This window comes from Candidatus Krumholzibacteriota bacterium, from assembly GCA_016932415.1.
Lineage (GTDB): Bacteria > Krumholzibacteriota > Krumholzibacteriia > Krumholzibacteriales > Krumholzibacteriaceae > Krumholzibacterium.
Window position 1 is genome coordinate 1 of record JAFGCX010000007.1, and the last position, 57,671, is coordinate 57,671.

Here is a 57,671-nt window from a genome sequence, read left to right on the forward strand (position 1 = left end):
GCGGCAGCCAGGTGTCGAGCGGAGTCTACTTCTACCGCCTGAGATCCGACGATATAGACAAGACGAAAAAGATGATACTGCTTCGATAATTCGATCTGCCCTTGGGAGCGGCTGTGGTATTCGCCAGCCGCTCCCAAGGGCGGCCGATACCGGTCGTCTCCCTGGAGACTGCCGGAGATCATTATCATGCGGGACATACTAGCCGAACGTAACGAGAATGATCCCTGAAATAGCCAGAGCGGCTGCTATAAGCTTGTTTCTCGTAAAAGGTTCTTTTAGAAAGATCGAAGCGAGAATCAGGATATGTATCGAACTTGTCTGATTCAGTATCGCCGCCACACCCGCCCTCGTATATTTCATCCCCCCGATCCAGAAGATCAGAGCGAGGTAAGAACCCAGCACCGTCGCGGGGATCATGTATTTCCAGTGCTTTTTAGGGAGAAAGGTGGAAAAGACCTCCCGCCTCGACGGCATGATAAGGGCGACCGGTATCATAACAAGAAAAGATCCGATCTGTCTCACGGCGGTCGCCCAGAGGACGGGAGACCTTTCAAGGACAGGTTTTGCGATAACGATACCGAGCCCGAGGGTGAGCATCGAAATGACGCCCCAGATAACGCCGATCACAAGTTCTCTTCTCGTCCTTCCCTCCGGAGGCTCCACCTTCGTCGTCAGAAAGACCCCTGAGACGACGAGGACAAGCCCGCCGAAATGCCACAGGCTGAGCTTTTCACCAAGGATCATATAGGCGAAAAAGATTATCGACGGGGAATAGAGAGTATCGACCAGGGCGTTGATCCCGGCGCCGACCGCGTTGAGGCACATATGAAAGAAGGTGTCGGAGATCGCGATCGCTATAGCTCCGCTCAGCATGAGGATCAGGTAGTCTCTCGCCGGGGCTCTTCCCAGGATCGGCTCGCGGATGACTATGAAGGTTAAAACGAAAAGGACAGATGCTACTCCCACCCTGAAGAAGTTCAGGGCGAATGGAGGCACCTTCTCTCCCGATTTCTTGAAAAGAATAACGGCAAAGGCCCAGATAAGAGCAGTGACTAAAGCAAATATCTCTCCCATAAACCCTCCCCTCCATCCAAAAGACCGGCGGGAGGCCCGTATCCGGATCACCTCCCGCCAGCAGGTTCCTTATTGCCGGTCAGCGCCGCACAGGCGCGTCAATGGATCGTCAATTCCTTCAGGAGTCCATCGGCCCCGCTGAACCTGTCAAGGACGAATAGAATATATCTCGATTCGACACTTATGCAACGGTTGAGATCGCTGTTGAAAAGATAATCGGCCGAGATCGATTCCCAATTTCCGTCGAACGCCGCTCCAATGACTTCACCCTTTCCGTTAAGGATAGGGCTTCCCGAATTCCCTCCGGTGATATCACACGTGGAAAGGAAATCTACCGGTAGATCTCCGAGATAATCATCTACATATCCTTCTAAATCACCCGCCCCGTGCAGATCGACAAGCTTATGAGGACAGTCAAACGGTTCCTCACCGGTATTCTTGTCGATCATCCCGGAGAAAGAGGTAATATAATCGTAATAGACGGCGTCCCTGGGCCAGTACCCCTTGACAGTACCGTAGGTGAGCCGCATTGTCCCGTTGGCATCGGGGTAGAAAGCCCCGCCTTTCCATTCCTTCATCCCTTCGATAAGGAGCGGCCTGAGTTCGGAGAGTATGCCGGCGAACTCCTTATCCCTTTTCTCCCCATCCTTTATCTCTGTTTCGAAGGCGGCGCAGAACTCGATGAAGGTGTCGTTTTCCTTCATCAAATCCTCCCTCGAGAGGTCGAACATCCTGTTCCTTTCCGAGGCATCGCCTAGTTTTGTTCCCGAATACAGTTTTTCGACAAGATTGTCTATCTTCATATCGACATCGTCGCCAGCCATCCCCATTATCATCGATTCCATCGTCTTGCTTCGCTGTTCTTCCGGAAGATCGATCGAGCGCCTGAACAAATACTTCATCAGGGTCCTGTCGACATTCTCATCGTAACTGCGGTCGATCATGCCTAGGCGCTGCCTGACGCGGTCGATATTCCTCTCCATGTAGGCGGGCTCCCTCTCGAAATCTTCCTTTTGCTTTTCCTCCGTCCACCTGAATATCGTCATGCCGGCGCTTACCATCTGGCAGCTGAAACTCATGATTCTGCCTATGCCGTCCATGGCGCGATATTTCTCGTTTTCCTTATAAAGCTTACCGATCGATGGAAGGATATCACCGTATTTCTTTTTCCTTTTTCCGTCGCTTTCGACCCAATCAGTAAAAGCTCTTTCGTCTTCTGTTTTTCTATCGAGAAGAGACGCCTTGCGGAACCCCTCGAGCTGCCCCTGGTAATTTTTCATCGAGTTATTCAGCATCTGGTCGTACGAAGCGACCTTAATCGCTACCGCCGGATCTTTTTCGCCGGCTTTCTTGTAGATATCGATGATGTCTCCAAACATCCCGATATTGTTGGGGAACCTCCAGTTCTGGCTCCATTCTATCGAGTAGGACGATCTGTAACGCTGGGTAGCCGCGGGGAATCCGAGGATCATCGTGAAATCGTCCTTTTCGACCCCCTCGCTCGAGATCGCCAGATGGACTGCCGGTTTGTATGGAACATTCTCTTCGGCATATTCGGCGGAAGAACCGTCCGGGGCGACGTACGCCCTGAGGATTGTGAAATCCCCCGTATGCCTCGGCCACATCCAGTTATCGATGTCACCCCCGTAATTACCGATCGCTCTTGGTGGAGCGTACGCGATACGGATGTCCTTTATGATGAAACTGGTGTACATCCTGTATTCCATCCCGCTGTAAAAAGCGGAGACGCTGCAGCGCAGGTCGCTGTCCTTCTCTCCCTCGAGCTCAATCCTTTTTATTTCGTCTTCGATCGCCTTGTACCGCTCCGCTCCGGATTTTCCCTTCGCAGCTTTCAGTACCTTTTCAGTGACATCTTTTATCGAAACGAGGACTCTTGCCTGATAACCTTCGGCTGGAATATCGTTTTCGATCTCCCCTGCGTAGAATCCATTCTGAAGGATATTGTTCTCGCTAGTGCTGGCTCTCTGGAGAGCGGTGAATCCGACATGGTGATTGGTCAGAATCAATCCTGTCGAAGAGATGAAGGAGCCGGTGCCGCCTCCAAGGTTTACGATGGCGTATGCCACACCCGATCCACCAGGCGCGTATAATTCTTTCTGGGACAGTTCCAGCCCCAGTCCCTTCATTTCGGCTAAAAGCTCCTTGTCGATCCTGTCGAGCGGCCACATACCCTCTTCGGCGGAGAGAATAACCGGCCCGCAGAGCAGTATCGCGATGACGAGGATCGTTGTAAACTTCAAAAACATCCTAACCTCCCATCTGTACAGACTATCGGGGTCTGTTGCCGGGGAAAACGGAGTCAGGCAGTCCTCCCGGCAAATCATTGTGATGAACGAACCAGGATGATATCATGCCGGAACAAAATGTAAAAGGAGGATTTTCCGGGCAAAAAGACTCCCGGAAGGGCAGGATCATCATTGATCGATCAGGAGGCTTTGCCCCTTGATCAGGGAGCGATGCGGCACGAAAAGAGGATCTCTCGGGCGGGAATCTAGTATTCCTGAAGGACCTTTTCCCATTCCCTCGCGACCTGGATCCTGTGCTTGACGATATCTATGATCTTCGGGTTTCTCGCTTTTTCTCTGAGCTCTTCCCATTCATTGACGGCCAGGTCGACTTCTCCCAGTCTTGCGTGAAGATATCCTTTGATAAACATGGTCTTCTGGTTCTGGGGCCTGAGAGTCCGGGCTTTTCTCAGATAGACGAGAGATTCGCTCAATCTTTCCATTTTATAATATATCTCTCCAAGCATTCTCAAGGCGTCGAAACAATCAGGATCGATCTGAAGGGCTTTTTCGAATTCGCCGGCCGCCATTTCCAGGTTCAGTCTGCTGTAATGTTCTTTTCCTCTCCTGACGAGTTCATCGAGTTTTTCCTCGTTTTTCGCCCCGGCCTGGTCATCGGCCTGCGACTCCTCCAGTTCTATTACATTCATCACCACAAGCCCGTATATCAGCTTGCTGGTCGTAAAGAGATCCTCGCCTACAAGGTTATTGACTTCGTTGACTGAACGCACACCGTCGACAAGAGAAAGTATTTCCCATTCCTTCGGTTTGAGATTCAACCTCTGGTCCTTTTCGTTCCCCGGGCAGAGATGAAATACCGAATGTCTTGACGGCACCTTTGCCTTTATATTCGACCATTCATCTATCCTTCTTGCCCCTTCGAGAATCAGGTTCTCCGTGTTAAGCAGTACGAGGACTTCCCGTCTCTTGTCGAGTTCCTCCTCGATAAACCGGCAGTCTCCGTTCTCCCACTTGAAAATATCATATATGTTCTCACGTATCCTCGAACCAAAAAAACTTTCCAGATGGGGTTTTGAGGAGATCCCTTCTCCAGCCAGGCAGTCGATCATATTGTTGTAATTTTTGCTCGCGTTCGTTATCGCGGGAAGGGTCGCCTGATCTATGACTCCCCATTCTTCAAGAAGCATTTCTGTGGTTTTAGGTGACCTGTCATGCATCGAAGCAAGACATACGGAACCTTCCTGGAAAAGAATCTGGGCTTCCCTGTTTTCCGCCGCGTCACTGATTATCAACCTTCCGGTCTTTGCGTTAAGATGAAGCAGCTGAAACAGGTCAAATAAACCTAGTTCCTTTATAGAAGACTGGATTGTCATTGTCTGGTATTTCCTTTCACCTTTTAGAGATCCATTTTCAGCTCTTCAATCAGATCGATTTCCTTGCTTTCGAGATCGCCATCGGCGGGTTTCACCTGATCAACTGTTTTCACTGGTTCTTTCAAATCTGAAACTGCCGCTGTTCCCGTTTCGATCTCCCTTATGCCATCCTCGACGACATTCATCAGGAAATCCCGTATCTTGTCGAACCGGCGATGGACGCCTGCCTGCAGTATCTCGATCAGTTCGTCGTCCGGCTCGCCCTGCATCGATGTTTCTACATGGACCGGGTCGGCTTTTATATGATCATCTATGGCGATATAGAAATGATATCCCGTGTATTCGGGTTTGATCTTCGCAGCGTCAAGGATGCACTGGATTGCTCCCTTGAAATTCTCTTCCCTCAGGAAGACCAGCCCTTTGAGGTAAAGCGCGTCACTGTGACTGCTGTCTGACGTAAGGGCGCTTTCTATATCGAACAGGGCCAGTGTCATCCTGTTGAGCTTGTAATGCAGGATCGCCCGTTTTTCATACAGAATCGCGCTCTTGCCTACGAAAGCCTCCATCCTCTGAATAAGATTCTCTACCATCATATAATCTTCTTTAAGAAGGTTGCAGGTCAGAAAATTATAGTTCAACTCGATATTATAAAGATTGATGTTCAGCCCTTTCTTGAACATCCTTTCTGCGTCTTCGAACAGCTCCGCCTGGTAAAGAAGGACTCCCAGATTGTTCATCGTGCTGGCGTCAGCCGAATCGAGCCTGAACGACTGAAGATAGCATATCGCCGCTTTTTTGAACTCGCCGCGGAGATGGTATATGCACCCGCAAAGCCTGAAAGCCTCGGAATTTTCCGGATTTTCCTCAAGGGCCTTGAGAAAAGCTCCGAGCGATTTTTCCTCATCGCCTTCGGAAAGATTGACTTTGCCTATCTCGATATGGACCTTATCCTTTTCGGTCATGTCGGAAAGCGCTTTATTCAATTCCTGAAGGGCTTCCCTGTAGTAACCCCGTTCCCGGTACGCGGCCCCGAGAGTAAACGACGTACTTTCCAGGCTGGGAATATCCTTGCCTATCCGGCTTGACATCTGGCTCTGCTTCTCGCCGTCAAATTCGGAAAGGGCGAGGTTCGCCTCCGTATTCTTGAAAGATGGATTGAGCTTCGACGCGGTCCTGCTCTCTTCGAGCGCTTCCTGAAAATTACCGATATCGCCATAGGCGAACGAAAGCAGGAAATGCGACCTCCAGTATTCGGCGTCAAGTTTAATCGCGGCCATAAGTTCGGTGATGGCTTCGTCGGTTCGTCCGAGATTGTAAAAGATCTCACCGAGGTCGGTATGGAATACGGCCGACTTGCTGACCTTGTCGCCGGCGCAGAGGTAATGCTCGAGCGCCTGCTGGTGAAGCCCTCTTGATTTCAATACGCTTCCAAGATGGATCCTGGCCATGTAGTGATCGGGATTCTTCCCCACTACAGCTCCGAGCGTCTCCGAGGCTTCTTTCAGTTTACCCATGTTCTGGTAACTTATCCCAAGGCGAAGAAGCGCTTCGTCGTTGTCCGGATCTTTATCGACTTCCTGCTTCCAGCGGCTTACGTCGGGATCTTCCATCTTTGTTTCCGAGAAAAGGTAACGAAGATTTTCCCTGGCAAGGTCGAATCTCGAATCTATTTTAAGCGCTTCTTTGAACTGGGCGACGGCCTCGTCGTACAACCCCTTTCTGAAGTAAAGTACACCGAGGTTGTTCAAAGCGCCTGGGTCGTTGCGATCCACTCTGGAAGCAAAGCTGATCAGCGTGTCCCGCTCCTTTTCATCGATTTCAGGCATGTCCCATCCTTCCACTACCAGGTCATACTTTGCTTGCCTGGTTCAGAATCTTTGATACTACCTCGATTACCCTTGAAGGGTTGAACGGTTTTATAAGAAAATCCCTCGCCCCGGCTCCAAGCGCGTCCTGGACAAGAGCCTGCTGCCCGAGGGCGCTGCACATGACGATCCTCGCCTGCGGATCGGAAGCCATGATATTCTTTACCGCGTCAATCCCATTCATCTCAGGCATGATGATGTCCATCGTGACAAGATCGGGTTTAAGCGCGGAATATTTCTCAACCGCTCCCGCTCCTGTATCGGCCTCGCCGACGATCTCCATTCCCTGACCCTCAAGGATATCTGCGATCATCTTTCTCATGAAGATCGCGTCGTCTACTACTAATACTCTTGGTTTCATTTAATCTTCTCCTTTCAGAACTAATCAATTCCTATAGCGTCAAAAAGGACATCGACCGAATCCGGAGCTGGGATAAAGAAAAGAAAACCCTTGCACTGATTCTGCGGCAGTGAAAAGGCCGTCTCCAGGACGATCGCGTAGTCAGATTCAAGACTCAGATCTATCAGGATCGAATCCATTACGGCACCGAGCATATCGTTGGAAAACTGCGGCACCGAATGCATGATCTTCCGGTTGATGAAGGTAGCCAGGGTGTTAAGATAGCATCCGCACATGATATTCCCTATTTCCTTCAAGGTGGAAAGGGACATCTCGTCTGACAGGACGTTATCTCCGACCTCGCACCCCCTGGCCATCTCAACCATCTTGTTCGCTTCTGGATGAGGAAATATCAGAAACATCATCCCTTTGAAATCGTCGCTGTATCCCTCGAGATAAACGACCGAGACCATTGATTCGGGCCCGTTGAAAAGCGTATAGATTATCTGCAACGGGATGATATCGACGTTCGTTATCGAGACATCGATCCTTTTTTTGAGCAGGTCCGACAGGCCGGTTATGGCGTGAGCCGAGCCTATGTTACCGAGCTCCTTCAAGGCATCAATTCTCAAGTAAGACGGTCTCTTTATCGGACTCATTCGTACACCTTCCTTGAAAAATTACTCTAGGATCCCAAATAAACGCGATCATTCCGCTTCCGAGAATAGTCGCTCCCGAAATGCCGCTTATTCCCCTGACCATCACCGGTAATCCTTTGATCACAACATCCTGCTGACCGATGATATGATCGACTATCAGGCCGGCCGATTCCTCTCCGGCATCGATGATTATCATTTTTATGAAACGTGACGCGTTCTGATCGAGTCTCATCTCGAAGATCTCATCAGGCCGGATGACAGGTACAGTTTCGTCTCCATTTAGATATACCTGCTTACCTCGGATCGTTTTGAACGAACTGTGCTCCACGCGGGTCGTCTCTTTGACGTATTCGATCGGAAGAGCGTGTATCTCGGCCCCGACTCGGAACAACAGGGCTTTTATGATGGAAAGATTTATCGGAAGATGCATCGATATGAGAGTCCCTCCCGATTTCCGGCTGGCGATATTCATCGAGCCGCCGAGAGAATCTATAGTATCCTTCACGACATTCATCCCGACTCCACGCCCTGAATACCTGCTGACCCTGTCTCGCGTGCTGAATCCCGGAGCGGTAAGGATTCCGCACAATTCATCGCCGATCTCATCTCCCTTCAGTTCTTCAATCGTCTCTTTTCCCGATTTTTTTCTGACCGTCTCAATATCTATCCCTCGCCCGTCATCCTCGACTTCAACAATGACATGATTCTTCTCTCTTTTAGCGCTGAGTATTAAATTACCTGTCTCCGGCTTCCCCATGGCGATCCGTTCCTCTGGAGATTCTATTCCGTGGTCTATAGCGTTTCTTATCAGGTGAACCAGTGGTTCTCCCATCCTCTCCAGAACAGTCCTGTCCAACCCGATATCTGATCCTTTCACCTCAAACTTCACTTTCTTGCCGAGTTCCCTGGAGGTGTCCCTGGCCATTCTTTTAAAACGGTGAAAAATCTGCTCAGCCGGTACCAGCCTTGCCTCCATGACATCCTTCTGGATCTCCGATATGAGTTTTCCAGAAGATTCGAGTTCAGCCAGCAGCTCTTTTGCCCCTGTCTCCTGAGCGATGCTGCTCAGGCGAATGCGACTTATTATCAGCTCTCCGACCAGATCCATAAGATTATCAAGCCTTTCAAGATCGACTCTCGTCGATACGATCGCCTGTTGATGAGGACTGTCATTGATATCACAGGTCCGGAATTCCGGGGGATCCGCGATGCCAGGCAGTTCAACGCCATGATCGGTTTCGACTGTCTTCTCCAGCCCTCTTTCGCTGATCACATTTTCAATCTTTTCCAGGGAATCCGGATCGTTCTTTCCAAGTTTCATATTGATGGGTGAAAGCAGCACGAGAATATCTCCCAGCATTTGCTCGCCTTCGATGCCTTCTTCTTCATTCATCGCCCAATGGACGAGTTTTCCCAGCATGTCCACGACTCTCAGAAGAAGGTCGATCTCGGACGAATCGATAGTCAACTCGCCTTTTTTCCAGTAATCGAGAATATTCTCAAGCGCGTGACTCGCTTCCACGACCTGATCGTATCCCATTGCTCCTGACATACCCTTCATATTGTGCGCGTTCCTGAATAACTCCTCGAGGCAGGCGGTGTTATTATCGCCCTTTTCAAGATCCATCATCCCTTCCTCAAGCGCCCTCAGGATCTCGTTCGCTTCACTTACAAACAGAGCTTTGTAATCGCTTGCTTTCATGATCCGGCTTCCATTACTATAGTTTCATTCACCATCTCGACTATTACATCCGCTATCTCACAGAGAGGCACGACCCTGTCGGCAAGTCCTTCCGATTCCACCGACCCTGGCATCCCGTAGATCAGGGATGTCGAACGGTCCTGGCAGATCACCTTTCCACCATACTTTTTAATAGAGGCGCACCCCGCGGTTCCATCCTTGCCCATTCCGGTCAGGACCACGCCGATCATCCTGTCCCTGAATACCGGAGCAAAAGAAGTCATCGCAAAATCTATCGAGGGACAGGCTGTCTTCTGAAGATCGTTCCTTGGAAAAAGCATTACCGAAGGCCTACCCCTGTCCTCATCGAGAAAAAGGTGCATTCCTCCCGGAGCGACAAGGATTCTTCCCGGAAGGATCAGATCCCCGCTACCCGCCTCATGGACCGGCGCGGCTGCCCGTGAATCAAGGCGTTCAGCCAGATAACCGGTAAAATCAGGAGGCATGTGCTGAATCAGAAGGATGCTGGCATTTATTTCATCGGGAAGTCTCGGAATGATCTCCATCAACGCCTGCGGTCCGCCGGTGCTCGCTCCTATTATTACAAGAGAATCGTCACGATTCTTTTTTTCGACACTGCGATCGATTCTCAGGTTATGCTCAGCCGGGGAAAACCTGACCTTTTCGACATCTACCGTAGAAGCCATTCTGATCTTCGATATCAGTTCCCTGACTGGAAACCTGTTACCACTCATGGTCTTGGCCACAAAATCGACAGCTCCGTATTCGAGGCAGGTAAGTGCCATTCGCGCGTTGTTTGCCGTGTGGCCGCTCAGAATTACGACGGGAACCGGCCATTCGCTCATTATATACCTGAGCGTATCGAGCCCGTCCATTCGCGGCATTTCCAGGTCGAGAGTGATACAATCAGGTTTCAGGTCGACGAGTTTTTTAAGTACTTCCCTCCCGTTAGCCGCCGTTCCGACCACTTTGATATCGGGATCAGTCTCCACCGATTCCGCTATAAGGGTCCGCATGAAGGGGGAATCCTCGCCTATCAGCAATCTGATCTCTTTTCTTCCCCTGCTGATTCTATCCTCGTTCATCAATATATCTCCTCGTTATCATGCGCGTCGCGGACGTATACGTTACCATCGGATATCGTGAATAATATTGTCCTTCCAGTCGTTCCCCCGACGCATTCGGCGATTACCGGGATCCCTGCCGATTTCAGATTCTCCCGGGCAGTCCTGATATTCTCCAGTCCGACCTGTATGACTCCACGACTGCCGATCACATGCTTGAACATCTGCGCTCCTCCGAACAACTTGGCCGTCATTCTGTTTTTTTGAGCGCCGCACTTGATCATTCTCGTGACCATTATCTCGATAGCCGAATCGACGAATTTCGCCGGATTCTCATTGTTTTTCACCTTGTCGCGATTGGGATGCATCACGTGGGCGAGACTTCCCATCCGTTCGACCGGATCATGGAGCACTATCCCCACGCAGGAACCCAATGCCATTGTGTACATCCTCATTGGAGCAACTCCGATCCTGAATTGAGCCATCCCGACTTTTATGATCGTTCCTGTTTCACTGTCGCGGATCATATGCTGTCTTTCCGGAAACTGTACGCTCCCAAATTTCTTCCCAGGATCGAATAAGCCTCTCTCGCGAATTTACTGCTGCGCTTCCATGCACTGCGCGAACAGCTCCTTAATATCAAGACACTGTTCCACTATCTTCTCGGGCTCGATGCAGATAAGCATCTCACCCTCGATCTGCGCTATCCCCATGACCGACTGCTCAAAGGAATGATCGCTGGACACCTCCGGCGATTTCCTGATCTCTTCTGAATCGATCCGCACCACATCCTTCACTTCATCGACCATGAAACCGAATCCACCTTCCCGGGAATCCAGTATTATTACCCTCTTTTTCCTTTTATTCCCCCGGTTGGGATCTTCCTCTACTCCAAGGACCGAATGTATTTCCAGGACGGGAATTATCTCTCCCCGGAGATTGATCACGCCGGAAACAGGATTTGCCATGCCCGGGACGGGGAAAGCCTTGATAGGCCGTATTATCTCCTTGACCTTCGAGACCGGAATACCATAGTTTTCGCTACCGAGCCTGAACGTCACCAGCTGCAGGCCTTTACCCTCAACAGTGAATTTTTTCTTTGTTTCCATCACCGCTTACCTCTTTTTCACGCGATCAGCTTACGATCACTGCTTCATCTACCTTATCGATCATGGTGATTTTAAACCGGCCCACGTGTTCTCTGAGCTGGATAGCCATATCGCTGAGCTTTTGCGCGGAGGAAGCCACGTCTTCCATGCTCGAAGTCATCTGCTCCATCGAAGCGGCAGTCTCCTGCGTCGACGACGCGTTCTTCTCCGCGCTTGAAGAGATCTCATCGATCGAGCTGATCACATTCTTCATTCCACGGCTCAGTTCCTTGGTCGCGGCTGAAATACGCCTGGCCATGTCGCTTGAACTTTTCAACACTTCCACGATCTCGTTGAGAGATTCACCGGTCCTGGTGATCACTTCTTTACCCTCCGCAACTTCTTTTGAGCCAAGTTCTATGCTCTGAACGGCGGTTTGCGTGTCATCCTGGGTCTTTCTTATAAGGACTGCTATCTCTTCCGCGGCCTTCGCGCTGCCTTCGGCGAGTTTTTTTACTTCATCGGCCACCACCGCGAACCCTCTTCCCGCCTCGCCGGCTCTTGCCGCCTCGATCGCCGCGTTGAGCGCGAGCATATTAGTCTGGTCCGCTATATCGGTGATTACATCAACGATCTCCCCGATCTGGTTCGATCTTTCGCCCAGATGCCTTATGATCACTGAAGATTCTTTGGTCACGTCATAGATCGTGTTGATCTTCTGAACGGCTTTTTCGGCAGATTCTCCACCCTTGATAGCCGTTTCGGAAGCGTTTGTGGCGGCCGAGGCTGCCAGTTCGGCGCTGTTCGCGACCTGCTTGACCGAACGCTCCATATTCTTGATCTCTCTTATCGTGTCTTCCACCTTCTGGGCCTGAAGATCAGTCGACTTGGCGATCTTCTGGACCGTCATTGAAGTCTCTTCGGTAATCGAATTCATCTGTTCGGTGGAAGCGGAAAGGCTTTGGGCGGAAAAATTCACTTTGTCCGAAGTAGACCTTATGATATTTATTATCCCTGATATATTGGAGAACATTTCGTTCAGAGTCGCTCCCAGCCTCCCCAGCTCGCCGTCAGAGTTTATATTGATCTTCGTGGTCAGATCTCCCGCGTTAGTGGCAAGCACCCGGCTGGCTTCAAGCAGCTGCCTGACCGGTTTCTTGATCATGTAATGGATCTGGCAATAGAAGAAAGCGAATACGATGAAGAGGGATATCCCAGTGACGAGAATTATCCTTATAAACGCCGAAAAAGCGAACGCCCTGCCGGAACTGTCATAAGTCCATATCTTAAGCGTAAGATGCTCTTTTCCTCCAAGCGGTATTTCGTAGCTCTGGCCTTCAGCCCTTGCCTCATCGTCTGTTGCTGTTCTGTCGGCGTTTGCCTTTTCGTCGCTGAATTCCATTCCAGACATGGACAGGATGGTTTTTCCGCCTCGGTCGATCAGGTCGATTCGATCGAGCGATCCATGCCGGGCCTTCAATTCGGCATAGGCCAGGGCAAGATCTTCCTGCGATTCGCTTCCATCGATCAGGGCGGCCGCCTCGTTTATCAGCCCTGAAATATCTGCCTGGACTTCAACCAGGGTGTCTCTGGTCGAGTTGCCTGACAACCTGAACAACGAAAACGACATCCCCGCGCATATCAAAAGAGACACCAGCGACATTGTCACAAAGACCTTGCTGCTGAGTGTCCTTTTCGGATTGAAACGAATCATTATTTTCCTCCCTGGGTCTGATTTGAACTTTCTGCATCTTTCTTGACTATAAGCTTCCTGAAAATCTTGTTTCTTGGATCGACGATCTCGAACTGATCTCCTGAACCGGATTCAAGAGCCTCACTCTTGCCGAGGATAAGCAGCCCTTCATCGCTGAGAGCGCTGTGAAACCTGGAAATGACCTGCCCCCGTATATCATGCTCGAAATGAATAAGGACATTTCTGCAGACGATCAGGTCCAGCAGGGAAAATGGCGGCGGTGAAAAGAGATCATGGACTCGGAATTTTACCGATCTTCTTATCCGGTTGGAGATCCTGAACATCCCGTCTTCCGGTTCAAACGCCACCGATTTCATCTGAGCGGGAACCCGCGTGATCTTTTCTTCGGAATAAAGACCTGCCCTGGCAGTCTTTGTCGATTCTTCGGATATATCGGTCCCGAATACTTCCAGTTCCATTCCCGGCGAATATTTACTGAGCAGATAATCCATAAGGATGGCGAGGCTGTACGTCTCATCCCCGGTCGAGCACCCGGCGCTCCAGATCCTGACGACTCCGCCGTTTTCTTTTTTTCTTCCGATCAGTTCAGGGAATAAGACCGTTTCCAGCTTGCGAAAGACATCCTCGTCCCTGAAAAACCCTGTCACGTGGATCGTAACTATATCCTTCAGTCTTTCGATTTCTTCCGGATGTTCGTTAAGGTAGATGAAATACTCGTCGATGCTGTCGCACCCCACCATCTGGATCCTGTGCATGATCCTTCTCTTCATACAGGTAGTCCTGTACATCGACAGATCGATCCCGTAGCGGGAGTTGATATACCAGGTCAGTTCATTGATCTCGAGAACGCTTTCTTTCTGCTCCATATTACTCCGTAATCCGCGTTTGAATTTCCCCGATGTCGGAAATCTCTCAAGTTTTGAAATAATCCGCCGAAGAATGGCGGGGGATTATATCGGGAATCGATTTTGCAATTGCTGTACCACAAGGAGACTTTAGTCCCATGATCCTCGATGTATGTGAGTATTGAGGGGACTATATACTAACTGGCTGTATTTACGGGTTATTACAGCGATTAAGTAACGACGGGAAACAGCAGGAAAAGATACCGGACAAGCAAACAGGTGAAGACAGGATAGGGGAAAATGCACAACAAACTTGCTTTTTGCAACAGAACAATTAAAAGGAGTCCACGATGCCAAGATTAACGATCAAACAGGTTGATGCTTTTACAACTAGTCCGTTCTGTGGTAATCCGGCTGGTGTCATAACCGATGCGGACGGGTTGACATCGGATGATATGCTTAAGATCGCGGGTGAGATGAACCTTGCCGAGACAGCTTTCGTTACAATGCCTTCGTCACCTGAATCAATGTTCAGAATCAGGTATTTCACTCCCACCGAAGAAGTGGACCTGAGCGGTCACGTAACTATAGCATGTTGTTACGCTCTTATAGAAGATATGAGGATCGATCTCAGGAACGGAAAGACCACCGTCGGATTTGAGACGAACGTCGGCAATATTTCCGTGGAAATCGATTTTTCCCTCGGGACGATTTCCGGCGACTCGGGCGATTCGATCGAGATCGAGACTGCCAACGGGAGGGGAACGCTCCACAAGATAATGATGAGACAGACTATCTCCGATTTTCATCCATCGATCGTCCCTCTCGATCTCCTTTCAGACATACTCGGACTGGAGAAAAACGATATACTTGGCACCGGGCTGAGCGTCGAAGTCATATCAACCGGGCTTCATCAGCTGATGGTCCCCGTACAGAAAAAAGAGACGATACAGAACCTCAACCCCGATCTCATCAAACTCGGCCTGATGAATAAAAAGTACGGTATCGATACGAATCATATCTTCACCCTCGACACTTTCAATGAAGATTCGGTGACCTACTCGAGGCATTTCGCTCCCGCGGTAGGGATGTGGGAAGATCCGGCGACCGGTACGGCCGCGGCAGGACTGGCGACTTATCTTCTCAGGCATGGTATCGTCAGTTCTGATTCAATGATTATGGAGCAGGGGCGTGAAACCGATAATCAGGCGAAGATCCTCGTCGAGACGGATAACACAAGCGAATGCGATACGGTAAAGATCGGCGGACTTGCCGTCACGTCGATAGTGAGAGAACTGGTCATTGAGAACGAGATGATAGATATATCCTGAATTATCCGTTCGGCGAACAGGAGACCGGTCATTCAGACCTTTATCGAATCGCAATTTTCGTTTTTTCAGGTTGAAAGTTCGCCGTGAGCGGCAGGGAGAAATAGAAAGTCGCGCCCTTGTCTTTTTCACTTTCCACCCAGACATTCCCCTTGTGAAGTTCGATATAATGCTTCACCAGGCGGAGGCCTATGCCCAATCCGTTTGACGATCTCGAACTGCTTCCATCCACCTGGGTGAAGTTGTCAAAAATCGAGGCGGCATTCTTCATGTCTATACCGGGACCATCATCACAAACAGTCACTATCGCGTCTGCTTCAGCCCTGGAGGTCGATATCAAGACATTCTTTCCACCAGGAGTGAATTTTATCGCGTTATTGATCAGGTTCACGACGACCTGTTTCACTCGCAGGGGGTCGAATCTCATAATAGGGATCGAGTCATCAAGATCGATTATGATCCTGACATTCTTCTGAACAGCAAACGGTTTTGTTATAGTGACCGCGGCAGACGTCACTTCGTTGATGCAGCTTTCGGTTATGTCGAGCATCGTTTCCGACACTTCCAGTTTGGACAGATCGAGAAGATCGTTTATCAGTTTCAGAAGATCTTTCGATTGCATGTCGATTATCTCGAGAAATTCCTTGCTTGTCTCGTGATCGACCGGCAAGGCGCTGTCGTTCAAAAGAGTATCCGTATAGGCCATGATCACCGAAAGAGGAGTCCGCAATTCATGGCTTATTCTCCCGAGAAACTCGCTCTTGAGTTGATCGAGTTCCATCAGTTTTCTGTTGCTCTCTGTCAATTCGCGATTCTGTATGGTGATCCTGTCTTCAAGCATCTTTCTGTCAGTCACGTCATGTCCGACAACGAGGAGATACGGATGGCTCTTTATTCCGATGACGCTGAAATTGAAATCAAGGTAGACTGTCTCACCATTTTTTCTAAGGTAGGGTATCTCCACCGCTTTTGTGATCTCTCCCCGCATGACCTTGCCAAAATTCTGTACTACTGCCTCCCTACGCTCTGGTACGGCAAAATCAGAGGGGACCCTGCCAATCACCTCATTCTTTGAATATCCGAATATCTTTTTGACCGCGTCGTTGCATTCGATTATCACTCCTGATATATCAAGAAGCATGATCAGGTCATCGGCAGTCTTCATCAGAATCTGATACTTCTCCCCAAGACCCTTCAGATCCTGTAAAAGCGCTGCCTTTTCGATGGCGATAGAGGTCAGTTCGCTGAATCTGATGAGCAGATCGAGGTCGGTGAGAGAATAGTTATCTTCTTTGAATGAACCAAAATTGACAGTTCCGATGAGGGCGTTTTTAGTAATAAGAGGAACTACGATATCCGATTTAAGCAGATCCTCCTTCATGATCTCACTGAACCGCTGATCAGCCGGGATATTACTTCTCAGAACGGGCGTCCTGTTTATAGCGACCCAGCCCACGAGGTTTGATTCATCCAGTGGGACATATCGCCCCTCACCTCTCTTGTCCCCATTTTTTCTGTAAACATGCCTCAGGAACAGGCAGTTCTTGTCTTTGTCATATACCGCGACGCATCCGATATCAAAATCAAGGATCCTTGACATCTCTACCGTGATCGTTGAAAGAATATCTTCAAGATCAGTCTGCGAACCTATAGCGTTTATGATCCTGATTACCGCGGATAGCTCTGTGTTCTCCCCGGCTTGCCCGTACCGGGGCGCTACCCGGTCATCACGCTGCCGCGGGCCGGATGCATTATCAATATCGATCCTTTTCTCGTCTGTACTCAAATCCGCCATTCTTTCAAGGAATCATAACCCGGTACAATTCTCACCTTTTCCTGAATAAAGCAGGAAATATTCCATTTTCAGGAAAATCACGTTTGAGTATATATAACCAGGCCAGACAGGCTTTTAAGGATATCGGAGCGCGTTGATGAAAACGCTTCGTGGAGTCATAGGAATGCAGAAATGATCAGAACTTGTCATTTAAATGAAAACCTGCTTTTGAAATGCCTCATGCTCAGGTCGCGTCCATATTCGATATTCACTCCAGGGACCATATCCCTGTTCTCCGAGATCACCCTTACTACCTCGGCGAGAGAAAAGAGGTCCTGATCCTCATATGCCAGCCTGGGAACAGCAGCCCTTATATAGTTGACGCGGGGATTGGGAGGAGATTCTGTGCCGTCCTTGTAGCTGCCGAAAGCATAAAGGCCCAGTTCACATACCCTGTGTCCGGCGATCAGGATCAACGCGGCCATCGAGATCCCCTTGAAATCATCATCGACCGCCTTCATGTCGAAGAACCGATCGACATCGATATATACTGCGTGGCCACCGATCGGTCTTATCACGGGAATTCCCAGCTTGACCAGTTGAGCCCCGAACCTCTCCACCTGGCCGACCCTCGCGGCGAGGTATTCCTCCCGGACGACCGTTCGGAGTCCTTCACTGATCGCTTTGAGGTCCCTCCCGGTCAATCCTCCATATGTCGGATGCCCCTCGGCCATTATCTGGTAATCTGTAAGTCCCTCGGAAAAATCGGGGTATCTATCGGTAAAGAGGCTTTTACTCTTGACGATCAGGGCGCCTCCCATATTGACAAGTCCGTCTTTTTTAAGGCTTATGTGAAAACCGTCGACATGACTGAACATCTCGTGGACAATTTCCGTTATCGACCGGTCGGAATAAGCCTTTTCGTTCTTCTTGATAAACCAGGCATTTTCCGCAAATCTGCAAGCGTCGAAGAAAAACGGAGTCTTGTATTTTTTGGTGATCTTCCTTATCTCGGCTATATTCGCCATCGATACCGGCTGTCCTCCACCGGTATTGTTCGTTATGGTAAGATATACGAGTGGGACTCTCGCCCCATCGTTTGCCAGAAGGTTTTCCAGTTCCCCGACATCCATATTCCCGCGGAAAAGAAAACTCTCATCCTGGGCGAGATGTTCCCCGCAGGGCATATTGAGGGGTATCATCCCCTTGTTTTCGATATTTCCCTGGGTAGTGTCAAAATGAGAATTGCTCGGAATTATACTCAGCGCACCCGTCTGAGCGGCTTTTTCACCCGACATCGACACAATCTTCGACTCGACTCTTTCCTTCAGTTCCCTCAGCAGGTCTCCGGAGAGATTACTCGCTGGGCTTTGCTCCCTTGAGCGCAGATGATCTTTAAGAACGGAAAAGAAAGCGTTCTCTGCCGCTCTGCCCTGGTGAAAAAGAAAAAGATTTTCCGATGATCCCCCGCGGGAATCATCATCGATCCATCCTGGTCCGAATGTCCGGCCTATCTGTTCCTTCAATTCGAAATAACCTTCGTTCGAGCCGTACGCTTCATCACCGGTCATCATCGCCGCCCACTGTTCTATCGTCATGGTGGTCGTCCCCGAATCCGAGAGAAGATCGCATCCCGGGATCATATCTGCCCTGAAAAGAAAGGTATTAAGGCCGGCTTCCTTTACGAGGATATCCCTTCTCTTCTCGAATTCATCGATTGAACAGTTTCTCAGCCGTACAGCTGCGTTTCTGTACGGGCGGGGACGGAAATACCGTGGCATTTCACTTTCCATGGAGAGACCATCTTTGAATTTCCCGATAAAATAATCAGTAATGTCAGACATTATAGTCTCTCCCTTGTAGGCAGGTTCATGACTTCCCTGACTTCCTCCAGAGTCGCCCGGGCGATCTTTTCCGCTTTTTCAGCGCCGGATCTGAGGATCTCACTTATGGTCCCGGGGTTTTCCTCGAGTTCTTTTCTTTTTTCACGCACAGGCCTGAGAGCGCCATTCATCTTCTCGGCAAGCTCCTTCTTGCACTGGACGCATCCCCTCTCACCATTTTCACATTCGATCCTGATCCCCGGGAGTCCGGCTTTATTATAGATGTCGTGGAAAGCGAAGACTACGCAGCCGTCAGGATGGCCGGGATCGTCTTTTCTTATCTTTACCGGATCAGTAAACATGTTTTTGATCTTCTGCAACGTCTCCTCTTCGGAGAAAGAGAGGGCTATGTAGTTCCCTGAGCTCTTGCTCATCTTCTTTTCCACGCTGTCAATGCCGGGAACTTTGGGAACTTCGGTCAGGAGCGCTTCCGTAATGGGAAAGACGTCTTTTCCGAAGAGACTGTTGAACCTCTGTCCCAGATCCCTCGTCATATTCACGTGGACTTCCTGATCCTTGCCGACAGGCACGAAATCGCCCTTGTACGCGAGGATGTCAGCTGCCTGTAAGGTCGGGTAGCCCATCAATCCATAACTGGGAGATTCGATCTTGTATCCCTGGACCATTTCCCTGAAAGTCGGATTTCTTTCGAGCCAGCCTATCGGGGTGATCATGGAAAAAAGAAGGTGAAGTTCGGCTACTTCCGGAACATGAGATTGTATGAATATTGAAGCTTTGTCCGGGTCAAGCCCACCGGCGATCCAGTCTATCGCGATCTCCCTGACATTGTTCCGCAGTTCCCCGACATTCTCATATCCGACAGCTCCTCCACCACCGGGAGTCGTCAGGGCGTGCCAGTCGACTATGAAGAAAAAACACTCGTACTTGTCCTGAAGATCGACCCAGTTATTCAGCGCTCCGAGCAGGTTGCCAAGATGCATGCTTCCAGTGGGCCTCATCCCGCTGGTGACCCTTTTTACGCTCAATACTCACTCCTTCGCTGAAAGACCCGGTCCGTCCGATGATGTGATTGTATGGAAACTTTGAGAATGTAGGGGTGGCAGGACTTGAACCCGCAACCCCCGGTTTTGGAGACCGGTGCTCTAGCCAGTTGAGCTACACCCCTGTAATCATCATTTTGACACGGAATAATAACATTTATTTTCATCAAGTCAAGTCATTTGGACCGCTTTTCGGCTTGAAACGATTCCCGGGACGCCAAACGGAGTCCCGGGACGGATTATTATCGATCAACCGCTTTTCTCACGCCAGTTCCTTCAGAACCGCGCCAAGAAGAATCCAGAATGTCTCCACTGACGGAATATTCACCCTCTCTTCGGGAGAATGAGGGTGCTCTATCCATGGACCGAAGGAGACCATATCCATTCCGGGATACTTCTCTCCGATTATTCCACACTCGAGCCCCGCGTGGATCGCCTTCATCTCCGGTTCCTTGCCGAAGACATCCTTATGCACCTTTTTCACTACCTTGAGGATATTGGAATCAAGATTCGGCATCCAACCGGGATATGGATCGTTCTCTACCACGTCGGCACCTGCCAGGCGGGCTGTCGCCGAGATCCTGTCCCTCAGAGCCTGAAGAGCCGATTTGATCGATGACCTGGTAGAAGTCCCGATAGTCACCTCATTGCCGCCTGTCACTATCGTAGCAAGGTTATTCGATGTCTCCACCAGTCCTTCGATATCATAACTCATATTCTCGACACCGTGCGGAAGAGCAAGGAGAAGCTGTATGAGCGTCTGCTGGCTCTTTTCATCCATCACCTTCGGATTGGCAGTATCGGACGGCTCGATGGTAACTGCGAGCTCTTTTTCCCTGCCGCCAAGCTCGATCCTGATCTTTTCGACCTCGTCCTCTATCAGGCTGGCAAGGTCGTCAACGGCCGTTTCGAGTACATTCAACTGCGCGAACGCTTCGCGCGGGATCGCGTTTCTCTTGTTCCCGCCCTTTATCTCTGCCAGATGTACCGGTTGCGTCTTCATCGCGGTTCCCAGTATCCGCGTCAGAACCTTGATCGCGTTGCCGCGCTGTTCAATTATATCTATTCCTGAATGTCCTCCCCTGAGTCCCGACACCTTGACTGTATAACTTTTCGTGCCAGCCGGAGGATCGACCAGCGAGATGGGGAATTTGATCGTGGTGTCCCCGCCGCCGGCGCAACCGATATATGCCGCCCCGATCTCCTCGCTGTCAAGATTAAGCAGGGTCATACCCTTTATAAAACCTGGCTGAAGCTGAGCGGCGCCTGTAAGTCCTACCTCTTCATCGACAGTGGCAAGCACTTCGATAGGTCCGTGGACGAGATCTTCAGCTTCCGATACTGCCAGGCCGGCGGCAAGACCGATACCGTTATCAGCGCCTAGAGTCGTACCTATCGCGGTAAGCCATTCTCCCTCTACCTGGACCTTTATCGGATCCTTGAAAAAATCATGATCCACATCGGAATTCTTTTCTCCAACCATATCGAGATGTCCTTGGAGCACGATCGTCGGAGCTTTCTCGTGTCCTTTAGTAGCGGGGATCCTTATGACTATATTGCCTCTTTCATCTTTATCCGCTTCAAGCCCCTTGCTTTTGGCGAAGGAAAGAAAGTATTCTCCCAGTTGAGTCTCATTACCCGAACAATGCGGGATGCTGAGGATCTTTTCAAAATGCTTCCAGAGTTCTTTTGGTTCAAATCCGCCCAACGACATGACTGTGACCTCCTTTTAAATATCACTTACGGCAATCAACGCTTCCGAACGTGGCGCTTCCGCGCCAGCTATCGCTATCTCCCGGATCACTTGAAATTCAAATATTATTCAGATTCACCGGGAAATGAATTATACGTAAAGCGCGGTATATGGTCAAGCTATCCTTCTGGCTGAGCTTCCACGATATCCGGGTGATCTATACCGACGATCTTCCGCGGGTTCCAGTCGCGCAAAAGGCTATCCACTCCTGAATTGTCATGACTACCAGCATCGGCGATGATATCATAACATCTGGAATTCTGAAAAAGATAGACGGGAGGAGAAAGGATGCTGCGCGAAATATCGGTAACTACCGGAAAGAGAAATGAGATGCTCGATATCACCGGAGAGATAGAGTCTGCCGTCTCCGAAAGCGGGGTAAGGGAGGGAGTATGCCATATATTTGTCCCGCACACGACAGCAGCAGTAACTATAAACGAAAAAGCCGACCCGGATGTCGCGCGTGACATCTCATCCACTCTCGAAAAAATAGTCCCCGCCGGATGGGGATACCGGCATGGGGAGGGAAATTCAGACTCGCATATCAAATCTTCACTGGTCGGATCATCGGAATGGACGATCATCACCGAAGGCCGGCTGCTGCTCGGAGTGTGGCAGGCTGTTTTTTTCTGCGAGTTCGACGGTCCGAGAAAAAGAAAGTGCTATATACGGATCTCGAAGGACGGTTGAAAGCCGAGATCAGGTCATTGGAAAGAAGGGGCTGCCTTCACCATGGATAAAGGTCAAAGGTAAATCCAAGAGAGATCTTTTCCTCGAACTCGAAGAGCGGGAATCTTCTCCCCCTCTCTACGGTGAATTCCAGATCGGGATGGTACGATCTCCCGCGGGGGTGTTCGAGCATATCCCTGAGAAGAAGCCTGACGCTGACGGCATACAATGTCCTGATCCTGCCTCCCAGGGAAGATGGCCAGAATGATTCGTCAGCGCAGGATATCTGGAAGCCACCAAGCACGGTCCAGGTGAACCTCCCTTTCACCGACGGCGAATCAAAACCGAACGAATCGGTCTTCCATAGATCACTGGCGCTCGAGTCGAACCACGCGTATCCGACAGACAGATCCACTCCCTTGAAGACGCTTGATCCATCTATATTCACGTTATCGAACAGGTTGTCGAAACGAACTGTCATCCCCGCCAATATAGACTGGGAATATAACAGTCCGCCTTTGACTCCTGCCGACTCTTCTTCACGCCTGTGGGCATATTCAAGCTCCGTTGTATATTTCAATATACCGGACCTGATCGAAGAAGAGACAGAGGCTCCCAGCGACCTTCTTGCAGTTTCCGATCGAGGCCCCGATCTTTCGGGATAGACCACCTTGTCAAAATCGAATCGCGGCGATACCATAAAAAGACCGCTTCCGAATCGAGGTTCGATCTCTATCTCGCTTGTTGTTTTATCCGAAGAAAGATCGTACCCGTAAACAAGCCTGTTAAGCCTGTAATATTCTCCCTCTGTCGAAAATGCCGGGGCTATGAATCTTTTTATAAATCCCCCCTGGCGTGAAGAAGTGGCGGGATCGTATATAAATGGATCGCAGATCTGATCGATCACCACTTCACCCTCCTCACCCTGCCTGTATACTACCCTGTAGCATCTTTTACCCTTGAGCTTTCCCGATGACAGTATCACTGTCCTCGCTCCCGAAAATGTCGATACGAGCCTGACCCCGGAAGGAGAAAACGCCTCATCATCGCGGTCGAGATCGATGACGGTAAACGCTTCCGGCGGGAAATCCTCAGCTTCGCGGCTGTCCTCTTCACCGGAAGAAAGCGGGAGTTCTATCCAATAATGGCCGCGGTCGAAATAGACCGCTCCCTCACCGGTGAAAATGGAGGCATTGATATGTCGTGGAAAGACAGGCGCTGATAAAAGAAGCAGAGTGGCTATTATTATTTTCAACCGCCCAGCAAGTTGCCGGGGCAGCTCCTTTTCAGCCATTTTCTCTTTTCCCCCTGATTTCTTTGAACGCGCCGGCGCGAAGAAGCCTTTCAGCAAACTGGGGGAGTATCTCATCCCGGTCAAAAAGAGATCTGACTTTTGATTCTTCGAGTCCGGTCCTTTCGGCTATCGCGCCGAGGATCTCGACAAGAGTCTGTTCGTCGGGGATATACTGGCTTAACAGGTGTTTCAGCGCCGGAACCTGCTCCCGATCGATATATATCTCATGGAATATTTTCTCCCCTATGGAAGACCGCAGGGCGAATTCCTCCGCGATTACGGCAAAGATCTTTTTTCTCAGTTCAATCCATCCGTATCTTTCGTTCATCGAATCCACCTTCTACCTGTCAATCGCCTGGACACGACAATAATAAAAGAAGGAACGATCAGATCAGAAGAGATAGAAGATCGGAAAGAGCCCCTCCGTCTCTCGTTCGAGATAAGCTATGAAATATATGTCATCAAGGTGGATGATCCCGTAAACAGGCTCGGTAGTTTCGACTTCGATCAGTGCCTTGAGAAAGAACATCTCCTGCTTTATTCCCTTATGGAGGAGTTCAGCGTTGAATATCTCGACAACATTGTGCTGATCCTGCTCGGTTATTAGAACGGTAGTAAGATACTGATTGATTTCGGCATTTTCGATCCCCTCCGCGCCACTTTCCAGCCCAATATAGAAATCGACTGTTATTTCGAAGTCGCCGGAGGCATAGATCGTATCAGCGAATATATCAGCGTAAAGATCGGCGCGGGTGATATCGAATTCATCATTTCTGACCTCTTCAGGTACATCTATCACTATTTCCCCATAATAATCGCCGCCGAGTCCCGAAAAGGGAATCGGGGGAAAATCCTGCGGGTCCGACCTGTTCGTGACTTCAAGGGTCGACTTACACCCCGACAGCAGAACCAGTACTATTACAAGAATTGCCAGTCGCTTCATTACAGGCTCCTTCGATCAGAATCTCCAGAAAAGGGAAATATGAGGGAGCACGGGGATATCTATATCTTCATCAAGGGAGATCCCGGGCCATAATACTCCTGCCTGAAAAGCAAACGATCCTCCCACGCCCACCTGGACTCCGGCTCCACCTCGAGCTCTCCCGTAGGAGAGGTCGCTTCCAAGTTCCAGCATAAATTTCAGATGATCGAAAAGATCGACATCAGCTCCGAAAAGTATCGATCTATGGGACGCGGTCTCTCTGAAGGCGACCTCTATTCCCATTGAATCGCCGTCAGATCCCATATCGACCGGCTCATCGGTCTTAAGGTGGCCTTCAAGACGCCTGTACTGAAATCCCGCGTGAAAACGCAGCCTGTCATTTATTTTTTTGCTCGCTGAAATAAACCAGCTCAATATATCCAGACCGGAACTGATCGACATCTTCTCTTCGGTAAAGGCCTGCTCCATGACTATATCAACAAGATAGTCTGATGAGACAAGATTGTAATATCCCATCCCCGTTGAAAGAGCGGGGAAAGGGCCTTCATCGGGAAGTATCCCCACCTTGACCTGGCCGTTTACAAGGGTAAGCATATCCATTAGCGTGTTCGTGGTAATCTGCACCCGGCCAAAAAGGCCTATTCCTGAATCACCAAGACCTATCTTCGTATTCTGCCCGTTCCCGAGAAGGTACCCTGTCTCAAGGTTCATCAGTTTGACCGGGAAAATCGAATGAGGCGGTTGATCGGCAACCGATCCCGCCGTGAAAAGTGATAGTAAAAGAGCGGCGATCAGCGCGGCTTTGCAGATTGTGGTATGATTTATCTTCATTCCTGTACCAACGATTTTTTACTTCTGAAATGAAATCGAACCCGCGCTGATTATATTCGAATAAAAGGTGATTGTCCAACATAAAAAATGCCGCCTGCATTCAACCACAGCTCCTAAGAAGTGGAAAGCGATCCTAAGGGACTCTCAATGGAGCGTTGAAGGTCGAACCTGAGTGATCAGGCGGAAGCTTCTCCATATTAAGCGGCTCATCTCCTAGGGGAAGAGATGGGGTTTTGGGTAGGCAGGAAAAACTTCCATTAACCAGGCGGCAAACCTTGTTTTATTTATTTTCTATCCTTGTTACCTGCAGGCACCTCCCCGGGCACTCACATATTATACCCCTCGGACGAAGAGCATGTTCCTTTTTTCGATTCATTTTTTTCCTAAAAACTGATAGCCCCGCCTGAAATATTCTCCAGACACAATAAGCATACATCATATGCGCTATTCAAACAATAGGAAATGATCCTTATTTTTACTGATAGAACGGCTGATCGAAAAAGACTAGACGCTATCGACAAGGCCTATTTTAACCGCGTACATGACCAGTCCGGCAGTCTCGTGAATATTGAGTTTGTTCATAATATTCGCCCTGTGGTTTTCAACGGTCTTCTTGCTGATAAAAAGTTCTTCCCCTATCTTCTGGCTTGTCAGACCCTCGGCGATATATTGAAGTATCTCTCTTTCTCTCTTCGTAAGACGGCTGAACTCGTCCGCTTTCTTTCCTGATTTTTTCAGTTTCCTGTAGTTGATCAGCACGTCTTCAGGGAAGTTCGAACTGATATATATCTCTCCGCTGAAGACAGCGCCGATGGCATCGAGAAGATCCTCGGACGCAGTGTCCTTGACGAGGTATCCGTCAGCTCCCGCGTCAAGCGATTCATAGACATATATCTCGTTTGTATGGATCGTAAGCATGATCACCTTGATCGAGGGATGCATCTTCTTGATCTTCCTCGCCGTCTCTATCCCCCTGAGTTTTGGCAGGCCTATATCCATTATCACCAGGTCGGGATGCGTTTTATCCACTATAGTGATCGCGTCGCGGCCATTGTCCGCTTCACCGACTATCTCGTGATTCTCATCCTCAAGAATCTTTCTGAACCCTTCCCGTACGATCGTATGATCTTCGACAAGTACTATTTTTACCTGATTCATCGTGATCCCTCCAGTGGAAGTGTTACCCTTATTCGAGTCCCCTCTCCGGGAGTGGAATGTATTATAAACCGTCCGTTCTGGCTGTTGACTCTCTCTCTCATCCCCACAATACCCAGACCTTTCAGACCTTCATCAGAATCCAATTCGAACCCCTTCCCGTCATCGACCACGCTCATAATAACATCAGGATATCCTTTTGTCAGCTTTAACAAAACATTTTTTGCGCGAGAATGGCGCACGACATTTGTAAGAGACTCCTGGATAATACGATACAGCGTCAGAGATAATTGCTGGTCGATCCGCTCATCCCATCCCGCGGTTTCAAAAGCGATCTTTATCCCAGTGTTACGCACGAAATTGTCGATGTACCACTGAATAGTTGGAATGAGCCCGAGGTCTTCGAGCATCGCCGGATGAAGCGAATATGATACCTGCCTGACCGTTTCCGTCAGGCCGTGGATCTGTTCTCTTATTCGCTTGACCCTGTCGAGAGTCTCGGTATCGTCAGCTTCTATCTTCTTTTCGAGAAGTGAGAACTCTCCCTCGATAACGATCATCGACTGCCCTATCTCGTCATGCAGGTTAAGAGCGATATGGCTCCTCTCCTCTTCTATGGACCTGATAAGCTGACCCGCGAGCTTTTTCAGGTCAGTTTCGTATTTCTGCTGGGCGGAAAGAAGGTCCTGCCTTTCGAGCTCGATTTCCAGCTGCATCTGAATCGTCTTGAAAAAATCACGGATCTCCCCGGCGATCACCTGTTCCCCGCCCAGGCAGAGAACGATATTCGCCTTGAAGGTATTACCGGCGAATATCGGTATAGACAATGTCTTCGATATCCCGGCTTTCTTGCGGAACTCGATGATCTCCGGATCATCCACTGGAAACTCATCCTCGGGGATAAACAGATCTTCCGTTTCCATGATCGCCGAGACCATCTCGTCTTTCATCGGCATTCTGCATACCGGATCGGCTGTCCTTGCGTCTATCCCCCGGAGGATCCTGCATTCAATAAAGGCTGACCCTTCGGCCGGAAAATATACGCCTCCTTTATTGAGACCACTTTCCTCAAGAAGAATATCGATCACCTTTTCCATGATGATCTCAAGGCCGAGAGGGTCCTCGAATATCTTATGGATCCGGTTGAGGACCCTTAATTCCCTGTTCCTGTTCTCAAGCTCTACTTCGGCTTGTTTCCTCCGGGTAATATTCTTTGCCGCGCTTATGAACTCGACTCCACCCCTCCCGTCATCTCCAAGTGGTTTGCCATATATCTGTAACCATTTTTCTTTATTATCCCTGCTGATTATCCTTAATTCCTCGACAGATTCCACGTTCAGGAAATATGCGTCTATATGCCTCAGCATCTTTTCCATGTCATCAGGATGAATCGCGTCGAAGAGCGCGCTTCCATCGCTGCCCTGATCTATCCCGACACCGGCTATATCTTCGAAACTCCCCTTGCTCCACTTTATGATCATTTTCCGGTCGGGATAGATGCTCCCGCCAAAAGTAAAATCAGATGTAAGTCCGGCGACGAACCTGTACCTTTCCTCTGATTCTCTCAGGGCCTCGACTGCTTCCCTGCGCTCGGACATCTCTTTTTTCAATTCCATGTTCATCATCTCGAGTTGAAGAGTGCGCTTGTTTACGAGATCCTCAAGCTGGGTCCTGTACTGCGACAGTTCTTTTTCCGCCTGTTTTCTCTGCGTCACGTCAAATGTGAACGCCATGACGAGATCCGGCTCACAAAAAATGAATGTTATATCCATATCCCATTCTTTTTTGAGAAACTGCCCCCTGATCTTTACCTCTCTGTCAAATATCCCTCTTTCCCTGGCACATCGCCTCATCACCTCGAACACAGCGTTGTTATCCTTATGAAACTCACTTGCCTTTATTCCGATCAATCTTTCAACGTTACCTCCGGATATCTTATTACCTTCCTTGTTATAATCGACCAGCACCAGGTCATCTCCCGCTTTTTTCCAGACGAATACGGGAACAGGTATGTTCATGAACTGACCTCTCGCGACATCGCGTGATTTTTTCAGAGAAGCTTCAGCAGCGGCCCTTTCCTTCCGTTCCCTGTCAAGTTCCTCTCTCAGTCTTCTTATCTGTTCTTTTTCTTCGGTCATACCTTCAGCTCCATCTGCAGTCGAGTCCGTCCCCGCAATCCTTTCCCGTATCATACCAGTTGCCGGCAGATACTGCCAGCATGGGATAACCTGTTTTCGCGCGCAACGCGGATAACATTTCCCGCGCCTTTCACCTGATGACTGTTTTTCCAAGCCGGTTTGCCGCTGTCTTTATCGCCACGGCGGTATTTTCGAGAAGAGAGGCAGTGACCTTTATCCTTCTTTCCACTCCAGGCCTCGCGAAATAAAAGACAATGCCGCCGGACAGATCCAGACCTGCCTTCCCGGCTGCAAGAGCGTATATGCTGCCCTGGATCGAGCAGGCATCGAACCGGGCGTCAACCATGCCGGCATCCAGGTCATCGGTCTTGTAGTCGACGATCGTCCATATCCCGCCTTTTTCGAAAAGCAGATCTATCCTGCCATCGACGAAATATTCAGCCGGCCCCGGACACTCTCGCCCCTCAAACTCTCGACCGAAGAAGGGAAGCGTGAAAGGCACTTCGCGCAGTATAGTCCGGGCCGTTCCCGCTTCTTTCAGCACTGGCGACGACATCGCTTTTTCGACCAGGCCACCAAGCTCAGCCCCCGCCATACCGATTCCGAACCTCGAGGCGACCTGTCCGGCAAGCCCTGTTATATCTCCTTTTTCCGGCATACGCACCAGTTCCATTATCCTGTGAAAAGCAGACCCGAAAAGAAGAGGATCTGTCTTGTCACCTTCACCTGATCGCCCCGCCGGAAAAGCCGCTTCATGAGATAAAAAGCTTGATGGCGTGATAAATACTCTTTTCCTCTTTCCGGCAACGAGAGCACTGTCTGTCCTTTCCCTCCAACTGTTCCTCATCTCCTCTATCGATCGCCGGTTTTTGCTTTTCTTGTTCACAGGATCGGAAAAAGGCCGGGACCTGTAAGACAACTCGGGAAGGGACCCGGCGCTGACCCTTTTTATCAGACCGGCTGGACCGCAGGTACTTTTGACCCCGTTGCCATCCACCTGATCCTTTTCCACGGAATCTCCGCCATTTATACCATCCACGATATACTTCTCGATCAGGCTGTAATAAGAATCTTTTCTGGCAGTTTCAGGTATGACAAGGATATCCCTCGCTCTGGTCGCCGCGACATACAGAAGCCTTATCGATTCTGCTTCGTCTTTTAGCCTGTCCAGGGACAGTAACCGGGAAAAATCGCTCGTCTCCCATCCATTCCCCAGGTTTATGGAAAGTGCCTTTCCCCTTGAAATGATCGATTGAGGAGCCCTGTACCTTCTCTGCACGAGGTTGACGATGATCACGACGGGAAACTGCAACCCTTTCGACTTGTGTATGGTAAGAAGCCTTACGGCATCCTCGCTCTCATCCAGCGCCGGTGATTCCGACTCGGCGGCAGACACCTTTTCCTGGTCCCTCAGCCACCTCGCGAACGACCTGTAGGAATACCCCTTTTCACCGAATGTACGGGCGTTCTGGAGAGCTTTCTGTATATTCAGCGCCTGCTGGGCGCCATGGGGCCCAAGTACTGAAAGTTCGAGATATCCCGTTTCCCTGAGCAGATCGTCAAGAGTCCCGGCAGGCCCCCTGTCATTCCTGGCGAAGTGGAGTCTTCCAAGCAGCTGCAACGCCGACGCAAGATCTTCAAACTCCCCCTTTACGTCAGCCGGTTCTTCGAGATAATCGAATCTTCCGCCCCTTCTTTTATAAAGAAAAAGCTCCTCGTCACTGAAACCGAAAAGGGGAGAACGCAGGATCGAGACGATCGCCAGCGTGTCGTAAGGATCCTCGATCGCCCAGACTGCGGAGGCAAGGTCTCTTATTTCCTGTCTCGTGTAATAGAGTTTCCCACCTTCCACGATGTATGGGATGCCGGCATCGCGAAGAGGGTCCTCATAAAACTCGATACCGGTAGTTCCCCGGTACAGAAGAGCGATATCGCCATACCTTACCGGCCGTATCGCCCCGTCCTCCGGATCGGTGATATCATGGTTTTTTTCGACAAGATCCTTTATAAAACGAGCTACCGTCTCCCCTTCAGCTTCCCTGATCTTATCGCTTGTCTCAAGTGCAGATCCGATCTCCAGAGAGATCACCGCTTCGCCCTCCCCTCTCCTCGCCGCATCGACAGGCTGGTACCTCGGCTGATAAAATCCGCTCTCCGGCGGTCTGATCATACCGGAAAAGACTCCGTTCACCCATCCCGTTATTCCCGGAACGGATCTGAAATTCTGAAAGATGTCCAGGTGCTCTTCACTCGAGGTCAGCTTATGTTTAATCTTCTCATATATTTCAACGTCCGCTTTTCTGAAACGGTATATACTCTGCTTCGGGTCTCCCACGATGAATAATCTGCCCTCTTCGAGTTCAACCGGACTTCCCGCCGGACCGGATGCTGATAGAAGTATTATTATCTCGGCCTGCAGCGGATCGGTATCCTGAAATTCATCGACAAGGAAATATCGGTATTTATCCCTTAACGACCGGCGGGCGGAATCATCGTCAAGCAACTTGCGCGTGCATATCAACAGATCGTCGAAATCGAGAATGCTTTCCTTTTCTTTCCGTTCATCGACAAAATCGATAAATCCTCCAAGCCACTGCTCCAGTCCCCGGCTGACCCTGTCCATGTAAGATCTCATCTCTGACGACTGGATATCGCGCAATTCGCCGATGATCTCCTTCTGCCTGTCGCATGATTCACGGGTATCCCAGTTTTTGATCGCCCCGCTGTTTTTCGCCGGCATGGCTATTCGCAGGAGAAACTCCTCAAGTTCACGGCCCGAAAGACCTTCGATCCCTTGCAGGTCGCCAAGAAACCTTTTTATGTTTATCGCGCCTCTGTCGACCGGATCGTTGCAGCATGTATTGACGAGATGCTTCAATTCTGCCGCCCTTTCGATCACTCCCGCGGGAAACTCGCCGGGCTTTCTTCCGTTTTGCTCCTCCGGTGCCCCATTGTCATCCACTTCTCCATCGTCATAAAAAATGCCGGAGAGTACGCGGTCGGATCGGGATGAATAAAGATCAAAGGCGAGTGAGCGGAGCCTGTCTGTATTACCGCCGGAAAAGACCCAGCTCTGAATGAGCGGCTCGCGCGAAGATGCCGTCCGGGAAAGAAACTCATCCCACATCTCTTCAAGAAAAAGCAACCTGTCTATCTCATCTATCTGTCTGAAATCGGGATCGACCCCCGCTTCGATGGGATATTCCCTTAGAACCGATGAAGCAAAAGCATGTATCGTCGATATCTGCGCGTTTTCAATATTTTCTCCCGCCGCGGCGAATCTCGCCCTCTCATCGGCCGATATTTCAGGCGAACAGGCCAGGAGGCTGAGTTTTTCCCTCAGCCGTGTTTTCATCTCGCCTGCCGCCTTCTCTGTGAACGTTATCGCTACTATCTCGCCGCACAAAGCTCTCCCCGTTTTTATCAGGGAAAGATACCTGTCGACGAGGATAGTAGTCTTGCCGGTTCCCGCTCCCGCTTCCACGCATATCGTCGAATCGAGATCGTTGACCGCTCTTACTCTCGCGTCATGGTCTACAAGTATAAAATCGTTATCAGTTCTCTTCACTGCCGGGATTTCCTCTCAAAGCGATAAAATCGAGGCTCAGTCTGTCATGTTCACTCTTGCGCCTGAACAGCTTTTCTCTCGACGACAGGCAGGCTTCCTTAAGGCCGCAGAACCTGCATCTCTGACTGTCGGGATAAATAAAAAAATACCCCTTTTCTATCCCGTCAGTGATCAGATCGACTGCTTTCGAGAAGCCCGGGGCTTTTTCATTCCAGTCTTCCCCGCTGAATCTGACGACCCCTCTTGCTTCAGGGGTGATCTGCTGATACCAGGCCACCCCCTGTTCGACAGGTGAAACGAGCAGTTTTGACGCTGCCTGAAGATAAACGGGAAGTTGCAGGCTCGTGCCTCCCTGGATATCGTCATCTGTACCTTTCAGATTGCCGGTCTTATAGTCGATGACTCTGAAGCGGCCACCCCCGCCACTGTCGATCCTGTCTATCCTCCCGTGAAAGAATATTTCTCCCTTCCCCGTCCTGAACGACACCTTTTCGGAATCATCCCCGCCGAACGATGCTTCGTACCGGCAAGGGACCAGTCCATCCGATCTTCTCGCTTCATGTTCGAGATATCTCGTGACAGACCTGATCATCCAGTCCTTTTCCATATCCCAGAATACCGGCAGACCTACCGGCCTGCTGTCCTCGTACCTTGCAAGCGCCTGGTCAATCGATCCGCGTGCCGTGTCGAGAGCCGGAGCGATATTATTCCCCGAAAGAGGCAAATACTTTTTCTCTCCAAGTCTTCTGAAGACATCCTCGAGGAGAGAATGGACGAGCCTTCCACGTTCGAGCCGATCTATAGTAAGTATCCGTTCAGGTTCGGACACCGATTCGACGCCAAGCATCTTTTCAAGAAAATACGAAAAGGGGCATCTTGCCCAGCTTTCGAGAGAAGTCGCCGAAAATGACCACTTTTTCTCATCGAGGATCCTTTTCGATTCTTCCCGGGCCCGCTTCGAGCTGAATACGGCGTCATAGGGAGTCAGCCTGTCGTTCTGCCAGCGAGCTTTCGATAACATCAGTCCCCTTTTGAAAAACCGGTTCGATAATCCCTCCGCTCCCTTCACCCCTTCCGAGGCGACAAGAATGATATCGAACTCCCTCTCGCTGACCGGTTCGACTTCTTCAGTCGTCCTCATCCTTCCCGATATCCGTTTTTCCACACATTGGCCGCCTGATGAACCGCCAGAAAACTTCTCTTTCACGAAACGGATGAAGGAAGATCCAGCCCTTTCCCTTCCCGACCGACCCTCCACTCTGGGACGGCTGCACACGACAAGTTCCGACGCTGATTCGATAATAAGATTGAAAAGCAGCACCTGTTCCTCGTACCTTTCACCTTTTTCTGGAAAAAAGGCATCCGGTGTGGCGATCTGCCCGATCACTCTTCTTTCGCCATCCTTGAGGAATGGATCCTGCCTTATCCTTCCCGGCAGGGAGCTCTGTGTCATCGAAGGTATGAATATTACTCTGAACCGAAGCCCTCTCGCCTCTACCGGAGTAAGCACGCTGATTCCTTCTTCCCTGACGCGCTCTCTTTTAACAAGAGCAGAATCGACAGCTTCAGTAAAAACGCGCAGGAAGAGTTTATAGGAAACAGCGCCTGATATCCTGTCCAGCCCGGCAAGACTTTCCACAAGTCCTTTTAACGCCTCGACACTTTCTGAATCATCGAATAACTCCGATACCAGGGCCGACAACCGCGAAGAATGATCTGACCAGGATGAAGAAGCAGAAAAACGTCGCGAGGCAAGCGATATTTTTTCAAGCAGGCCACCGACGAATCTGACCGACGAGACTGATCCCGGTTTTCCGACTCCTCTTTTTTCCTCCCTGATCAATCTTTCCAGCAGTTCGGTGTTTTCGACGCCCCATCCCCTCTCGCCTGTCATCCCCGCTTCGGCGCTTTTTCTGATCCAGAGAGATACCGGGTCGGCAGCTCCGGCTCCGCAGGAAGACAGATCGAGGGGAGCCGCCGAAAGAAACTCCACGAGATCAGCCCTCCTCACCTCTCCCGCGAGAAGACCGGTGAGTTTCAACGCTCCCCTGGCCGCCGGATCATATTTCATTTCCACGCGGCCTGACAGCGTACACGGAATACGCGCTTCTTTAAAGATATCAACCAACAGATTCCTGTCTGTTTCCGGCAGCGCTATCACCGCCATCTCTTCAAACCTGACTGCCTCTTCACCGGCAAGCAAAAGAGCTCTTCTGGCAATCTCCCTGTATTCATCTTCGTCGTCGCGGACGCTGAGGATCTCCGCTGAGGGCAGGACTCTTTTATTGGCGCTGGAAAGCATCGACAGTTCGAACCCATCCCCGGTAGCTCTGTCTATCAGCCGCCTCGCGAACCTGTATTCCTTTCCATCCCCAAACGGGACAAAAAGAGTCGTCTCGCGTTTCATGGCTATCGCCGAAAGGACCTTCCACTGCTCCTCGTTAAAATCATAGAATCCATAAGCGATGAAAGGAACGTCATACCCTTCCAGGTTTATGACTTCAACCGAATCTATAAATTCAGAATGAATATCCCCGCCGGCATCGTCTATCATCTTCCTGTACTCAGCATAGGCCGGCAGAAGCGCCGCTATTCGCGGCAACTTTTTTTTCAGCCCCGGATCGGCGCAGATCCGAACGGCGCCCGGCCCCGAAAGGCCTGCCTCGGCAAAACTTGTAAACGTCCTGAGTATCGCTGCCGCGAATCCCCTTGTAGCGGAAGTCTTCTCGAGATATCGGGGCAATACGCCGGAAGAAGCCATCCTCTCTATGATTATTTCTCCGGCGAACGGAGGTAACGGATCGCTCGAATGCGGAGTCTTTTTTTCAGTGACTTTTTTTAAAAGGTCGGGGAATGTCATGAAATCGATATTGAAAAGTACCGGCGACTCTTCGGAGATCCTTCTCCTGAGATATTCTCCCAGCCTGTTTGAACCGGTAAGTATATCGATCCGAACCACTGCGTCGGTGGCCCTGATTCGAGTGATTTTATCTGTCAATTCTCTTTCCAGGAGAGAACCTTCGCCCGCGGCGATCACTTTTCCAAACATTTATCCATATTAAAGGAGGCCGGGTGATCAGGTCTATAAGAAAGGTGCGCGCGCGAAGAGTCGCGCGCGCCATGAACAGGAAAGTGGGAAGACCCTATGAAAGGATCAACCGCTATCTGCCATCCTTCTTCTCATTATGATCGCTGCCGTGAGGATCATGGCAAGGACCAGGCTCGTTATCACAGGCGCCGAGAAGAGAGGAACAGGTACAGGCTCGACGACATGGATCTCCTGGACGCATGTGTCGTAGACCGTTCCTGTAATATCCCACGCTATTATGGTGAGGATGTCGTAATCGCAGATATCCGCCGCGCCGGCATTGATGATGCCATATACATCAAGGCACTTTCCGCCAGGAACGCCGACGATCGTACCGCTCTGGCTGATCGCAGGTCCCACGACCCCCGTGCTCGTGATGTAATAGTTATAGTCTGTCGGGGCCGCGCATGGATCACCGTTGCATATCGAGAAGGGGATATACGCCGCCGTCAGGCCCTGCTCTACCAGATACAGGGTGTCCTGAAGTACATATAGCGCCGGAGGCGATTCGATTACCATCAGTTCCGAACATGAGAGCGAATACTGCTCGCCGCCCCCGTAAGTGTTCGGGTCCACGCAGTCTCCGCAATCGGGAGCGCATACTCCATTGACGTCGCAGTAGTTCATCTGCGCGCAGAGATTGTTCGTCGTTCCAATCTGGGCGTCGCACGGGACTGTTATGCAGACTTCGGATACATAGTAGCTCGCGTCGCCGACTATGAAACATTCGCCGTGGGAGAATGTCGTTCCGACTATCGGCCATCCGAGGTCGTCTGAATAATGGAGACAAAATGTGTCTTCGCCCGCGTTACAGGTAGATATCCACGAGAAGTTCGTCGCGGCGACTTCGTCGCAATAGGTCTCGCCCCTGATCACGTTCGCCGTAGTGTAGAAACCGAAGAAGAATCCCGGATCGCCTTCTTTCGAACATTCCCCGGCGACGATCTCGGGCCCTACGCGTCCGCGGATCCCCACGTCGCCCATGTCGTGTCCGTCGGTCCCGAGAGAAGTGTACGTCGCCCCGGTAGAACTGACGAATGTCTTTCCGGTCTCCCATGGAGTATAGTTATCCATAGGGATCGGATAGGCGTAACCGTTATTGAATTCGACTTCCAGATATATATCGTCACCCATCGTGAGAGGTATCGGAGTCGTCAGTTTGACGCTGTAGTACCCTTCTTCCGAAATCGATTTTACTATAGGGCCGGCAAGAAGGTTCGACAGGGAGGAACCGTTGAAATCGTCAAAGACCTTTACAGTATACGTTCCAGGAGCAGCCACTGCCCAGAAATCAACCGCGTATAGGTATTCGTCGGCGTTAGCCGGCGTCAGAACGATCATACCCCAGTCATCACCATCGCTGTAACCGACCGAAGTCCACCAACCGACTTCGTCATAGTAGTAGATCGTCTCATTCGGATCGAATTCCTTGTAATCCGTTATGACGTTGGTGTTGCTTCCGATCTGAGCGTTCTCATACTCGATATAGAAAAATCCATTGTCGCCCCATCCGGTGCCCCATGAATTTTTGACGATCCAGGCGCCGGCGCCGGAGCACATATCGTCATCCCAGCCTACGATAAGCACTCCATGGTTCGTGTTTTCCGTACCGACGTAAGTCATGCAGTAAGACCCGTCATATGTGCTGAAGCCGGGAAAACTCGCGTACATCGATGTATAGACCGGACCCCACGCCATAATAGCCGCTTTTATCGCGGCAACATCGTTCGGAATGACTCTCCACTCGGTCACCTGTTTTCCGAAAGAACAGGCGAAATTGTTGCATGTCGAGTTCGGGCAGTCGCCGGGATAAGGATCGCATGTCTCATCGACCGATCCGAGAAGTGCAAGATAGTTCGTCGTCCACCATGCGTTTCCGCCATAGTTGCAATCCTGAGAGACCGGGTTGCATGACTGGATATTGAACTCGGAAAAATCATTCACGACACTTTCATTGATAAGGACTGTCGCTTCAAGGTTGCCTATCGCGGCAAAACACCAGCAGGTGCCGTAGGGGTTCTGGTTCTTGACAGGAGTCACTCCGCCGAGAGCCCGCCAGTCCCATGTAGAGGCCAATCCCATGAACCTGCCTGGAATAGCCTTGATGTGCGAGAGGTCCATCGGGGGCGGAACATACCCGAACTGCGGATCTCCACTGGATACTGCCGCAGGATTCTTCGGGGCGGCGACAGGCCTCTGCGCCAGGATCTCCGCCGATGTCATCGCGACAATGGCGAAGACCAGCAGAGAGAGAAGTAGCAATTTAGATTTCATTGTATTGATTCTCCTTACACCGATTTGAGCAGCTTTTGCTTCATACTACCCGCCGCCAACGCAGCCGGCGGAGCGTGGCTTGCACCGTCTCACCTCCTTCTGAAAGCCCCTGAAAAAATATGAATTACTTTGATCGCTTAAACACAAAAGAAAAGCATCCTTTACGGGACGAATGCCTTTCCCGCGTCCGACACTGGAGTGTATCATATATTGGAATATTTTTCAATCGTTTATGCGCTGGATAGAGCCCACCACGGGCGGAGTGAAAGCCCGGTATGATGGCGGCATGGGGACAGGACCTCGATCCCTCGAGGGAATCAATCCCTCAGCCTGATATCGCCCTGTCTCATCGCTATCAGGGAGGCGAGACAGATCGAAGCGAGCTTTGACCTGGCCGAATCCCCCCTGGAAGTAAGGACTATCGGGACACCGGCTCCTACTATCGCGCCGCCGAGATAAGCGCCGGAAGATACCGTCAGCGATTTGTAGACGACATTTCCAGCCTCGATATCAGGCATGAGCAGGATATCGGCGTTGCCGCGTATCTGGCCCGGGTACCTTTTTTCCATGGCCGAATGGGGAGACATCGCCACATCGAGAGAGAGAGGGCCCTCGACGATGCAATCGGTCCGACCCTTGTACTCTTCAGAGAGTTCAGCTGCAAGCATCGAGGACTCAACGCTCGGGCTGGCGACTTCGACTGCCGATATTACAGCGACCTTCGGGACGGTTATATTGAGATATCCCGCGACGACAAGAGCGTTCTCGAGGATCTTCTTCTTTATATTCTGGCTGGGGCTCGGAATCAGAGCGGCATCGGTGACCATGAGAAGTTTCGGATAGCTCGGTATCTGAAATATCCCGACATGGCTGTATATATTCCCTTTTTTTATCCGCCCGCTTTTCTTCAGGTACTGCAGCGCCGCGCCCATGATCTCGGAAGTCTTCACTCCACCCTTCATGAGAAAATCGGCCGCGCCGCTGTCGAGCAGATCGACCGACTTCTGCACCGGATCATTGGAATCGACAATGGTATAGTTATCGCCGTCTACCTTTATGTCGTAATCCCACGCGATCCTGTTGATCTCGTAGTAGTCTCCCACAAGGAGAAATTTAGCCACGGGATAGTGGCCTTCCTCATTCGCCTGCTTCGCCGCGGCGATCGCTTCCTCGTTTTCAGCCCCGACGATCGCGATCCTCGGAGTATGGTATTTAGCGACCAGCGCCCTTGTAAGATAGATGACTTCGTCAAGACTGGTGACCGGAGCGTTCTCTTTCTTTCTCAGATGCGGCTGAGCGAAGATCTCGGTTTCAAAAAGATCCTCTTCATACTCCCTGAATTTGTTCAGCCTGTCGCGCTCCTCCACATAATCCTTGAGCGTCTCGGGCCTGAATCTCGCCCTCAGGAATCCAGCCATCAGCGCTTCGTTCTCAAGCGACCCCGGGACGATGACGACCGGAAAGTACGGAAGAAGTTTTCTCTTGATAGCACCGGTGAATTCCGAAGACCTCGCCAGGCCGCCGGTGAGGATGACGAAGTCGACCGAACCCTCGACCGCGGAAAGTTTCATGACCGCTCCGGCAATATTCCGCGCCATAAAGTCGATGACGAGATCTATCTTCTCCCTCTGCTGATCGAGCGCGCCGGTGTTCCTGAAGTGCAGAAGGGCCTTGAAATCATTAGTCCCGGCAAGATCTATCAGGCCGCCCTTGCGAAACAGATATTCCTTCAGTTCCGGGATACTGATCTCCCTCTGGTCGTACGCTTCAATCAGAAGGTCAAGCGGTATGTTACCGCACCTGTTGGCGCTCGGCACTCCCGAAAAAGCGTTTTCAAGATCGCAGACATCCCCGTCGCTGTGCCTCATCACCGACATGCCGCCGCCCATATGCGCTCCGACGGTAGTCAGATCCCTGTCGAGCTTTCCCAGTATCGAACAGGCAAGCCTGTGCACGGCGTTCTGATTCAGATAGTGGCCGCCACTGCCGCTCCTCAGGAGTTTTCTTATCCCGGTGAGCCTTGCTCCCGTGCTCATCTCATCCGAACCGACAGGATCGGTCGTCGTGACAAGCAGATCCTGGCCACCGTTGAATCTCTCCCTGATCTTCAATCCGATCGGTATCGCCATGTTGGACGCGTGATTTATCTTTGCCAGGTCCAGATCATGGACCATTCTTTCGTTGACCGAATACGTTCCGGTAGGAACAGGCCTGACGAATCCTCCCCTGCATGCTATTCCGGTAAGGTCTCCCCTGCCGATTCCGCGAGATTCGATCCACTCAATTATCGATGAAGTCCGCGCGTCTATACTGTCCTTGAAATCGGGAGGGATATGGACTTCGTCCTCGCCCTCGAGGACCAGTCCCCTGAAAAGCGCCAGTTTCGTCGATGTCGAACCGGGATTCACGCAGAGTACCCGTTCACCCGCCGCCTCTGCCGGTATCTCCTTGAGTCCGTACAGAAATGAGATGATAGTCTCGGTCCCATGCTCTGATGAAAGGATGAAACCGACCAGGCGTGAAAAAATATTTCCCCAGACCTCTTCCCATTCTTCTATAAGATATGGAGGTTTCGATATGCAGACTATCCTGCTTATCAGGTCTATAAGGCCTCTTTCCGTCGTCACCCCGTTGTAATGGACGGTATTGATCGACTCGAGGATCTCTCTTTCGAGTTCGGGAAATCCCCCGATCTTTTTGATGATGTTTACAAGTGAATTCAATTCCGCTTCAACGACGCTGAGTTCGAGATCCATATTGGCCTTCCATCCTGCTCCTGTTAAAGAAACTTCCTTATATTCTCCCTGTACCAGGAGATCAGCCGGTCCGCATTCTCGACCATCCTGTCCCTGGCAGGTCCACTGGTAAAGATCCTCATATCTCTGAGATCAGAACCGCTGATCGAGGAATCTCCAAGAAATACTCCTCCAAGCGCTCCGCCATACCCGTCATCGAGTCCGATCCCCGAAAGTTCCGCCCAGAGAAGTGTCCAGCCCCTGACGACATCGTTCATGTTGTATCCGCCGCCGCCTGTCGCGACGATAGCGGGAAACCTGTCATGCAGAGCTGAAACAGCTTCGATATAACCATTGTTCGTCAACCTCAGATGAGTCAACGGATCTGTCGCTACCGAATCGATCCCGAACTGTCCGACGATTATTTCAGGTCCGAACAGGCCGAGAGCGTCGAGAGCTATCTCCCTGAAAAGAAAATTGAAGATATCGTCATCAGCGTCGATATCGAGGGGAATATTGATATTGAATCCTTCGCCCCGGCCGCTTCCCGTCTCTTTCTCCGATCCACCCCAGGGAAAAAGAGTCTTGCCCGATTCATGGATCGAGATCGTAAGGACTTCGGGATCGGAGTAGAACGCCTCCTGGACCCCATCTCCGTGATGAGCGTCGATATCGACGTACGCTACCCTCTTCCCCAGTCTTTTAAGTTCCTTTATCGCGATAACGATATCATTGACGTAACAGAACCCCGATGCCCTGTCGCTGTGGGCATGATGGAATCCTCCCGTCGGATTGAAAGCGGCTCCCGCCCCATCGGCCACATACCTCGCCGCCCTCAGGGTCGCCGTTGCCGCCATCGTCGAAAAATCATAGACTCCCTTGAACACCGGGTTTTCCATCGTTCCGAGCCCGTGATAGATCATATCTATCTCGATATCGAGCCCGCTGTCCGCCTTTTTGAGCATCTCAATGTACTCTTTCGTATGAAAGGTCTCAAGAACCCCCGGTTCCGCTTCGGCGAATTCGTCGATAATTATCCCCTCACCCGAAAAAAGCCCTCTCTCCCTGCACATCTCGAATACTTTCGTCAGTCTTTCCGGTTTGAATGGATGATCGGGAGTAAACTGATACGCGCCCATCCGCGCCGGGTTCATGAAGACTGCCTTGATCTTTCCTTCAGGCGCCATCACTTCCGATCCTCCGAAAAAGCCACATATACCGTGTACGATCCGTCATCGAGCTTTGTCCTGACCGGATAGCCGCATTTGTGAAAGACGTCGAGCATCTTCCTGTTCTGGGAGAGGACCTCGGCCTTGAATCCTTCCAGACCCCGCTCCCTGGCGATATCGACCAGTTTTTTCATAAGGAATGAACCTATGCCCCGCCGCTGCCAGTCATCGCGCACGACGAAAGCGACTTCCGCCACGTTATCGGAAGGATCCATTTTAAATCCGCCTATCGCTATCATCTCTTCGTTGCCCGCTTCGCCGAGGAGGCCTACGATCGATATCTCCTCGCGAAAATCTATATTGACCATCGGCTGGACCTTCTCGTGGGGCATCGCCTTGATCCTGTTGAAAAACCTGAAATACATGGATTCATCGCTGAGGGAGTAAAAAAACTCCCGCTGAAGCGCCTCATCGGTCGGTTTCACCGGCCTGAAAAATATCTTCGCCCCTTCGAATACACGGGCTTCCTCGTACTGTTCCGGGTAGACGCTTCCCGGGATCGACATTGTCATCTGGTCCATGTGGACCAGGTTGCGTTTTTTCGCGTAGTCGAGGAGTTCATCGCGAAAAGCGGGATGGGCGATGCTTATCAGCGCCAGGGCCCTTTCCCTCAGGTTCTGGCCGTGCAGATTGACGATTCCGAATTCCGTCGCTATGTAGTGTACGTCTCCTCTCGACGTCACCACTCCCGCCCCCTGGTCGAGGAATGGCACTATTCTCGATACCGTATCGCCTTTGGCCGTTGAAGGTATCACGATGACCGGTTTACCCCCCTTCGACCTGGCGGCGCCACGTACGAAATCGACCTGCCCCCCTATCCCCGAATAAAAATACTCTCCTATCGAATCGGCGCAGACCTGGCCGGTCAGATCCACCTGGATAGCGCCGTTCACCGAGATCATCTTGTCATTCTTCGCTATTATGAAAGGATCGTTCGTGTAATCGCACGGATGGAACTCGATCAGAGGATTATCGTCGATAAAATCATAGAGCCGTTGCGATCCCATGCAGAAGGTCGCTATTATCTTTCCGTTATGAATCGTCTTTTTCCTGTTGGTGATCACTCCCGACTCGACGAGATCGATAATGCCATCTGAGAACATCTCGGTATGTATACCAAGATCTCTCTTGTTCTCTAGAAAGGAGAGGATGGCGTTCGGGATCATCCCGATCCCTGTCTGTATCGTGGCTCCATCCGTTATAAGCCTGGCGACATTTCGCCCGATCTTTTCCGCTACTTCATCGACTTCGGGTGGAGTCCACGTCAGCAGAGGCATATCGCTCTCGATGATATAATCGATATCGTTGATATGGATAAAACAGTCGCCAAGCGCCCTCGGCATCTGCCTGTTGACTTCGGCGATGACCATCGAGGCTCCTTCGGCTCCCGCTTTCACTACATCGACCGAGACCCCGAGAGAGCAGAATCCGTAATTGTCAGGTGGTGCCACCTGGATAAAGGCCACGTCGATCTTCGGCCTGCCCGAACGGATCAACGCGGGCAGTTCTGAAAGAAATATCGGAGTATATTCAGCCCTTCCCTCATTTACCGCGTCCCTGACGTTGGCGCCTATAAAGAACGCGTTCTGTTTGAACGGTCCTCTCATCACCGCTTCGGCGTATGGGGAAGTCCCGAGTTCTATAAGATTGATCGTCTCGTGATCGGGGATCTGTGTCCCCTTTTCGATCAGCATCTTTATCAACCTCTGGGGTTCAGCGGCTCCCGACCCGATGAATATCCTGCTTCCCGCCTTGATGATCTTCAGGATCTCATCTATCGACTTGACCTTGCTTTCGTATTCTTTTGAACGATTATAGACCACGACCAACCTCCTCCCGCAGGAACCTCGCGGGACCGGGACACGACAGAACACTGTTATGATAATGAGACTGAGCGAATATTCAAGTAATACCGGAGATTTAGTGAAAAAAAAGAGCTTTTTCCAACAATGACTGGAAATATCCTCTTTTTTTCCGTAAATTCAAGTCGGACAGCTCGAAATTCCCGTTGCTTCGATCAGGAAAGGAAGACCCGGTGGGCAGGATATTCGGACCGGTAGCGTCAAGAAGGCTTGGCCGTTCCCTTGGAATCGACGTCATCCCATACAAGACATGCAGTTTCGACTGCGTCTATTGCGAATGCGGCAAGACGACCGATCTTAGATGCGACCGGGCGGAATTCTTTCCCTTTGACTCGATCGTCACCGAATTCCGCCAGCGGATAGCCACTATCGACGATAAGCCGGATGTGATCACCTTCTCCGGGGCCGGTGAACCGACTCTTTACAGCAGGCTGGGGGAACTGATCGAAGAGGTAAAAAAGACCTGCGATATCCCTGTCGCCGTCCTGACGAACAGCTCACTGATGGGAAGAGAGGATGTAAGAGAGGAACTTCTGAAAGCGGATATCATCCTGCCCTCACTTGATTCGGCAATTAAAGAAAGTTTTCTGAAGATAAACCGTCCACATCCCGATGCGGCTCTCGAGTCGATAATAAAAGGACTGGGGATATTTCTCAGTCAGTTTACCGGAGAAGTGAATGTCGAGATCCTCCTGATAGAGGGAATCAACTCCAGCGAGGATGAACTCAAGGCTGTCAGATCGGTCCTCGACTCCGTCCGCTACGATTCGATACAGCTCAATACAGCGGTCAGGCCGGGGACACTTGAAGAGATCGAACCGATAGGAAGGGAAAAGCTTGAAGAAATCAGGGATTTTTTCGGAGACAGGTGCGAGATCGTCGCCAGCACGCCTGCCAGAGCGGCCCATGAAAAGGCGATATCGGAAAGCCTGATCCTAAAAATAGTCGAAAGGAGGCCCTCGACCGCCGAGGACCTGCATATCGCCCTCGGGTTTCCTCTTCAGCAGCTCGTCAAGCACCTCCATATCATGAAAGCGAAGGGACTGCTTTCGATCGATCGTAAAAATGGCCTTGTCTTTTATACCGCGACTGACAGGGCCTCATCCTGAAAACCTTTCTCCACCAAAAAAAACCATCTTTTTATGATAAAAACATTATCGAAACGCGATCAAACCTTTTAAATTGATAGTGTGTGATAAACATAGGTCAGACAAAGGAATCAGAGATGACTGCCAACACCGAAGTTTACCGTCCGCGTCTTCTGATCGTATTTCTTCTACCTCTTCTCTTTCTTGCCGCGTGCAGCGACTCCACGACGAATCCATTTACTCCTCCCGAGGTAGAACCGTCATGGAGTTTCATGACTCATTCGAGAAACTTCAGATCAATATGGAGTTTTTCAGCTGATGATATATATGCTGCCGGAGAAAAAGGGGTCATAATCCACTTCACCGGAAGCATCTGGGAAACAATGAAAAGCGGCACGACGCTGCCCGTTGAAGCGATGTGGGGTTCTTCTCCGGACAATCTGATAGCGGTAGGAGGATCAGGACTGGCGATCCGCTGGGATGGTTCGGAATGGAAGAATATCTCCCCCGGCATATCGAATGACCTGAACGCGATCTGGGGATCTTCGCCGGAAAATGTCTACGCGGTCGGAGATAACGGGACTATTATCCATTATGACGGTTCATCCTGGAAGAATATCCTGCTGGAAGGTCTTTCCGCCGATCTTTACGGGATATGGGGATCATCCGCGGAAGATATTCATGTCGTCGGCGATTACGGCACGATATATCACTACAACGGAATCGCGTGGTCCCCCCGGGAAGGCGCGGCCCAGAGGATGCTCAGGGCTGTCTGGGGAAGCGGCGCCAGCGATATACACGCGGTTGGACTCTACGGCCAGATTGTCCACTTCAATGGAGAGGGATGGACAGGTGTCGACAGCGGCACATATGAGGATATAACTTCCATAGCGGGAACAGGTCCTGATAATATCTTCGCTTCATGCGACCATGGGATCCTGCTCAGATTCAACGGGATCTCCTGGTCGACCGTATACTCGACCATAACCGAAAAACTTCACGGTATTACCGCGGTCTCAGAAGAGGAGTTCTACGCCGCCGGGTACCTGGGAACGGTCCTCCACTATACGGGATCGCTATGGGGCGAGATCCCTGACGCCTTCTCGCAGCACCTTTTCAGCATCTGGGCTGGGGCTGAAGATCAGGCTTACGCGGCGGGGATGAAAGGAGCTTTGCTAAGTCTTGATGACGGCCGATGGAATATGATCCCGAACACTACTGTCAATTCGCTCAATGCCGTCTGGGGTAACCCTGGCGACGAAGTCTATATTACCGGGTTCGGCGGAACAATGATCAGGTACGACGGGCTGGAATGGATATCGGAACCGGTATCCGACCAGATAGAACTTAACAGCCTGTCGGGAACCTATTCAGGAGAGATCTTCGGAGCAGGCTGGTTCGGACAGATAATGCATTACGACGGCCTGTCGTGGAACGGGATGGACAGCGGGACCGAGGCGATACTCAGGGGTATCTGGGCCGCTTCGCCCGACGACGTATGGGCCGTGGGCAGCCTTGGAAAGATACTTCATTATACAAATGGAGAATGGATAGATATGTCGGGCGTGACCGATTTTCTCCTTTGTGGAATATGGGGCTCGGCGTGGAACAATATCTTCGCCGTAGGATATCTCGGCGAGATCATCCATTATAACGGGGTCGAGTGGAGCAGGATGGAAAGCAACACCAACAGGCAGCTTTACGCGGTGTGGGGAACGGCCTGGAACGACGTCTTCGCCGTGGGGCAGGAAGGTGTGATCATGCATTACGACGGATCAGAATGGCAGGCGCACCACAGGATAACGGCAGCTACGCTGAGATCCGTATGGGGCACCGGACCTGAAGATGTGTACGCCGTGGGTTCGAACGGGACGATCCTTCACTACTCGGCCGAATGACTCCGGGGCAGATCATTTTCCATGCATCTCCCACCTGAGGTTCCTCGAAGCAACGGATATGAAGACCAGTCCGAAAAGGGTAAGAACCATGATATGCCCCATTACCGATGGCAGAGTATAGCCGAATGAGATCAGCTTGTGTATCCCGTCCATGGCCCATCCGGTAGGAAGGAAATAAGCGATCATCCTGAACGGCCTCGATACCACTTCAAGAGGCCACCAGCATCCTCCAAGAGCCGACAGGATCAGGGTGAAAGTAACGGCAACACCTGTCATCTGGTCGGGATTCCTGAAGAGGGCTCCGAAAAGGATGGAAAGGGAGCCGCAGCAGAAGGCGAAGGCGAGCATCAAGAGGACCAGCGCCACTATATCGTCACCGATGGAGATATGGAACAGGAACTTCCCTATAAGCAGAAGGACCGCTATCTGGATCGAACTGACCATCATCCTTCCCAGAAGTTTTCCCGTAACAACCTCTTTTTTGCCGGCCAGGGTCATCCCCATCCTTCTGAGCAGCCCTGAATTCCTCTCCTCCGTTATCACTATTCCGCTGAAGACCATTCCCATCAGGACGAACATGACAAGATTGCCCGGGACAGAACTCTGGAAACCGACGGGTATCTTTCTTTTCCTTCCGGCGTTCTCCGACTCGACAGTGACAAGCTGTGGAATTGACAGGATCGAATCGATACGCTGTTCAATGACAGAGCCCTCGCCCTCGGTATTATCCGTTACGTCAAGGAGGTCTCCAAAAAGCGTATCCCCTCTTATTCCGAAATACCCCGTCTCCCGCTCGACGTATTCGCTTTCGACCTCGACGATCGACGACACCATCCTTATGATCCCCCGGTATATGGCTACCGAGGCAAACTCACCGGCTTCGGCATTCGAACCTTCATCCTTTCTCAGAAGGAGCCTCGTGCGTTCGCGGGCCATGATATTCTTCGAAAAATCTTCCGGAATTACCAGGGTACGTACCGGATCGCTGTCAGGGGAAAGGGAATCAGAATCGACTATGTACAGGTTCTCCTCTCCCAGCGCCCCGATAAGGTCTTTCGAGAGGAAGCCGATGTCGTTGTTTTCTATGGTCAGATGAGCCCTCGGTTCAGGGGGGCCTCCTCCCCTGTTGATCTGCCCAAAGACGAACATGAAGGAAAGCGGCATCAGGAATATCCAGAAGAGTGCCGATTTATCCTTCCATGTCAGCCTGAAATCGCACGCGGCAATCGACGCCATCAGTCGAAACGACATCATCCTGCCTGCTTTATTACCCATTTCGGAATCTCCTGCCGAAAAGGTACGACCCGGGCAACAGCGTAGCTATCCCCGTCGAGGCCATTATCATAAGATTGAGAGCTATGTCGCCAGTGCCCGCCCCTGTCAGAAATATCATCTTGAATCCGTCGTTAGCCCAGAAGACGGGGGAAAACCGGCCGATCTTTCCCATCAACGCTCCCATCTGCTCGATCGGGATCATCGATCCTCCGAAGAGAGCCATGACGATTATCAGGACAGACATGATCGCGTCGGCTGCTCTCGCGCTTTTGATCATGCCGAAAAAGAAGGTCATGATCCCCGTGATCATCAGCATCGTTACCAGGAGTTGCAGGGCGAGGGCAAGAGGATCCCCGAGGTCTATCCTGAAAGCGAACTTCGACACGAGCAGTAGAATAATAGAGGCCGTAAAGGTGACAACGTAGACTGCCAGGACTTTGCCCCCGACGACCTCGGCCGCGACGGTCGGAGAAGAAAGAATCCTCGCGAGGGTCCCGCTTTCCTTCTCCCTGACGATATCCCTCAGCATGATGTTGCTTGTAAAGAGCAGACCCATCATAAGTGAACCTGACATCACAAAGGCAAAGACGTTAAAGATGCTGCTTTTTCCATCACTGTCTCCTTCACCGGCGGTTTCTCCGGCAAGCGTCACAAGCGAATCCGCCAGATACCCTTTGGACAGAAGTATCCCCGTTCTCGCTTCATCGAGAAGTGATTGTAGCCTGTCAGCTGAAGGCCACCTGTCGCTCTCGAAAAGATCTTTCGCGTTCAGGAGCGGCCGGTCGAAGACGTTTCTCAACGCGCCGATCATCACAGCCATAGTTTCCGTGATCTCCCTGACTATGACCGGAAGAAATCTTTCGGAAGGATTTTTTACGACCCTGATCGACACCTCTTCCCGGTCGAGTATCATCCTGGTGAAATTTTCAGGTATGACTATCATCGCCGATGCCTTGCCCTCGCTCATCAGATCCTCGCCCTCGGCGAGCGCGACCGTCTCGATATCGAGCATCTCGGAAAGCCTGTCTTCGGATAGTCCCTGTCTTATGAACCTGCTCATGATACCGTTATCAAGATCCACCAGAAGCACTTTGATCACGGGAAGCCTGTTATCCCCCGACCGGCCGAATACCAGGCCTATCATCAGGGTCATTACGAGGGGGATACACATCATCAGAAGGATCGCGCCCGGATTCTTCAGGCGCCTTTTGAACTCATTGCCGCAAATACAGAGGATCTTTCTCATCTGTCAATCCCTCAGTTCCCTGCCGGTCAATTTGAGGAAAACGCTCTGAAGGTCCGGTTCCCTCACGGAGACCGATTCTATCCCGATCCCTGAAGAGAAAAAGTGATTGAGGACGCTCCCTATCGTATCCCTTTCGGCCACCATGAATCTTAACCGCCCCTCTTCGAGATGGTCGATCCTCGCCCCTCCGGGAAGGGATTCTATCTGCTCGGGCCGGAAACTGCCCGTCACCGTCACCACATCTTCTTCACCGGCCAGCCTTGTCAGTTCCTTGAGCGTTCCCTCGGCATGTATTCTGCCATTGTCTATTATTGCGATCCGGTCGCAAAGGGTCTCCGCTTCTTCGAGATAATGCGTCGTATATATTATCGTCGTTCCTCTCTCTGCCTCTTTCCTGACTATTTCGAGAAGATTCAACCGGGCCTGGGGATCGATTCCCAGGGTCGGTTCATCGAGAAGAATGATCCTGGGACGGTGAAGAAGCCCGGCGCACAGATTGATCCTCCGTTTCATTCCTCCTGAATATTCGCCGACCGGGTCGTTTCCCCTTTCGATCAACCCCACCATTTCGAGGACTCTCTCCGTCTCGTCTTTCAACCTTTTCCCTGAAAGCCCGTAAAGACTTCCCCAGAAATGAAGGTTTTCCCTTCCCGAAAGTTCTTCATAAAGAGCGATTTCCTGCGGAATCACTCCCATCAGGGCCCTTACCTCCCTGCTGCCGCTCGACAGGTCCATCCCGGCGATCCTGACAGAACCGGCGTCCGGCCTTACCAGGCCGGAAAGCATTGAGATCGTGGTCGTTTTACCCGCGCCGTTAGGCCCGAGAAATCCGAAGATCTCCCCTTCTTTCACATTGAAACTGATACCATCGACAGCCTTCACGCTGCCGAAATATTTTTTAATCCCGTTTACTTCGATCATCAGTCCCCTCCATCAGGGATATGTTCCGTGATCAAAACCGATATTGCTTCAAGGACCTTCGCGACGCTCATGAATAAACTTACATAACAGATACTGCTGTTCAAGAGATATTACGGCTTCTTATCTTAAAAGTTGCCTTGCGCAACTCTTTCATTTACAATACCGCTGCGAACGGTAAAGCATCAATTCACACAATGAAAGGGAGAATTCCATGACTTTTTCCAGATCGATCCGCTTTCTTCTGGCGATGACGGCATTTCTCGCCGCACCCCTGTCAATATCCGCCGCGGGACAGTTCGACCACCCGGTAACGGACAGTCCGAGGGCCATTACCTTCGACGACCTCATCTCCATGGGCCGGATCGGAAGCTACGAAGTCTCACCTGACGGAGAGATGATAGCATTCACCGTCTCATGGTACGACAAGGATGACAACTCATCCAATACCGATATCTATCTCGTTGCGGTCAAAGGGGGAGAACCCTGGCCATTCGCTCGAAGCGAGGGCGACGATTATTCACCGAAATGGTCCCCGGACGGAAAAAATATCGCTTTCATCTCAGACAGGGACGGAAGTTCACAGATATGGATAATTCCGGTCGGTGGTGGCGAAGGGCACAGGATAACAGATATCCCCACGGGGGCATCCGATCCGGTATGGGCCCCCGATGGCAAGACGATAGCTTTCAATTCGAATGTCTACCCCGATTGCCCCGACATGGACTGCAACAGGGAACGACTTGAAAAGGACCGCTCAAGCAATGTGAGAGCGAGGCTCATAGACCATCTCCTTTTCCGCCACTGGAATCACTGGCGTAACGGAAGATGGAGCCATCTGTTCCTCGTCGATCTCGAGGGAGGCGATCCGGTCGAGATCAACAAGGGGAGGACCGACGTACCTCCCATCTCACTTGGAGGAGAACAGGACTACTCCTTCTCACCGGACGGGAAGGAACTCTGCTTCTCGATGAATCCCGATCCGGTCGTCGCTATCTCGACGAATAACGACCTCTACATAATGGATATCACGTCGGGGAAGACGAAACAGATCACTGCCCATAACCTCTCCAACGACAACGATCCGCGCTATTCTCCGGACGGAAGATATATCGCTTACCGCGCCCAGATGAGGCCGGGATTTGAAGCGGACCGTTTTCGACTGATGCTCTACGACCGGAAAAAATCCGAGACAATTGTCCTGACGGAGGATTTCGATTACAGCGTCAGCCATTTTACCTGGGCTCCGGACAGCAGGACGATCTGGTTCAACGCACAGGACAGGGGGCGCTATTGTATATGTAAAGTTACGACAAAGGGAGATGACGCGGAAAAGATATTTACTGGAAATTATGACTCGAATATACGGATCACTCCCGATGGAAAGACCCTGATCGTACTGAGGCAGAGCGTCGACCATCCAGCCGACCTTTTCTCCATTTCGATCAAAAGCAAAAAATCAACGAGACTGACTGATATCAACGCGAAGATCCTCGCTGATATAGAAATGAATCCTCTTGAAGAATTCTGGTTCAAGGGAGCCGCCGGAAGAGATGTCCATGGATTGATAGTAAAACCGCCTTTCTTTGAGGAAGGGAAGAAATACCCCATGATCCTGCTTATCCACGGCGGTCCGCAGGGTGCTTTCGGGGATGATTTCCACTTCAGGTGGAACATCCAGATGTTCGCCTCTCCCGGATACGTCGTGGCAACGATCAATTTCACCGGGAGCACGGGATATGGACAGGGATTCACCGACGCGATAAGCGGTGACTGGGGCGGCGCTCCATATACTGACATCATGAACGGGATGGATTATATCCTCACCGATGACAAATACAGTTATATCGACAAAGACAGGATCGGGGCCGCGGGAGCGTCGTATGGAGGCTACATGATAGACTGGATCGAGGGTCATACAGACCGTTTCAAGTGCCTCGTCTCCCATGCCGGTGTCTACAATCTTGAAAGCATGTACGGGGCGACAGAGGAATTGTGGTTCCCCGAGTGGGAATTCAAAGGGATGCCATGGACGAACCCGGAGACATATTCGATCTTTTCTCCCCACAGATTCGTATCGGAATTCAGGACACCGTGCCTTGTAGTTCATGGCGAACATGATTACAGGGTCCCGTATACGCAGGGGCTGGAGTTTTTTACCGCCCTGCAGAGACAGGGTATCGAATCCAGACTGCTCTTTTTCCCCGATGAGGATCACTTCGTCCGCAAGCCGCAGAACGCCGAGTTATGGTGGAATACGCTGATCGAGTGGTTCGATGAACATCTCAAGGAAGAAGCGGTGAACGACTGATGATCGTCCCCGGCGCTGAAAGGCCCGGTGGATGATATTGGAAATAAGGTGTCTGCGGTGATCCCCCCGGAAGAACTCTGCAGGCACCTTATTTATTAAAAACCGGAAAAGAAATCCAATGAAAGGGTCACGCGGGCCACCTCCTCAGAAACTTTTCCGGTAAAATCAGGCGGAATTTCTTGCAGAACTACTGATTAGAAACACGAACCCGACCATTAACCGGCCTTATTATATCACAACTCCCGGGAATTACAAAACCTTTTCCTCTACGGGATCAAAATACTCCCTTCTCCGACATGAACTACATTGCCGGAGACCTTCACCGCGTGCACCATACCTCTATCGCAATCGACATCTACCTCAAGCAGCGAGGCCCTGTTCATCTCCTTGCCCTGCTCAATAACGAGTTTAAGATTGGGAGGGAACTTGAAGATCCTGGCGAGATAACCGCCAAGAGCACCGGCGGCTGATCCTGTAGCGGGATCCTCCGGCACGGCAAGAGAGGGAGCAAAAAAGCGGGCGTGCACATTTATCTTTTTCCCTTCTTTTCTTGAAAAGATATATATGCCATTCACCTTGTGCCTATCCATTACACTGACTGCTTCTTCAATATTGAGTTTACAGGAGCTTACCACCTCACTGTCCCGGACCTCTACTATCAGAAAAGCCATTCCGTTCGAGACTACCCCTCCCCCAAGCAGGTCGAAACCTTTCACGCCGACTGCCCTTGCCGCCTGTCCCCTGTTCTGGAGCGCCGATCCGAATTCCGGGACAGGCTGATGCATCGTCAGTTTTGTCTCTTTCGCCGTCGATTTCGCCACATCGACCGTTATCGTACCGACATCAAGCTCAAGATTGAGTGTTGACGGTTTTTTGCCCTTTTTCTTTTTTATGAGTACGAAAGCAGTGCCGAGAGTCGGATGCCCTGCAAAAGGGATCTCCTCGGCGGGAGTGAAGATCCTGACCTTCGCTTCGGCGTCGCTGGTTTTTGCGGCAAAAACAAAAGTAGTCTCGGAAAAATTGATCTCTCTAGCGATCTGCTGCATCTGGACTTTGGTCAATTTTCCCGGATTGGGAAATACAGCAAGCTGGTTGCCCCTGAATGGCTTATCTGTAAATACGTCCACGTGCTCATAAACGAGTTTTCGGATCATACTCCATCCCTTGAATGGGGAATTCTGCGGGTACTTTCAGTGCCATGGTATCAAAATATCGTAATCGCTGAAAAGGAAAAAAGACTCTTTTTCTTCAAATAGACGCTGAATCTTCCCGGCAGAGTTTCCTGATCGATCATAAAATGCTCCCTGTATCTTCAATTATTTTGGGGTTTATGACGATAAATCAAAGTTTTCCGGGTTTTTCCCTTTATATTTCCCTGATGAATCCATATACTCCTGAAGACATAAACAGCCAGACTTCGGGTTTAAACGGGAGGTGCATCCCTGATGAAGTTAAAAAATCCGGTCGGCCTTGTTCTCCTGCTCGCGCTGATAATGAACATCGCCGCCACCGCTCCAGCTTTTGCCGAGAAAGGGCAGAAAAACCCAATGGTATATTTCAAAACAAACCTTGGAAACTTTACTGTCGAGCTTTACGAAAAAGAAGCTCCCGTGACGGTCAATAATTTTCTCCACTACGTGGATCATAAGTTCTATAACGGATTGATCTTTCACCGGATCATCGACGGATTCATGATCCAGGGCGGCGGATTCAGCCCCGATATGGTCCAGAAATCGCCCAGCCCGCCAATCGAGAATGAAGCGACCAATGGACTTAAAAACCTCAAATACACTATCGCGATGGCAAGGACGGGGGTCGTCAACAGCGCGACTTCGCAGTTCTTCATCAATGTGCAGGACAATCCCGCTCTTGATCATAAAGACACGTCGCAGAGAGGTTTCGGATATTGCGTCTTTGGAAAAGTGGTCGAGGGAATGGATGTCATCGACAAGATCAAGGTAGTAAAGACAACGACAAAGGGAAGTTATGGAGATGTGCCGGTAAAACCGGTCATAATCAAATCGGTAACGAAGATCGCCAGCGAAGAAGGTTAGGCTTCCCGGTTCTTTGGCGGGGGAGGATCTCGTATGAAGATCCTCCCCCGTTTTTTCGCCCCCCCAAGTCCCCGCAGGCAGCAACCCCCACAGCCTGAAAGGGAAAATATTTCCTCAGGGAAAGCCCATAATCGATACGTTGATCACCCGACCGGGCCCGGCTAAGATACCCTCGTCAGTAACACGTTGAATCAATATCTGTTACAAACTGCGCCCCTGCTCTTCCATTACGACTTTTATGGAACAGAAATTGAAAGCCTTTTTGAGGAAACGGCCCGATCCGGCCTGGAGTGCCGGTGACTGCCGAACGGTCACGCACAAAGACCGACAATGAGGAGAATCCGGGTATGAATGAAGAGGGAACAGTATCGTTCACCCTGCTGGCAGGAGCGATAATAAAAAAAAGGTACTTCGCCGTTCTGACTGCCGTCATCGGATCGATCCTATCTCTCGCTGTCGCCTTTCTCCTTCCCAGGACATATACATCGGAATCGGTCATTCTCCCATCTGGTCAGACCGGTCCGCTCGGAGCGCTCGGCAGCACCCTTAACATGATCGATATCGGCATGAATATCGAACTTCCCGCCAACAGTTCGTACCTATTCCCCACAATACTGGAAAGCACGGAGATCAGGAAAAGGATACTTCGGTCGAATATCACCCGGAGCGGGACTACCGCGCCGGTTTTCAGATTTATAGGATCAGGAAGAGCTGGGGGGGGCGAAAAATCTCTTGCCAGGATCACATCGATCATCCACGACAAAAAGACCGGGATATTAAGGGTGAGAGTGACGACGAAAGACCCCGAACTTTCATTTCTGATCGCCAGTCAATATCCAAGGGTCCTCGAAGAATTCAATGATGAAAAACGAAAGGCCAAAGCCTCCTTCGACTGCGATTTTATTGACAACGAACTCGAGAGAGCGGGCAGGGATCTTTTTCTTTCCGAAGAGGTGCTTTCCAGATTCGAAAAGAATAACCGTCACTGTTTTACTACTACCAACCCCGAGATAAGGCTCGAACATGACCGGTTGCTGAGGGATCTTCACGTGCGGGAGGATTTTCTCATCGACCTTGTCAAAAAACGCGAGCTCGCCGATATCGACAGGCTCCGGGAGACGGCTATAGTCAGGATCCTTGACCGGCCGAACCTTCCACGGATAAAGAGCGGACCGCCAAGAAAGATGATCGCCATGGCCGGTGGCTGCATCTCCCTCCTTATCGGCCTGATCGGGCCGGTCCTTGTCGAAGTTTCACCGGCTTCGATCATCAGGGAATACCTGCGGGATTGATATCCGGGCACCTCACCCTGGCGGGCAGGGAAAAAAGCGCGACCAGTACCATCGAAAACCTTGCGAGCAGCATCATATGGGAAAACCAGTGATGAATCAGAAAAGCAGCTAAAAGCATAAGGAGACAGGCGCGCATCGCCCGGCCCCTCTCTGTTTTTCCCATTTCGCCTTTATCAATGAGATTAAGAAAAAGGATCCCTATAAGGGCCAGGTATGCCAGAAGAGGGATGAATCCTGCCTCAGACAGTATCATCACGAAAGTATTATGCGGTCCGTTGGGAACATCGCTCGCGGCAAGGCCTTCCTCCTGAATCGAGTATGTAAGGGCGGAATAGAGGCCATGACCTGTCAGGGGCTTCTGCCTGAATCTGTTCAGGTGGAACTTGAGGAGATCAAACCTGTCATTGTCATCGAAATCCCCCTGCGCAAGCGAGGATATCTTCTGGAACGAATATCTGACATCTCCAGCGGCGCCGGTCGAAATAAAATCGATCGCCCTGATCAATCCGGCAGTCACTATGACTCCTGCTACGATCAATATCAATCCTCTTCGTCCGCGCCTGCGGATCACGGCGAACTGGGAGGTGAATATCAGGGTGGCAAGCATAAGTCCTTCTCTTGAAAATGTCGTAAAAACGCCGAAAAAAAAGATCGTCTGAGCCAGGACTATCGAGATCGCCTTCCACCTCTGTCTCACGGTCTCAAGGAAGTAGATCGAAGTTATCATCGCGAGATTTATCACGAAAGCCGATGTGTTGGCGTTCTTGAGAAAACCGGCGGCTCTTCCACTGGAATGCGAAAAAGCGATCCCGGCGGGATCGAAAAACTCGGCGAAATTGAGCAGGCTCGCGATGATCCCCGTCACCATGACGAGAAAGATGATCTTCTCAAGCCTTCCCCAGCTGTTTACCGCCAGGTAGACGATAAAAAAGTAGCTGGCCGCGTAAAGAGTATCTTCAAGCCACAGAACGATCCCCTGGCGAGATGCTTCGATCATCCCGGTCAGAAAACCGGTCACGAGGAAAATAACGAAGAAGACAACCGGCGCCCCCGGACTATTGAGCCTTTCGCCGGTAAGCAGGAATGTCACAGCGATCGACAGGAACGACAACAGAAAGATTATCTTGCCAAAAGGAAGTGATACATAGGTCGACATCCACGCGTCGAGCCTGAGGAAAGCAAACAGGATCAATGGGTATATAATTATCGATGGCCTTCGAAAGAAAAGGACTCCTCCGGCAAGGACGGGGATCGCGAAAATATAATTCCTGTCCATCCTGAAAAGCGCCACTATGACAAGAAGGGAGAATCCCAGGAATATATATCCCGTCCGATCTATCCTGCTCCAGACTGCCTGAGATTGGTTCAACCGGGTGACCTCCATCTATCAGCCGTTTCGGTTGTTTCCCGCGTGGATGAACGGCATCCTGCCGATATCAGCGCTGATCTGCGCGAGCAGAGCGCGGACCTCATCCCTGTCCCTGCCGGAGACCCAGCGCCTGAGCCCCTCCCTCGCTGCAAGAAAGAAGATCCCGGCAAAAATTCCTGCCAATGTTATCGAAAGAATTATCTGAAAAGGATCAGGCCATGAAGGAGCGGCTGGCACAGTCCCCCGATCGAGGATATTCAGCGTCGGAGTATCCCTGTTCATCTCGAACGCCGCTTTTTCATACTGCCTTGAAAGCTCGAAATAGAGGGCCTGTCCGATCCTCACCCTTCTCTCAAGACGCCTCATCTGCATAAGAAGACCCGGTTCCGTAGATATCGCGTAATCCCTGTTGATCTCCCTGAAATCCCTCAGTACTTCGTCGGCACGCAAAAGCTCATCCCTCGATGATTCGAGTTTCTTGCCGACAAAAGCATGCACTTCCCGTGATAATGATCGCCGCTGTTCCCTGTTGTATCTTTCCAGCCGGTCAATATAGGCGTTCACCACCGCGGCGGAGAGGACAGGATTATCAGTCGTGACGCGGATGACCAGAGCCATCGCCGATTTATCTATCCAGAAGGAACTGACTCTCGAATTAAGTATAATCTGAGCCGCCTCGTCAGATTCGATCCCGAGGTGTTCCT

General features: G+C 50.9%; 41 protein-coding genes and 1 tRNA gene (1 of these 42 running past the window's edge). 7 read left to right on the top strand and 35 right to left on the bottom strand.

The window, feature by feature from the left end; genetic code table 11:
* Positions 1–198 precede the first annotated feature (198 nt).
* From JW814_00810 to JW814_00865, 12 genes are all read right to left on the bottom strand, one after another.
* Positions 199–1,074, bottom strand: a complete 876-nt coding sequence (locus JW814_00810) for a DMT family transporter (GenBank protein MBN2069967.1) — start codon at positions 1,072–1,074, stop codon at positions 199–201.
* Positions 1,075–1,172: 98 nt separating this feature from the next.
* Positions 1,173–3,341 carry a S46 family peptidase gene (locus JW814_00815; protein MBN2069968.1) on the bottom strand — a complete coding sequence of 723 codons (2,169 nt, stop codon included), beginning with the start codon at positions 3,339–3,341 and terminating at the stop codon, positions 1,173–1,175.
* A gap of 245 nt (positions 3,342–3,586) precedes the next feature.
* Entirely contained in the window at positions 3,587–4,714 is a 1,128-nt protein-coding gene (locus tag JW814_00820; GenBank protein ID MBN2069969.1) for a DUF4388 domain-containing protein, read from the bottom strand.
* A gap of 23 nt (positions 4,715–4,737) precedes the next feature.
* On the bottom strand, positions 4,738–6,540 hold the full coding sequence (locus JW814_00825; protein ID MBN2069970.1) for a tetratricopeptide repeat protein: 1,803 nt from the start codon (positions 6,538–6,540) through the stop codon (positions 4,738–4,740).
* Positions 6,541–6,562: 22 nt separating this feature from the next.
* Positions 6,563–6,940 (bottom strand): response regulator, encoded by a 378-nt coding sequence (locus JW814_00830; protein ID MBN2069971.1) that lies wholly within the window; start codon positions 6,938–6,940, stop codon positions 6,563–6,565.
* 20 nt (positions 6,941–6,960) lie between these two features.
* The gene (locus JW814_00835; GenBank protein ID MBN2069972.1) at positions 6,961–7,551 is read right to left on the bottom strand and encodes a chemotaxis protein CheC; all 591 of its coding nucleotides are present in this window, start codon (positions 7,549–7,551) and stop codon (positions 6,961–6,963) included.
* On the bottom strand, positions 7,541–9,280 hold the full coding sequence (locus JW814_00840) for a chemotaxis protein CheA (protein MBN2069973.1): 1,740 nt from the start codon (positions 9,278–9,280) through the stop codon (positions 7,541–7,543). Before JW814_00840 ends, JW814_00835 begins: the two co-directional genes overlap by 11 nt.
* Positions 9,277–10,365 (bottom strand): chemotaxis-specific protein-glutamate methyltransferase CheB, encoded by a 1,089-nt coding sequence (cheB, locus tag JW814_00845; GenBank protein ID MBN2069974.1) that lies wholly within the window; start codon positions 10,363–10,365, stop codon positions 9,277–9,279. Before cheB ends, JW814_00840 begins: the two co-directional genes overlap by 4 nt.
* Positions 10,365–10,871: a chemotaxis protein CheD gene (locus JW814_00850; GenBank protein ID MBN2069975.1), complete on the bottom strand. Its 507-nt coding sequence runs from the start codon at positions 10,869–10,871 to the stop codon at positions 10,365–10,367. Before JW814_00850 ends, cheB begins: the two co-directional genes overlap by 1 nt.
* A gap of 69 nt (positions 10,872–10,940) precedes the next feature.
* The gene (locus tag JW814_00855) at positions 10,941–11,453 is read right to left on the bottom strand and encodes a chemotaxis protein CheW (protein MBN2069976.1); all 513 of its coding nucleotides are present in this window, start codon (positions 11,451–11,453) and stop codon (positions 10,941–10,943) included.
* Positions 11,454–11,478: 25 nt separating this feature from the next.
* Complete coding sequence (locus tag JW814_00860; GenBank protein ID MBN2069977.1) at positions 11,479–13,146, bottom strand: methyl-accepting chemotaxis protein; 1,668 nt, start codon at positions 13,144–13,146, stop codon at positions 11,479–11,481.
* Positions 13,146–14,012 (bottom strand): protein-glutamate O-methyltransferase CheR, encoded by an 867-nt coding sequence (locus JW814_00865; protein MBN2069978.1) that lies wholly within the window; start codon positions 14,010–14,012, stop codon positions 13,146–13,148. Before JW814_00865 ends, JW814_00860 begins: the two co-directional genes overlap by 1 nt.
* A gap of 329 nt (positions 14,013–14,341) precedes the next feature.
* On the opposite strand from JW814_00865, the gene JW814_00870 reads away from it, so the two are divergent.
* The gene (locus JW814_00870; GenBank protein ID MBN2069979.1) at positions 14,342–15,322 is read left to right on the top strand and encodes a PhzF family phenazine biosynthesis protein; all 981 of its coding nucleotides are present in this window, start codon (positions 14,342–14,344) and stop codon (positions 15,320–15,322) included.
* Positions 15,323–15,362: 40 nt separating this feature from the next.
* Here the strand turns inward: JW814_00870 and JW814_00875 are convergent, their stop codons facing one another.
* From JW814_00875 to JW814_00895, 5 genes are all read right to left on the bottom strand, one after another.
* Positions 15,363–17,105: a PAS domain S-box protein gene (locus JW814_00875; GenBank protein MBN2069980.1), complete on the bottom strand. Its 1,743-nt coding sequence runs from the start codon at positions 17,103–17,105 to the stop codon at positions 15,363–15,365.
* 194 nt (positions 17,106–17,299) lie between these two features.
* Positions 17,300–18,937 carry a tryptophanase gene (locus JW814_00880; GenBank protein MBN2069981.1) on the bottom strand — a complete coding sequence of 546 codons (1,638 nt, stop codon included), beginning with the start codon at positions 18,935–18,937 and terminating at the stop codon, positions 17,300–17,302.
* Positions 18,937–19,962 (bottom strand): tryptophan--tRNA ligase, encoded by a 1,026-nt coding sequence (trpS, locus tag JW814_00885; GenBank protein ID MBN2069982.1) that lies wholly within the window; start codon positions 19,960–19,962, stop codon positions 18,937–18,939. The genes JW814_00880 and trpS overlap by 1 nt, the downstream gene beginning before the upstream one ends.
* Before the next feature lie 66 nt (positions 19,963–20,028).
* A tRNA-Trp gene (locus JW814_00890) sits at positions 20,029–20,102 on the bottom strand.
* A 137-nt stretch (positions 20,103–20,239) separates the two neighbouring features.
* The gene (locus tag JW814_00895) at positions 20,240–21,691 is read right to left on the bottom strand and encodes an aminoacyl-histidine dipeptidase (protein MBN2069983.1); all 1,452 of its coding nucleotides are present in this window, start codon (positions 21,689–21,691) and stop codon (positions 20,240–20,242) included.
* Positions 21,692–22,018: 327 nt separating this feature from the next.
* Here JW814_00895 and JW814_00900 point away from each other — a divergent pair, with 327 nt between their 5' ends.
* Positions 22,019–22,420 carry a YjbQ family protein gene (locus JW814_00900; protein ID MBN2069984.1) on the top strand — a complete coding sequence of 134 codons (402 nt, stop codon included), beginning with the start codon at positions 22,019–22,021 and terminating at the stop codon, positions 22,418–22,420.
* A 37-nt stretch (positions 22,421–22,457) separates the two neighbouring features.
* Here the strand turns inward: JW814_00900 and JW814_00905 are convergent, their stop codons facing one another.
* The 12 genes from JW814_00905 to JW814_00960 all read right to left on the bottom strand — a co-directional run bounded on the left by JW814_00905 (position 22,458) and on the right by JW814_00960 (position 43,477).
* On the bottom strand, positions 22,458–23,693 hold the full coding sequence (locus tag JW814_00905; GenBank protein ID MBN2069985.1) for a hypothetical protein: 1,236 nt from the start codon (positions 23,691–23,693) through the stop codon (positions 22,458–22,460).
* Entirely contained in the window at positions 23,686–24,021 is a 336-nt protein-coding gene (locus JW814_00910; protein ID MBN2069986.1) for a hypothetical protein, read from the bottom strand. The genes JW814_00905 and JW814_00910 overlap by 8 nt, the downstream gene beginning before the upstream one ends.
* A gap of 63 nt (positions 24,022–24,084) precedes the next feature.
* Positions 24,085–24,636 (bottom strand): hypothetical protein, encoded by a 552-nt coding sequence (locus tag JW814_00915; GenBank protein MBN2069987.1) that lies wholly within the window; start codon positions 24,634–24,636, stop codon positions 24,085–24,087.
* A gap of 15 nt (positions 24,637–24,651) precedes the next feature.
* Complete coding sequence (locus JW814_00920) at positions 24,652–25,467, bottom strand: hypothetical protein (protein ID MBN2069988.1); 816 nt, start codon at positions 25,465–25,467, stop codon at positions 24,652–24,654.
* Positions 25,468–25,971: 504 nt separating this feature from the next.
* Positions 25,972–26,625: a response regulator transcription factor gene (locus JW814_00925; protein ID MBN2069989.1), complete on the bottom strand. Its 654-nt coding sequence runs from the start codon at positions 26,623–26,625 to the stop codon at positions 25,972–25,974.
* On the bottom strand, positions 26,622–28,760 hold the full coding sequence (locus JW814_00930; GenBank protein ID MBN2069990.1) for a PAS domain-containing protein: 2,139 nt from the start codon (positions 28,758–28,760) through the stop codon (positions 26,622–26,624). Before JW814_00930 ends, JW814_00925 begins: the two co-directional genes overlap by 4 nt.
* Before the next feature lie 130 nt (positions 28,761–28,890).
* Entirely contained in the window at positions 28,891–32,328 is a 3,438-nt protein-coding gene (locus JW814_00935; GenBank protein ID MBN2069991.1) for a UvrD-helicase domain-containing protein, read from the bottom strand.
* Entirely contained in the window at positions 32,315–35,377 is a 3,063-nt protein-coding gene (locus JW814_00940) for a PD-(D/E)XK nuclease family protein (protein ID MBN2069992.1), read from the bottom strand. The genes JW814_00935 and JW814_00940 overlap by 14 nt, the downstream gene beginning before the upstream one ends.
* Before the next feature lie 105 nt (positions 35,378–35,482).
* The gene (locus JW814_00945; GenBank protein ID MBN2069993.1) at positions 35,483–37,690 is read right to left on the bottom strand and encodes a hypothetical protein; all 2,208 of its coding nucleotides are present in this window, start codon (positions 37,688–37,690) and stop codon (positions 35,483–35,485) included.
* A gap of 317 nt (positions 37,691–38,007) precedes the next feature.
* Positions 38,008–40,446 carry a butyrate kinase gene (locus JW814_00950; GenBank protein ID MBN2069994.1) on the bottom strand — a complete coding sequence of 813 codons (2,439 nt, stop codon included), beginning with the start codon at positions 40,444–40,446 and terminating at the stop codon, positions 38,008–38,010.
* Between the two features lie 23 nt (positions 40,447–40,469).
* Positions 40,470–41,612: an acetoin utilization protein AcuC gene (locus JW814_00955; protein ID MBN2069995.1), complete on the bottom strand. Its 1,143-nt coding sequence runs from the start codon at positions 41,610–41,612 to the stop codon at positions 40,470–40,472.
* A complete protein-coding gene (locus JW814_00960; protein MBN2069996.1) occupies positions 41,612–43,477 on the bottom strand; it encodes a GNAT family N-acetyltransferase in 1,866 nt (621 codons plus the stop codon). Before JW814_00960 ends, JW814_00955 begins: the two co-directional genes overlap by 1 nt.
* A 212-nt stretch (positions 43,478–43,689) precedes the next feature.
* On the opposite strand from JW814_00960, the gene JW814_00965 reads away from it, so the two are divergent.
* Positions 43,690–44,625 (top strand): radical SAM protein, encoded by a 936-nt coding sequence (locus JW814_00965; GenBank protein MBN2069997.1) that lies wholly within the window; start codon positions 43,690–43,692, stop codon positions 44,623–44,625.
* 116 nt (positions 44,626–44,741) lie between these two features.
* A complete protein-coding gene (locus JW814_00970; GenBank protein MBN2069998.1) occupies positions 44,742–46,502 on the top strand; it encodes a hypothetical protein in 1,761 nt (586 codons plus the stop codon).
* 12 nt (positions 46,503–46,514) lie between these two features.
* On the opposite strand, the gene JW814_00975 is transcribed toward JW814_00970, so the two are convergent.
* From JW814_00975 to JW814_00985, 3 genes are read right to left on the bottom strand one after another with little or no spacing between them, the layout of a single operon-like run.
* The gene (locus JW814_00975) at positions 46,515–47,777 is read right to left on the bottom strand and encodes an ABC transporter permease (GenBank protein ID MBN2069999.1); all 1,263 of its coding nucleotides are present in this window, start codon (positions 47,775–47,777) and stop codon (positions 46,515–46,517) included.
* Entirely contained in the window at positions 47,770–49,023 is a 1,254-nt protein-coding gene (locus JW814_00980; protein ID MBN2070000.1) for an ABC transporter permease, read from the bottom strand. The genes JW814_00975 and JW814_00980 overlap by 8 nt, the downstream gene beginning before the upstream one ends.
* A gap of 3 nt (positions 49,024–49,026) precedes the next feature.
* On the bottom strand, positions 49,027–49,944 hold the full coding sequence (locus tag JW814_00985; protein MBN2070001.1) for an ABC transporter ATP-binding protein: 918 nt from the start codon (positions 49,942–49,944) through the stop codon (positions 49,027–49,029).
* Between the two features lie 211 nt (positions 49,945–50,155).
* Here JW814_00985 and JW814_00990 point away from each other — a divergent pair, with 211 nt between their 5' ends.
* On the top strand, positions 50,156–52,252 hold the full coding sequence (locus JW814_00990) for a S9 family peptidase (GenBank protein MBN2070002.1): 2,097 nt from the start codon (positions 50,156–50,158) through the stop codon (positions 52,250–52,252).
* A gap of 266 nt (positions 52,253–52,518) precedes the next feature.
* On the opposite strand, the gene JW814_00995 is transcribed toward JW814_00990, so the two are convergent.
* The gene (locus JW814_00995) at positions 52,519–53,406 is read right to left on the bottom strand and encodes a PhzF family phenazine biosynthesis protein (protein ID MBN2070003.1); all 888 of its coding nucleotides are present in this window, start codon (positions 53,404–53,406) and stop codon (positions 52,519–52,521) included.
* A 393-nt stretch (positions 53,407–53,799) separates the two neighbouring features.
* On the opposite strand from JW814_00995, the gene JW814_01000 reads away from it, so the two are divergent.
* A complete protein-coding gene (locus JW814_01000; GenBank protein ID MBN2070004.1) occupies positions 53,800–54,306 on the top strand; it encodes a peptidyl-prolyl cis-trans isomerase in 507 nt (168 codons plus the stop codon).
* Between the two features lie 347 nt (positions 54,307–54,653).
* Positions 54,654–55,598: a hypothetical protein gene (locus tag JW814_01005; GenBank protein MBN2070005.1), complete on the top strand. Its 945-nt coding sequence runs from the start codon at positions 54,654–54,656 to the stop codon at positions 55,596–55,598.
* On the opposite strand, the gene JW814_01010 is transcribed toward JW814_01005, so the two are convergent.
* Together JW814_01010 and JW814_01015 are read right to left on the bottom strand one after the other, a co-directional pair.
* Complete coding sequence (locus tag JW814_01010) at positions 55,576–56,967, bottom strand: O-antigen ligase family protein (GenBank protein MBN2070006.1); 1,392 nt, start codon at positions 56,965–56,967, stop codon at positions 55,576–55,578. The two genes, JW814_01005 and JW814_01010, sit on opposite strands and share 23 nt — an antisense overlap.
* Positions 56,968–56,985: 18 nt before the next feature.
* On the bottom strand, positions 56,986–57,671 hold the 3' portion of the coding sequence (locus JW814_01015; protein ID MBN2070007.1) for a hypothetical protein. It continues 361 nt past the right edge of the window; 686 of the gene's 1,047 nt are visible here — the last part of the coding sequence; its start codon lies beyond the right edge, outside the window — the gene reads right to left on this strand; its stop codon occupies positions 56,986–56,988.

Coding starts and splice junctions, on each gene's coding strand:
- JW814_00810 (MBN2069967.1), bottom strand. CDS start 1,074: ATGGGAGAGATATTTGCTTTAGTCACTGCTCTTATCTGGGCCTTTGCC.
- JW814_00815 (MBN2069968.1), bottom strand. CDS start 3,341: ATGTTTTTGAAGTTTACAACGATCCTCGTCATCGCGATACTGCTCTGC.
- JW814_00820 (MBN2069969.1), bottom strand. CDS start 4,714: ATGACAATCCAGTCTTCTATAAAGGAACTAGGTTTATTTGACCTGTTT.
- JW814_00825 (MBN2069970.1), bottom strand. CDS start 6,540: ATGCCTGAAATCGATGAAAAGGAGCGGGACACGCTGATCAGCTTTGCT.
- JW814_00830 (MBN2069971.1), bottom strand. CDS start 6,940: ATGAAACCAAGAGTATTAGTAGTAGACGACGCGATCTTCATGAGAAAG.
- JW814_00840 (MBN2069973.1), bottom strand. CDS start 9,280: ATGAAAGCAAGCGATTACAAAGCTCTGTTTGTAAGTGAAGCGAACGAG.
- cheB (MBN2069974.1), bottom strand. CDS start 10,365: ATGAACGAGGATAGAATCAGCAGGGGAAGAAAAGAGATCAGATTGCTG.
- JW814_00850 (MBN2069975.1), bottom strand. CDS start 10,871: ATGATCCGCGACAGTGAAACAGGAACGATCATAAAAGTCGGGATGGCT.
- JW814_00855 (MBN2069976.1), bottom strand. CDS start 11,453: ATGGAAACAAAGAAAAAATTCACTGTTGAGGGTAAAGGCCTGCAGCTG.
- JW814_00860 (MBN2069977.1), bottom strand. CDS start 13,146: ATGATTCGTTTCAATCCGAAAAGGACACTCAGCAGCAAGGTCTTTGTG.
- JW814_00865 (MBN2069978.1), bottom strand. CDS start 14,012: ATGGAGCAGAAAGAAAGCGTTCTCGAGATCAATGAACTGACCTGGTAT.
- JW814_00870 (MBN2069979.1), top strand. CDS start 14,342: ATGCCAAGATTAACGATCAAACAGGTTGATGCTTTTACAACTAGTCCG.
- JW814_00880 (MBN2069981.1), bottom strand. CDS start 18,937: ATGTCTGACATTACTGATTATTTTATCGGGAAATTCAAAGATGGTCTC.
- JW814_00895 (MBN2069983.1), bottom strand. CDS start 21,691: ATGTCGTTGGGCGGATTTGAACCAAAAGAACTCTGGAAGCATTTTGAA.
- JW814_00900 (MBN2069984.1), top strand. CDS start 22,019: ATGCTGCGCGAAATATCGGTAACTACCGGAAAGAGAAATGAGATGCTC.
- JW814_00905 (MBN2069985.1), bottom strand. CDS start 23,693: ATGGCTGAAAAGGAGCTGCCCCGGCAACTTGCTGGGCGGTTGAAAATA.
- JW814_00910 (MBN2069986.1), bottom strand. CDS start 24,021: ATGAACGAAAGATACGGATGGATTGAACTGAGAAAAAAGATCTTTGCC.
- JW814_00915 (MBN2069987.1), bottom strand. CDS start 24,636: ATGAAGCGACTGGCAATTCTTGTAATAGTACTGGTTCTGCTGTCGGGG.
- JW814_00920 (MBN2069988.1), bottom strand. CDS start 25,467: ATGAAGATAAATCATACCACAATCTGCAAAGCCGCGCTGATCGCCGCT.
- JW814_00925 (MBN2069989.1), bottom strand. CDS start 26,625: ATGAATCAGGTAAAAATAGTACTTGTCGAAGATCATACGATCGTACGG.
- JW814_00930 (MBN2069990.1), bottom strand. CDS start 28,760: ATGACCGAAGAAAAAGAACAGATAAGAAGACTGAGAGAGGAACTTGAC.
- JW814_00940 (MBN2069992.1), bottom strand. CDS start 35,377: ATGTTTGGAAAAGTGATCGCCGCGGGCGAAGGTTCTCTCCTGGAAAGA.
- JW814_00945 (MBN2069993.1), bottom strand. CDS start 37,690: ATGAAATCTAAATTGCTACTTCTCTCTCTGCTGGTCTTCGCCATTGTC.
- JW814_00950 (MBN2069994.1), bottom strand. CDS start 40,446: ATGGATCTCGAACTCAGCGTCGTTGAAGCGGAATTGAATTCACTTGTA.
- JW814_00955 (MBN2069995.1), bottom strand. CDS start 41,612: ATGGCGCCTGAAGGAAAGATCAAGGCAGTCTTCATGAACCCGGCGCGG.
- JW814_00970 (MBN2069998.1), top strand. CDS start 44,742: ATGACTGCCAACACCGAAGTTTACCGTCCGCGTCTTCTGATCGTATTT.
- JW814_00975 (MBN2069999.1), bottom strand. CDS start 47,777: ATGGGTAATAAAGCAGGCAGGATGATGTCGTTTCGACTGATGGCGTCG.
- JW814_00980 (MBN2070000.1), bottom strand. CDS start 49,023: ATGAGAAAGATCCTCTGTATTTGCGGCAATGAGTTCAAAAGGCGCCTG.
- JW814_00985 (MBN2070001.1), bottom strand. CDS start 49,944: ATGATCGAAGTAAACGGGATTAAAAAATATTTCGGCAGCGTGAAGGCT.
- JW814_00990 (MBN2070002.1), top strand. CDS start 50,156: ATGACTTTTTCCAGATCGATCCGCTTTCTTCTGGCGATGACGGCATTT.
- JW814_00995 (MBN2070003.1), bottom strand. CDS start 53,406: ATGATCCGAAAACTCGTTTATGAGCACGTGGACGTATTTACAGATAAG.
- JW814_01000 (MBN2070004.1), top strand. CDS start 53,800: ATGGTATATTTCAAAACAAACCTTGGAAACTTTACTGTCGAGCTTTAC.
- JW814_01005 (MBN2070005.1), top strand. CDS start 54,654: ATGAATGAAGAGGGAACAGTATCGTTCACCCTGCTGGCAGGAGCGATA.